Here is a 41,941-nt window from a genome sequence, read left to right as displayed (position 1 = left end):
CGGCCTGCTCCGCCTCGAAGTCCGCGATGAGCTCCCCGAGATCCCCGAGGTCCAGCGGCGACTCCGGCGGAAGCGCCAGGCGGCGCTCCTGCTGGCGACCGTCGATCCGGAGGCGGTGCTGCCGCTGGCCGAGGCGCGGCCTCCGGGCGCCATACTGACCGGATGGATCGAGCGGGGGCCGACGAGCGGCGCCGGCTGAGAGCGCGGCGGACCGAGCTGCGCGCACGGATCGACGCGGATCCGCTCGCCCTCGAGGCGCGGCAGCTCCTCGCGCAGACCTATCGCGACGAGGGCTACGACGATCAGGCCGGCCGCTGGGGCGTCCTCGTGCCCGGGTGGACGACTGCTCGCGAGCGCCGTCTCTTCGTCGCAGTGATGGAGCGGACCGGAGCGAGCACGGAGGAGCGCCTGCGGAGACTGCTGGCGCTTCCGCCGGAGTCGCCGCTGGACCTCGGGGATCTCGGGGAGCTCATCGCGGACTTCGAGGCGGAGCAGGCCGAGGTCGAGCGGCCGCATCCGGACCTCGACGGGTGGCGGTGGATCGCGAACACCGGGCGGATCCTCTGCGGGATCGCACTGGTGCACGCGGTCGCGGCGATCCAGATGCTGCTGTCGGACGCTCCGATGGAGGAGTTCCTCGTGGCCGCCCGACTCCTGCTCGTCGGAGTCGCGGCGCTGCTCGTCCTCTCCGCCGCCTTCTTCACGGCGGTCGTGGTCCTGCGGCGGCGTCGCCGCCGACGGGAGAAGTGAGCGGCGGCGCTGTCGGACGGGCCTCGAGCCGTCCATTCGCTCGCGCTCAGGCCTCGAAGGGCAGCCTCTGCACCTGGCTGATCAGCGGCTCGGCGAACCCGAGTACCCGCACGACGATGCGGAGGGCGGAGTAGGCCGCGGTGAGCGTGGCGGGGATCCGGGCCCGGAAGATCCCCGACGCGTCGGTGCTCGGTCGGAAAGCCGTGACCCAGGCGTCCGTGCCGCGGGGAACGCCCTGGAACTCGAACTGCTGCTGGAGCGGCGTCCCGTCGCCGGCGAGGAGCTCCAGGAAGACGTCGCCCGAATCGCCCACGCCCGTGAAGAAGACGTAGAGGGTGGGAGCCGCCGAGGTCGACGCCATCGCGGCGGGGGCGCCGACGACGGCGATCACGACCGGAGCGGCCCACGCGGCCTGCACCAGGGAGCGGCGCCGCGGATCGGCGACGGCGGGGCGGTCGGAGCTGAGCGGCATGCCGGGTCCTGTCGGATCGGGAGGGAGGCGCGGAGTCGCTGCGGAGAGCGGCCTCCCCAGTCTGAGGTCAGCCGCCCGCTCGCACACGGATCAGGGCACCCCCCGTTCAGCACCGCGGAGACGCCGATCAGCCGACATCCCGGCATCCCCTCACCGACGGCCTGCCCGCGCCTCGACGACGTGCCGGCACCCGACCCCGCCGCGCTCCAGCTCCTCGCGCTCGCGGCGGAGCCCGACGCGGACCCGCCGCGCCTCGGCCAGCGGCAGCACCGCCTCCGGATCGACGGTCGCCAGCAGGAGCGCCGCCCGCGACCTCGCCGCCACCCGCACGTCCAGGCACGGCGTCTCCTCGGCGAGCCCGAGCAGCGCGGCCACCAGCAGCTCCAGCTCGACCGCCGTCGCGTAGAGCACCAGCACCCGCGAGGCCGGGCTCGACGGGCGGCGGACGAGGAGCGTCGCTCCGGTCATCGTCGCCGCCCTCCCCTGCCCGGGACCGGTCCGGGACGTCCGCCCCGCCTCGGCCCTCGGCGACCGCCCGCGCGACGTCGGCGTGCACGCATGGGGTTCCTTCTCTCGTCCTGCTGCGGTGCGAACCGCGCCGCACCTCCATCCCACGACGTGGGCACCCGGGCCGGGGAGAGGGTTGCCACGCGCGCGTCGGCGGGTCAGGAGGCGCCGGGGATGAGAGGGTTGCGCGATGTCCACTGCGAGCGTGCCGTCGCCGCGCGCCGGAGTCCGGACCCGGCGCTTCCGGCGCCTCGCCCGCACGGGCTTCGCCGTCAACGGACTGATCCACCTCCTGATCGGCGGCCTCGCCCTGCGCGTCGCGGTCAGCGACGAGACCTCGCGGGAGGCGGACGCGTCCGGAGCGATCGGGCGCATGGCCGACTCCCCCGTCGGGCTCGTGGTGGTCTGGGCTGCGCTGGTCGGGCTGGTCGCGCTCGGGCTCTGGCAGCTCTCCCTCGGCGGGCGCTCCTCCGCGCCGGGGCTCCCCGCCCGCCTGGGCCGCCGGATCGTCGAGTCGGGCAAAGGCTTCGCCTCGCTCACGCTCGCGGGCACCACGCTCGTCTTCGCGCTCGGCGGCTCGACGAGCTCCTCGGCCACGATCCGCCGCATCAACACCGAGCTGCTGACGAGCACGGTCGGCGTCGTGATCCTCGTGATCGTCGGCGGGATCGTGCTGGGCAGCGGGATCGGCTTCGTCGCGATCGGGATCCGGCGCGGCTTCCGCAAGCTCGTCCGCATCCCCGAGGGCCCGACGGGGACGGCAGTGCTGATCCTCGGCGCGACCGGCTACATCACGAAGGGGCTCGCTCTGGGCCTGGCCGGCGGGATCTTCGTGGTCGCGGCGCTGACCGGCGACGCCCGCCAGGCGACCGGGCTCGACGGGGCCATCCGCTTCCTCGACGTCCCTCCGTACGGCACGATCGCCCTGACCCTCGTCAGCGCGGGACTGGTCATGTACGGGCTGTTCCTCGTCGCCCGGGCGAAGCTCGCGAAGCTCTGAGCCGACGCGGCAGTCGTTCACAGTCGCCACCCATATCGCTGAGTATCGTTCGGAGAAACAGGAGGTCATCATGAACGGATCGTCATCGACCGGCGCGTTCGGCACCGGCACGCCCATCGAGAGCATCTGGCGCGCGATGGAGCAGGCCCGCTCCCGCATGGAGAAGCGCGTCGGCTCCCGGGTCGGCCGCGGGGACGTGCGCACCGCGGTGCTCGCGCTCCTCGCCGAGCAGCCCATGCACGGCTACCAGATCATCCGCGAGATCGAGGAGCGCAGCGGAGGCGACTGGAAGCCGAGCCCCGGCTCGGTCTACCCGACCCTCCAGCTCCTCGCGGACGAGGGCCTCATCACGGCCGACGAGCAGAACGGCCGCAAGACCTACACGCTGACCGACGCCGGCCGCGCGACGGTCGCCGAGCACGGCACCTCGACCCCGTGGAACGACTCCGACCACGTCGACTTCGGCGCCCTGCCCAAGGCGGGCCTCGAGCTCGCCCAGGCCGCGGCCCAGGTCGGACGCTCGGGCACCCCCGAGCAGATCCGCAAGGCCGTCGCCGAACTCGAGGACGTGCGCCGCCGCCTGTACGCGATCCTCGCGCAGGACTGACCCGGGTGGCCTCGGTCAGCCCGGGTCCTGCCGCCCCGGGCCACCGAGAGCGGGAGGACCGGCGGCGCTACCGCCGGATCCTCCGCTTCGCCGCGTGGCATCTCGCGGTCACCTGGTTCTTCGACCTGCTCCTGCCGCGGGTGGGGCTCACGCGCGTCGCGCTCCGCACCCGGCCCGGCCGGATGCGCCGCTTCGCCCGCAGCTTCCACGTGCTCGCGGTCGATCTCGGCGGCCTGATGATCAAGGTCGGCCAGTTCATGTCGTCGCGCCTGGACGTGCTGCCGCCCGAGATCACGCGCGAGCTGGAGGGGCTGCAGGACGAGGTCCCGCCCGTCCCGTTCCCGCGGATCCGGGCGCTGGCCGAGTCCGAGCTCGGGCTGCCGCTCGAGCGCGCGTACGCCGGAGTCAACGAGTCGCCCGTCGCCGCCGCCTCGCTCGGCCAGGCCCACCGCGCCCGGCTCTCCCCCGCCGACGCCGAGGACACCGGCTACTCCGCCGCCATCATGAAGGTGCAGCGGCCGGGGATCGACCAGATCGTCGAGGTCGACCTCGCGGCTCTGCGCCGCGTCGGCGGCTGGCTCAGCCACGTGCGCCTCGTCTCGGACCGCGTCGACGCCCCGGCGCTCGTCGAGGAGTTCGCGGTCACCAGTCTCGAGGAGATCGACTACCTGCAGGAGGCGGCCAACTCCGTCCGCTTCGCCGCCGACTTCGCGGGCGACGCCCGGGTGGCCGTCCCGGACGTGGTCTGGGAGCGCTCGACCCGCAAGGTCCTCACGCTCGAGGACGTCACCGCGATCAAGATCACCGACCACGCCGCGCTGCTGGCCGCCGGGATCGACCCGCGGGAGGTCGCTCCGGTCTTCGCGGCCGTGATGTTCGACCAGCTCTTCACCAACGGCTACTTCCACGCGGATCCGCACCCCGGCAACGTCTTCGTCACGCCGACCCCTGGGGGCGAGCTGCCCTGGCGCCTCACCTTCATCGACTTCGGGATGATGGGCGAGGTGCCGCCGAGCACCCGCGTGGGCCTGCGCCGGATGCTGATCGCCGCCGCCTCCCGCGACGGCAAGGGGCTCGTCGACGCGGCCCGAGCGGTCGGCGTCCTCCTCCCCTCGGCCGACTCCCGCGAGCTGGAGCGGGCGCTCACGCAGCTCTTCGCCCGCTTCGGCGGCATGGGCTTCGCCGAGCTGCGGGAGGTGGATCCGCGCGAGTTCCGCGACTTCGCCGTGCAGTTCGGCGACGTCGTGCGCGCGCTGCCGTTCCAGCTCCCCGAGAACTTCCTGCTCGTCATCCGCGCGATGTCGCTGACCTCGGGCGTCTGCAGCGCGCTCGACCCGGCCTTCAACCTGTGGGACTCGGTCGAGCCCTACGCGCAGCAGCTGATCCGCGAGGAGCGCGGCTCCGTCGTGCAGGACGTCGGCAAGCAGGCCGTCGACACGCTCGGCCTGATCTGGCGCCTGCCGCGCCGGCTCGACGAGCTCGTCACGACCCTCGACGACGGCGAGCTCGCGGTCACCGTCCCCACGATCGAGCGCCGGCTGAACCGGCTCGAGGGCACCGTCCGCCGCGTGATCTCGGCCGTGCTGTTCGCGGGACTGCTGATCGCCGGCGCCGTCGTGCGCCCGGACGACAGCGGCTTCGGGACCGTGCTGATGATCGCGTCGGCGCTGCCGCTGCTGCACGCCCTGCTGGCCCGCGGTCCGCGCGGCTGACGGCCGCCGTCGGGCCGCGGCCGCCGCGTCGCATCCGTCACCTCCTCCGCCCACCTCACCGGCGGCGCGGTCGACATCGGCTACACGGACGCGGACAGCTGGCTCGCACAGCACGGCACCGACTACGGGCTCTGCCAGATCTACGCGAACGAGATCTGGCACTTCGAGCTCGCCACCGAGCCGGGCGGCGACTGCTCGGAGCAGCTGCCCGACGCGAGCGCGACCTGAGCGGCTCTCCCGCGCTCCCGGGGATCCGATGCGTCGCGAAAGGTCGTCATCGGAGGCGAAGGGGAGCCGTTCGCGACGCATCGATCGCGCAGGCGGCCGGGCTCAGCGGCTGGTGAGCAGCTCGACGAACTCGTCGGCCATCGCGAGCTGGGCGCTCAGCGCCTCGCGGCGCTCGCGGGCCTGCGCGACGAAGGCGTCGAGCTGCGCGCGGACCTCGGCCGGCGCGTCGTCGCCCTCGGCCTCGAGGGTGTCGATCACGCGGAGCAGCGCGGCCATCTCCTCCAGCGAGAAGCCGAGCGGCTTCATGCGGCGGATGAGGATCAGGCGGTCGTAGTCGGTGGACGTGTAGAGGCGGAAGCCGCCCTCGGTGCGGCCGGACGCCTTCACGAGGCCGATCTCGTCGTAGTGGCGCAGGGTCCGGAGCGAGAGGCCGGTCCGCTCGGCGAGCTCGCCGATGTGCATGGTGCCGATCCTGCTCACCCCTTCAGATCTACCCTTACGTGAGGGTAGGGTTGCCCGTGCTGCTGACACGCCTCTGCAAGCTTGGCATCCCCGCCCGCTTCCGCCGACCTGATGCCGCAGCCCTCCGCGCTCCTCGTCGAGCACCCCTCCCACTCCCTGGAGCCGCCGCGATGGCCCTCGCCTCGAAGACCCCTGCCCGCCCTCACGCCGAGCCCACCGTGATGACGGCGCTGCGCACCCCCCGCATCCTGACCCGCGAGGTCCTCGCCGGCCTCGTGGTCGCGCTCGCGCTCATCCCCGAGGCGATCTCGTTCTCGATCATCGCGGGCGTGGATCCGCGGGTCGGCCTCTTCTCGTCGTTCGTGATGGCCGTGTCGATCGCGTTCCTCGGCGGACGCCCCGCGATGATCACCGCCGCCACGGGCGCCGTCGCCCTCGTGATCGCCCCCGTCGCCCGCGACTACGGGATGGACTACTTCATCGCGACGGTGATCCTCGCGGGCGTGCTCCAGATCGTGCTCGGGCTACTCGGAGTGGCGAAGCTCATGCGCTTCATCCCCCGCAGCGTGATGGTCGGATTCGTGAACGCGCTGGCGATCCTGATCTTCTCGGCGCAGATCCCCAACCTGATCGGCGTGCCCTGGCTGGTCTACCCGCTGGTCGCCGTCGGGATCGTGATCATGGTCGTGATGCCGCGCCTGACGAAGGCCGTTCCGGCGCCTCTCGTCGCCATCGTCCTCATCACCGCGGCGGTCGTCGTGACGGCGGTCGCCGTCCCCACCGTGGGCGATCAGGGCGAGCTGCCCCGCAGCCTCCCCGAGCTGTTCCTGCCGAACGTACCGCTGACCTGGGAGACCTTCACGACCATCGCGCCGTACGCCGTCGCGATGGCGCTCGTCGGACTCCTCGAGTCGCTGATGACTGCGAAGCTCGTCGACGACATCACCGACACCCCCTCCCGCAAGACCCGCGAGTCGCTCGGGCAGGGCGCCGCGAACGTGCTCTCCGGCCTGTTCGGCGGCATGGGCGGCTGCGCGATGATCGGCCAGACGATGATCAACGTGAAGGCGTCCGGCGCCCGCACCCGCATCTCGACCTTCCTCGCTGGCGTGTTCCTCCTGATCCTCGTCGTCGCGCTCGGCGACCTCGTCGCGATCATCCCGATGGCCGCGCTGGTCGCGGTGATGGTGATGGTCTCGGTGGCGACGTTCGACTGGCACAGCATCCGCCCGTCGACCCTGAAGCGGATGCCCGTGGGCGAGACGGTCGTCATGATCGCCACGGTCGTCGTGGTCGTCCTCACCCACAACCTGGCGATCGGAGTCGTCATCGGCGTCCTGGCTGCCATGGTCGTCTTCGCCCGCCGGGTCGCCCACTTCGCCACCGTCGAGCGCACCCTCTCGTCCGACGGATCGACGGCCCACTACACGGTCACCGGCGAGCTGTTCTTCGCCTCCAGCAACGACCTCACCACGCAGTTCTCCTACGCGGAGGACCCTGCGCACGTCGTGATCGACCTCTCCGGCTCCCACATCTGGGACGCCTCGACCGTCGCCGCGCTGGACGCCGTCACGACCAAGTACGAGCGCCACGGCACCCGCGCCGTGATCGAGGGCATGAACGACGCCTCCACCCGGATGCACGGCCGCCTCGCCGGGAACCTCGGCGCGGGGCACTGAGGGTCGGGGCTGCGGGACCGCGGCGCCCGCCGGGGTCGATGCGTCACGAACGGTCGTCACGGGCGCGGGAGAGGGGCCGATCGTGACGCATCGATCTCGGGGAGGGCGGGAGGCGGGAGGGCCCGCGGGCGGCGCTAGACGCGCACGGGTGCGACGGAGGCGCGGCGGATCAGCCGCGTCTCCAGCTCCATGCGGGTGGCCAAGGCTCCCGAGGCGAGCGGGGTCGCCGACCGGTGCGCCTGGTGCAGCATCCGGAAGGCGATGGCGCCCATCTCGCCGATGGGCTGCTGGATCGTGGTCATCGGCGGGGTCGCCCAGGCCGACTCCTCGACGTCGTCGAAGCCGATGACGCTGAGGTCTCGCGGGATGCGGAGGCCGGCGTCGTCGGCGGCCTCGTAGACGCCGAGCGCCATCACGTCGGAGCAGGCGAAGAAGGCGGTCGGCGCGTCCGGCTCGGCGAGCATCAGCCCGGCGGCCTCGCGGGCCAGCTCGCGGTCCCAGTCGCAGTAGGCGACGCGCGGATCCTCGACCCCGGCGGCGCGGAGCGCGGTGGTGAAGCCGTCGATCCGGGCGCTGCTGTAGAGCTGGGTGCGGGTGCCGCCGAGGACGCCGAAGCGGGTGTGGCCGGCGTCGAGGAGGTGCTCGGCGGCCATGCGGCCCCCGTCCCAGTTGGTCGCGCCGACGCTCGCGACGTCGGCCGGCGGCCGCGTGCTGGGGTCGACGACGACGACGGGCAGCTCGGCGGTGGTCAGCAGGTGCAGCTGCGCGGCCGAGACGTTGACCAGCACCACGATGGCGCCGAGCGAGGGGCGGCGGAGGAGGCGGCTGATCCAGGCGCCGTCGTCGCGGGCGCGGGTAAGCACCAGGTCGACCCCGGCGGCGGAGGCCTCGGCCTCGATCCCCTCGAGGACCGGTCCGATCCAGGTGCCGCCGATGTGGCCGACGACGACGTCGACGATCTGGGCGGAGTGCGGATCCTCGACCGGCGGGCGCAGGCGCGGGCGGCGGCGGTAGCCGAGCGCGTGCGCCGCCTCCATCACGCGCAGGCGGGTCGCCTCCGAGACGTCGGTGCCGCCGTTGAGCACCTTCGAGACGGTGGGGACGCTCGTCCCGGCGCGCTCGGCGATCAGCGCCATGGTCGGGCGGGTGGTCGCTCCGGAGACGTCGTCGTGGTCGGGCATGTGCTCACCGTAGCGGATACCGACTTTCGCAACTAGCCCTGCGCCAGGACGGCTTGCTCCGCCGGGAACCGCGGTGCATGATGGTCGGACGCCGGGGCTCCCGCACAGAAGTTGCGCAAGTCCTGTTCGATGACGAACCGCGGAGCGATCCGCCCGCACGTGAGGACGACGATGACCGACCACTCCCCGACCACTCCCGGCAAGACGGCCCTCGTCGTCCGAGGGGGCTGGGACGGCCACCAACCGGTCGAGGCGACCGAGCTGTTCCTGCCGTTCCTCCGCGACAACGGCTACGACGTGCGCGTCGAGGAGTCGACCGCCGTGTACGCCGACGAGGCCTACATGCGGACGGTCGACCTGATCGTGCAGTCGAACACGATGACCTCCATCCAGTGGGAGGAGTTCCTGGGCCTCCGCGCGGCGGTCGAGCGCGGCACAGGCCTCGCCGGCTGGCACGGCGGGATCGCCGACTCCTACCGCGACAACTCCGACTACCTGCAGCTGATCGGCGGCCAGTTCGCCTCGCACCCCGGCAAGCACCCGGACGAGCGCACCGGCGAGCAGTCGGACAACTACATGCCGCACACGATCGAGATGACGGCCCTCGCCGCCGACCACCCGATCACGCAGGGCATCTCCGACTTCGAGCTGGTCACGGAGCAGTACTGGGTGCTGCACGACGACTACAACGACGTGCTCGCCACGACCACGCAGGCCGTCCGCCCGTGGGACCCGTGGAAGCGCCCCATCACCTCCCCCGCGATCTGGACCCGCCTCTGGGGCGAGGGCCGCATCTTCGTCTCGACGCCGGGCCACCGCGTCGAGATCCTCCAGGACGACAACGTCCGCACGATCATCGAGAGGGGAATGCTGTGGGCGTCCCGCTGAGAGTCGGCATCATCGGCGTCGGGAAGATCAGCGAGCAGTACCTCGCGAACCTCCCGACCTTCCCCGGCCTCCGCCTCGTCGCGGTCGCCGACCTGAACCAGGAGCGGGCGCAGCAGGTCGCCGACGAGCAGGGCGTCCGCGCCCTCACCGTCGACGCGCTGATCGACGACCCGGAGATCGACGCGGTGCTGAACCTCACGATCCCGGCGGCGCACGTCGAGATCGGCACCCGCGCCTTGAAGGCGGGCAAGCACGTCTTCGCCGAGAAGCCGCTCGGGCTGAACCCGGCCGAGGCCGCGCCGATGCTCGACCTCGCGGACGAGCTGGGCCTGCGCTTCGCGAGCGCCCCGGACACGGTGCTCGGGACCGGGGTGCAGACCGCGCGCCTCACCCTCGACTCCGGCGCGATCGGCACCCCGATCGCCGCGCAGGTGCACTGGGCCGCGCCCGGCCACGAGCGCTGGCACCCGGCGCCCGAGTTCTACTACCAGCCCGGCGGCGGCCCGCTGCTGGACATGGGCCCGTACTACCTGACGGCGCTCGTGCACTTCTTCGGGCCGGTCGTCCGCGTCACGGGCCTGGCCACCCGCTCCGACCGCCCGCGCACGATCGAGACCGGGCCGAAGGCGGGCACGCCGATCGAGGTGACGATCGACACGCACATCACCGCGCTGCTCGAGCACGCGAGCGGAGTCGCCACCACCGTCACCGTGAGCTTCGAGGTCTGGCGCAGCCGGGCCCCGAAGTTCGAGGTCTACGGCACCGAGGGCACCATCTCGGTCCCGGATCCGAACATGTTCTCGGACCCGGTCGAGGTCGCCGTCCGCGACGAGGACTGGCGGGTCGTCCCCGACTCCGCCGGCGTGATCGACACCGGTCGCGGAGTGGGACTGGCCGACCTCGCGGAGGCGATCGCGGAGGACCGCCCGCACCGCGCCTCCGGCCGCGTGGCCCTGCACGTGCTCGAGATCATGGACGCCGTGCTCCGCTCGAACGAGGAGAAGGCGGTCGTGACGATCGCGAGCACCGCCGAGAAGCCCGACGTGATGCCGCTGCGCACGGCGGGCTCGATCGGCGCCTGACAGCGCCGGGGGGCGACGACGGGAGGCGGGGGATCGCCGCCAGCGCGTCGCTCCCCGTTCGGGGGTGACGGCGGGGGGCGACGCCGTAGACTCGGCGGATCGACGGTCCTCAGCCGCCGCCGCACGCGGAGGGGGATCGGCCGTGGCAGTCGGCTTCCGGCGGAGCGGTGAGCTCCGTGCCCTCGCGCGCCCCCGGCTCCGGGCTGCCGGCGACCCGCTCTCCCCCGAGGACCACCGCTCCCGGCTGTCCGGTTGGCTCAGCATGCCCGGCGGGCCGGGTCTCGTGCGCCCCTCCGCCCTCGCTCCGGCGTGGGAGGCGCCTCTGCTCCGGCTCGTGCGCGCCGGGGCGCCGGCGGAGGACCTGCACGAGGCGACCACCGGCTCCCCCGAGTGCTCGCGCCTCGCGGCCGTCGTCGAGCTCGTCCGCGACGCCCTGCACTCCGCAGACGACGACCGCGCTCTGCGGCTCACCGGCTGGCTGGTGCGCATCCGCTACGACCCGTCGGCCGACTCCTTCCTCCGCCGCTACGGGATCGCGCTGACCGTCCGCCTGCCGCTGAGCGGCGGCCTCGACGTGGAGGTGCCGCTCGACGCCCCGGCGCTGCGCCTGCTCTACGCCGAGCTGGCAGCACCGATGGATCCGGCCGCGGCGGTCGTGGCGGTCGAGACCCTTGAGCCGTCGACCCTCGCGGCGTCGACGCTCGCCTCCCTCTACTCCGCCCGCCGCCGCTGGAGCGACGTGGCCGAGTTCTCGGCGCCCGTCGAGAACGTGGACGCCGCCTCCGCCGCGGTGCTCATCCGCCGCGGCGTCGCTCTCCGCGAGCTCGGCCTAGTCGAGGGCGCCCTCGAGGCGTTCGACCGCGTGGTGCGCCCGACCGTCACCAGTGCGCGGCCCGTGGAGCTGGGGGCGGAGGCGCTGCTCGAGCGCGCGAGCACGCTCCTCTCGGACGGGCGCACGGCTCCTGCTCGGCGCGATCTGGACCGCGTGCTCTCCCGCTACCCGGACAGCGCCGCAGCGCACGAGCTGCTGGCGGTCACCGGGCGCTGACGCGATGGAGGGGCGCACCCTCTGCAGGATGCGCCCCTCCGGGGAGTGCGTCGGCTCAGTGCGTCGGCTCAGCCCTCGGCCTTCGAGGGCTTGCCCTCGGCGGGCAGGACCTCGTGCGGGGTGTCGCGCTCGTCCTCGCCCTCGGCCTGCGACGGCTTGTCGGACTGGTCGTCCGGGTCCTCGACGGGGCTCGGGGTCTGGTCGCTCATCGGAGCCCCTCCGGCTCGTCGGACGTGGCGGACGGCTCGGGGTGCGCCTCGAACTCCATCCAAGCGCGGTCCAGATCGGCCCGCGCCGACTCGGGCTCGCTGGCGAAGTAGCCGTCGTAGATCGCGCGGCCGCCGTGCTCGGGCAGGTCGTCGCGACCGCCGAAGGCCTGCGCGAAGCGGCCGACCTCGTCGTCCCTCTTCTGCTGATCCCGCAACCAGGCGGGGAAGGTCTGCGTCATGGTGACACCTCTCTCTCCTGCCCTCCAGCCAATCGCCCGCCGCGGATCCGAGCAAGCCCTTCCGCCGCGGGCCCCGAGGGGCCAGGCTCCGCCCTGGAGGGCCCGGGCTTCGCCCTGGAGGAGCGGCGCTCCGCCCTCTAGAGGACATGTCCGCTACAGGGCGCCCCCGCCCCCGCCGCGGAGGAGAGCCGGCCCCTAGCGTGAGCCCGTGACCGACCCCGCTTCTCCGCGCCCCACCCGCACCGCCGCGGGTCTGCGCCGCACTCTGCTCGCTCTGACCGCGACCGTCGCGCTGCTCGCCGGCACCGCGGCTCCCCTCGCCTCCGCCGAGCCGGACCCGGTGCCGGTCGGGAACGACCACCTCGCCAACGGCGTCGCCGCCTGGGGGCGCTACCTCAACGGGGAGTGGGACGTGCCGGCGGGCATGTCCGACCTCACGGACGTCGCGAGCAGCTACAGCCACACCCTCGCGCTCCACACCGACGGCACCGTCGAGGCCTGGGGAGCGGATCTGGAGGGCGAGCGGGACGTGCCGGCCGGGCTCCGCGAGGTGACCGCGATCTCGACCGGGTACCTCCACAGCATCGCCCTCACGATGGAGGGGACGGTCGTCGCGTGGGGCGACGACCGTCAGGGCCAGACCGACGTCCCGGCCGGACTCGGCGGCGTGACCGCCGTCGCCGCGGGCAGCTACCACACCCTCGCTCTGCGGGGCGACGGGACCGTGGCGGCCTGGGGCTCGGATCAGTTCGGAGCGACCGACGTGCCGGTGGGTCTCTCCGGAGTGGTCGCGATCGCCGCGGGCGGCTGGAACAGCCTCGCGCTGCGCGCCGACGGGACGGTCGTGGCGTGGGGCGGCGACGACAGGGGCGCGTACACCGCCCCGGCGGGCCTCCGGGACGTCGTCGCCGTCTCGGTCAGCTACTCCCACAGCCTCGCCCTGAAGCGGGACGGCACCGTCGTCACCTGGGGCGACCCCGTCGACTCCGGCTTGCCGCGGGTCCCCGCCGATCTCGGCGGCATCACCGCGATCGCCGCCGGCATCGGCTTCAGCGTCCTGCTGACGTCCGACGGCACCGTCGTCTCCCTGCACCCCGACGGCGACACGGAGCTGGACGTCCCGGCCGGGATCACCGGCGCCACCGGCATCGCGGTCGGCTTCAACCACGCCTTCGCGATCGGCCCGCTGCCGACCCTCACCGCCGACACCGCCGAGACGCTCGTCACGACCGGGACCCGCTACTCCGCGACCTTCACGGCGTCCGGCCCGGCTGCGACCTTCGAGGTCTCGTCCGGCGCCCTTCCCGCGGGGGTGGCCCTCTCGCCGGAGGGCGTCGTCTCGGGCAGGCCGACCACCGCAGGCGACTCCACCTTCACGGTGAGCGCGCGGAACGCGTACGGCACCACGGCCGGCGTGCCGCACACGGTCACCGTGGTCCCCGCGAACACCCCGCCCGTCGTGACGGTCGCCTCCGCCACCGACGGCGCCTCCTACGAGAAGGGCTCGGAGCCGAGGGCCGCCTGCGCGATCACGGATGCGGAGAGCGGAACGTTCAGCGAGGAGGCCGTCGTCACCGGCACGCTCGTGAACGGCCTCGGCACCCGCACGGCGACCTGCACCTGGACCGACCCCGGAGGACTGACCACGACCGCCACCGCGACCTACCGGATCGTCGACACCGGCGTCCCCACCATCGCCGCGACGACCGCGCCGACGGCTCCGAACGCCGCGGGCTGGTTCCGCTCCCCCGTCTCCGTCGGCTTCTCCTGCGCCGACGGCAGCGGCTCCGGGATCCGCAGCTGCACCCCCGCGCGGATCCTGCGCGAGGGCCCCGGCCAGAGCGTCACCGGCACCGCCGTCGACAACGCGGGCAACCGCGCCACGACGACCCGCAGCGGCATCGCCATCGACACCACGAAGCCGCAGCTCTCGTTCACGTCGAGGCCCGAGGGGTCCTACCCCTTCGGCACCGTGCTCCCGGAGGCGCGCTGCCTCGCGGACGACGCGCTCGCGGGCCTCACCGGCGACTGCGTGATCGCGGGCGGCGGCCGCTCCGTCGGACCGCACGTGTACCGGGCGACCGCGACCGACCGGGCGGGCAACGTCTCGACCCTCACCGCGTCCTACACCGTGACCCCGTGGACGATCGGCGGGCTCAGCACCTCGGTGAAGAGCGTGGCCGCCGGAGCCGCGACCGGCATGACGTTCCAGGTGACCTCGACGTCCTCCGCGGGAACGTTCCGCCACTCCGCCCTCGCCGACGCGCGCAGCGTCACGCAGAAGCAGACCTCCTGCACCGCCGGCGCCGTCCTCACCGGAGCGCCGACGACCACCCTGACCGGACGCCTCCGCTACGACACCGCGACGAACCGCTACGTGAAGGCGTGGACGGTGCCCGCGAAGCGGGGCACCTGCTGGACGCTGACGGTCACGACGGCGGACGGCAGCACGGGGAGCGCCCGGTACTCGGTGAAGTAGCGGCGCCGGACGGCCGCCGCGGTCCGGTCAGGCTCCCGCCGCGGCGTACCGCTCCGCGAGCACGCGGAACGCGGCGGCCAGCTCGGGCGGCTCGGCCCCGGCCATCGCAGCGGCGAACCGGCCGAACGACGCGGCGAGCGCCTCCCACGACCAGGCGCCGAGGGCGAGTCGGCAGCCCGCGTCGCCGAGGTCCTCCACCTCCCCGTCGCCCGCGTAGGGCAGGACCTCGGCGGCGGGCGCCTCGAGCACCACCGAGCCGCGGCACGGCCACCCCTCCCCGGGCGCTCCGCCGCGGAACCGCGCCTCCAGGAACTCGGCGGGACTCCCGCCCGGCAGCACCCGGCGGCGGAAGCGAGCCCCGCGGGGCGAGCGCGGCTCGAGCCGGTCGACGCGGAACACCCGCCAGTCGTCGCGGTCGAGGTCGAAACCGATGAGGTACCAGCGGCCCTGACGCGCGACCAGGTGGTGGGGCTCGACGCGGCGCACCGCCTCCGCGTACGCGAAGCGGAGCACCTCCGAGGCCCGGACGGCCGCCGCGACCGCGACCAGCCGCTCCGGAGGGACTGCGGGGGCCGGCGCCGCCGCGACCGTGAAGCGCAGCGCATCCGCTCGGGGCCGGAGCCGGGCGGGCAGGACCTGCCGCACCGTCGCCAGCGCACGGGCCGACGCCTCCTCGAGCCCCGTGATCGGCGCGCGCAGGGCGGCGGTGAGGGCGAGCACCTGCTCGTCGTCGAAGAGCAGCGGCGGGAGCTCGGCGCCGGCCTCGAGCCGGTACCCGCCGTCGGGGCCCTTCGCCGCGTCGATCCGGTAGCCCATCGTGCGGAGTCGGTCGACGTCGCGACGCACCGTGCGCGGCGCGATCCCCAGGCGCTCGGCGAGCACTCCGCCCGGCCAGTCGCGGCGGGTCTGCAGGAGGGAGAGGAGCAGGAGGAGCCGCTCGGTCGTCGTGGGCACGTCCCGAGGGTATTCCGAGAAGAGGACCGTCACCGTCCTCTTCTCCTGGGAGCGTCGGGGCACCGGGTGATCGACCCGGCACGACTGCGAGGAGCGCACCATGAGCATCACTACGACGACCCACCTCAACTTCCGCGGACAGGCCCGCGAGGCACTGGAGTTCTACGCCTCGGTCACGGGAGGCCGGGTCGACGCGATGTCCTACGCGGACGCGAACGCTGTCACCGCGCCCGACGAGGCCGACCAGCTGATGTGGGGCCAGGTCGTCTCCGAGGCCGGCTTCCGCGTCATGGCGTACGACGTCCCCGCGCACACGGCTTACGACTCGGGTACGATCCCGGTGTTCGTGTCGCTGCGCGGCTCCGACGCCGACGAGCTGCACCGCCTCTGGGACGGCCTCTCGGAGGGGGCGGCGGTCGTCGTGCCCCTGGCCCCGGCGGCCTGGTCGCCCCTCTACGGGATGCTGCGCGATCGCTTCGGAGTGACGTTCGTCGTCGACCTCGAGGTCGCCTGGGGCTGAGGCCCGCGGGCTCGGCGGCGGGGCGCGTCCCACTGCGGACGCGCCGGCCGCCGACTCGGTACGCTCAGCACCGGATCCGGTCGGAGGGACGCTGCATGCTGGACACGATCTCCGAGGCCCTCTCGCTTGTCACCCTCCCCCTCGGCGTGCTGTTCCTGCTCGCCGCGTTCGTCGCGGCGCTGATCGACGGACGCTGGCTGACGACGACCGCCTACCTCGAGGAGGGTCCGCCCCTCGCGCTGCACTGGGTGACCCGGGCCGGCGAGGTGCGATCGCGTCCGCTGTCCGCCGGGGACCCGCTGACGCCGACGCGGTCGGACCAGCGGGAGGTGCACTACCGCGAGGAGGATCCGCACCGCATCCGCCTGCACCGGTGGAGCGACGCGGTGCGGGCGCTGCGCCTGACCGGCCTGATCCTGCTCGCGGCGGGCGTCGTCCTCGGGATCCTGTCGACGGCGCTGGCGGTCCTCGCCTAGGCGGCGCTCCGTGCGCGAGGATCGGACCCGTGGATGCGGAACGGGTTCTCGGAGACGGTCGGGCCGACGGGGTGTGGTGCCGGCTTGGGGAGCCGCTGACGGTCGCGCAGATCGCTCGCGGCGGGCCCGCGTGGCTGTGCCTGGACGCGCAGCACGGCGCGTTCGACGACGCCGCGGTCCTCGCCTCCCTTCGCGCGCTCGGCGTCGTGAGCGGGAGGCCGCCCGTCGGCGTCCGGGTCGCCGGGCTCTCCGACGCGCTGATCGGCAGGGCGCTCGACGCCGGAGCGGACGTCGTCGTCGTCCCGATGATCGAGACGGTCGAGGAGGCGCTCGCGGCCGTCCGCGCCGCGCACTACCCGCCGCTCGGTCGCCGCAGCTGGGGGCCGATGTCCGATCTCTGGGGCGCCGCTCCCCCGTCGGCCGCCGAGGCGCGCACCGCGCTCTGGGTCATGATCGAGACGCAGGCCGGCCTCGACGCCGTCGATCGGATTCTCGCGGTGCCGGGCGTGAGCGGAGTCTTCGTCGGCCCGTTCGACCTCGCGATCGGCCTCGGACGGGACCTGTCCGACCTGCTCGCCGCGGACGGACCGGACGACCCGCTGCCGAGGATCGCCGCGGCGGCCCGGCGCGCGGGCAAGGGCGCCGGGGCCTACGCGGGCGACCGCGAGCGCGCCGGGCTGCTGCGAGCGCTCGGCTTCCCGAGGGTCGCGATCGCGACGGATCAGTCGCTGATCGCGCTCGGCACCGCGGCGGCGCTCGACGCGGACGCCGCCGACTCCGGCTGCTGAGCCCGAGGCCGGGCACGGGGCCGGCCGCCGGTCACCGGCGAGGGCTCCCGCCGGGGGGATGCACGGGCTCCGGCGGCTCGGGGACGAAGCGGAGGCCGCCGGCGGAGTTCGCGAGATCGGTGAGCGCCGAGATCCAGGCGGGGTTGATGCGGGGCATGCGGCCGCCGGCGTAGGTGTAGCGGAGCGTGTGCGAGGGGTGCAGCCAGATCGCGCTGCGGCCGTCGCTCATCCCGTTCTCGTCGCGCCAGGTGAGCAGGCACGACTCCCCCCGGCGCAGCTTCGCGGTGAGGACGATCTGCAGGTGGGCGAGCACCCGGTCCTCGACGTCGATCTCGACCGATCCGTCGTAGTGCAGCTTCCCCATCGGCGTCTCCCGGCCTCGTCCTCGGAGGACGGGCGCGCCTCCGGCCCACCATCCTCGGGTGTCGTCCAGTGACCAGTTCGGGGCGGCGACAACCGGCGGATCAGCTGGTATCGGCGGATCCGCTGGTCTCGACGGGGCGGGGCTCAGGCCGGCGGGTTCGCCGCCATGAAGTCGCGCATCGGCAGCAGATTCTGGAGGGGCGCGAAGTACCCGAAGCGGGGCAGGTCGAAGACCACTCCCGCGACTCCGGAGGATCCCATCGCCGCGATCCACTCGAGCGCGGCCGGCATCGGCACCTTCAGCACGCGCGACGCGTCCTCGTCGGAGAGGCCGGCGTGCAGCGCCCCGGCGCGGGCGCGCTCCCCCGTGGTGAAGGCGAAGACCATCGGCCCCGACTCCAGGCCGCCGACGAAGGGGGTGGGCGCGTCGTCCGGCCCCCGCGCGATGAAGCACCACATCGGCAGGGCGTAGACGCTGCGCCAGAGCGCGTCCATCGCGGCGAAGCTCTCGGGGTCGGCGCGCAGGGCCTCCGCCCGGGCGTCGATCTCGACGGTCTGATCCATGGGGCTCCCCTCGGCGCCGGCGATCGGCGCGGACCTCCACGCTAACGATGCTCCCGCTGGGCCGCACCCGCGATCGATCCGTCAGCAGCGGCCCGTCCCCGCGGCGGGCACGGGCCGCGGGCGACGGATGGACGCGGCGGCGGAGGCGCGACCCGTCCGCTGATCCCCTCGGCCACTGGCCCCGTCCAGGCGGTTAGGTTAGGTTAACCTTCGCAACCCACACCACCCCCTTCGAAGGATCGCCGTGCCCGCCACTCGCACCCCCCTCCGCCTGACCGCCGTCGCCTCGCTCGGCCTCGCCGCGCTGCTGCTCACCGCCTGCTCGGGAGGAGCCGACGCCGGCTCCGAGGGCACGTCCGAGAGCAGCGCCGCCGAGAGCAGCGAGGGCTTCCCCGTCACCGTCGACCACGCCTTCGGCAGCACCACCGTCGAGTCGGCCGACCGCGTCGTCGCGACGAGCTGGACCAACCAGGACGTGGCGCTCGCGCTGGGTGTGACCCCGGTCGGCTTCACCCGCGCCTCCTACGGCGACGAGGACGGCGACGGCCTGCTGGTGTGGACGAAGGAAGCGCTCGACGCCTCCGGCGCCGAGACCCCGACCCTGTTCGACGAGACCGACGGCGTGCCCTTCGAGGCGATCTCGGACCTCAGCCCGACCGTGATCCTCTCGGCCTACTCCGGCATCACCCGGCAGGACTACGACACCCTCAGCCAGATCGCCCCCACCGTCGCCTACCCGGGCCTGCCCTGGGGCACGACCTGGCAGGACTCCGCGAAGCTCGACGGCGCCGCGCTGGGCCTCGAGGACGAGGCCGTCGCGAAGGTCGGCGAGATCGAGAGCGACATCACGCAGACCACCGCGTCCTACCCGCAGCTCGCGGGCACCACGTTCATGTACGGCTGGTACGACCCGACCGACGCGAGCACCTTCACCTACTACACGCCGAACGACGCGCGCGTGAAGTTCGTCGAGGACCTCGGACTCGACGTCGCCCCGAGCGTCGCCGAGCTCTCCGGCGACTCGGAGGCGTTCAGCGGCACGATCAGCTCCGAGAACGCCGACCAGCTCGACGCCGACGTGCTCGTCGTCTACGGCGACGACACGACCCTCGCCGCACTGCAGGCCGACCCGCTGCTCTCCAAGATCCCGGCCGTCGAGCGGGGCTCCGTCTACGTGCTCGAGGACGGCTCCTCCGCCGCCATGGCCACCTCGTCGCCGAACCTGCTCAGCATCCCGTGGGTGCTCGACGAGTACACCGCCGGCCTCGCCGCGGCCGCCGACAAGGTGTCGTGACCCGCACCGCACCCACCCGGAAGACGAGGGCGACCGCGCTGGCGGTCGCCCTCGTCGCGCTGGCCGTCGCCTCGGTCCTCTCGCTCGTGTACGGCTCCCGCGAGATCCCGCTCGGCGAGGTCTGGCCGGCGCTGACCTCGCCCGATCCGGCGTCCATCGTCGACGCGGCGGTGCAGGGGCGGGTGCCGCGGACGGTCCTCGCGATCCTGGTCGGCGCCGCGCTCGGGCTCGCCGGAGCCGTGATGCAGGGCCTGACCCGCAACCCGCTCGCCGATCCGGGCATCCTCGGCCTCAACTCGGGCGCCTCGCTCGCGGTCGTGCTCGGGATCGCCGGGGTCGGCGCGACGAGCCTGCCGCAGTTCATCTGGCTCGCGTTCCTCGGAGCCGCCGCCGCCGGGGCGTTCGTCTACGCGGTCGCGTCGCTCGGCCGCGAGGGCGCCACTCCGCTGAAGCTCGCCCTCGCCGGAGCCGCCACCGCCGCCGCGCTCACCTCCCTCATCAGCGCGGTCCTGCTCACCCAGGAGACCACGCTGAACCGCTTCCGCTTCTGGCAGGTCGGCGGAGTCGGCGGCGCCGAGACCGCGAGCATCCTGCAGGTCCTCCCGTTCCTCGCGGTCGGCGCGGTGCTGGCCCTCTCCAGCGCGCGAGGGCTCGACGCCCTGGCGCTCGGCGACGACCTGGCGACCGGCCTCGGCCGGCGCGTGGGGCGCATCCGCCTGGTCGCGGGGCTCGCGGCCGTGCTGCTCTGCGGCGCCGCGACCGCGATCGCCGGACCGATCGGATTCATCGGCCTGGTCGTCCCGCACCTCGCCCGCCGCGTCACCGGCCCCGCGCACGCCTGGCTGCTGCCCTCCTCCGCTCTGCTCGGCGCCCTGCTGCTGCTCGTCGCCGACGTGGTCGGCCGCGTGGTCGCCCGGCCGAGCGACGTCGAGGTGGGCATCGTGACCGCGCTGATCGGCGCCCCGGTGCTCATCGCGATCGTGCGCCGCTCGAAGGTGCGGGCGCTGTGAGGACCGCGGAGGCGCCCGCCGCGGTCGGCATCGCGGCCGGCCGCACGCTGCGCCGTCGGCGCACGGTCATCGGCTGCGCGGTCCTCGCGGTGCTCGTGCTGGCGCTCGTCGTCGTCTCGCTCACGGTCGGCAGCACGGTCTACTCGGTGCCGGAGGTCGTCCGCGTGGTCCTCGGCAAGACCGTGCCGGGCGCCTCCTTCACCGTGGGCACGCTGCGGCTGCCGCGCACCATCACGGCCGTCCTGGTGGGCGTGGGCTTCGGGATGGGCGGCGTGATCTTCCAGACGATGCTGCGCAACGCCCTCGCCAGCCCCGACATCATCGGCATCACGTCGGGGGCGAGCGCGGCGGCCGTCGTCGCGATCGCGTTCTTCGGGCTCTCGGGCGGCGCGGTCTCGGTGATCGCGGTCGCGGCTGGGCTCGCGACGGCCCTGATCATCGCCGGGCTGGCCGAGGGCGGCGGAGTGATCGGGGCGCGGCTGATCCTCATCGGCATCGGCGTCGCGGCGATGTTCCAGAGCGTGATCGCCTACGTGCAGACCCGCGCCGACTTCGAGGACGTCCAGGAGTCGCTGCGCTGGCTGACCGGCAGCCTCAACTCGGCCGCCTGGCCCTCCGTCCCGCCGCTCGCGCTGACGATGCTCGTGCTGGTGCCGCTGGCGCTGCTGCTCTCGGGCCGGCTCGGCGTGCTGCAGCTCGGCGACGAGTCGGCGACCGCGCTCGGGCTCGACGTGCGGCGCAGCCGGCTGGCCCTGCTCGCGGTCGGAGTCGGCCTCGTGGCCGTCGCGACCGCCGCCACCGGCCCGATCGCGTTCGTCGCCTTCGTCTCGGGGCCGATCGCGCGGCGGATCCTGCCGAGCGCGCGCACGCTGCTGATCCCCTCCGCCTTGGTCGGCGCGGTCGTGGTGCTCGCCGCCGACCTGCTCGCCCAGTACGTCGTCGGCGCGCTGTTCTCGGGCGCGCGCTTCCCGGTCGGCGTCGTCACCGGCGCCCTCGGCGCGCCCTTCCTGCTCTGGCTCCTCGCCCGCCGCAACCGCTCCGGAGGCTCCCTGTGACCGACGCCCCGCCCACTCTCGCCGCCGACGCGGTCACCCTCGCCTACGACGAGCGCGTGGTGGTCGACGGGCTCTCGCTCGCCGTGCCGCCCGGCCGGATCACGGTGATCGTCGGCGCGAACGCCTGCGGCAAGTCGACGCTCCTGCGCGCGATGGCGCGGCTGATCACCCCGCGCTCGGGGAGCGTCCTGCTCGACGGGCGCGCGATCCACCGGCTCCCGACGCGCCAGGTCGCGCAGCAGGTGGGGCTGCTGCCGCAGACCCCGATCGCCCCGGAGGGGATCGCCGTCTCGGACCTGGTCGCCCGGGGCCGCTACCCGCACCGGGGCCTCTTCGGCCGCGGCTCCGGATCGGACGACGACGCGATCGTCGAGGAGGCGCTGCGCGACACCGGCACGCTCGAGCTCGCCGACCGCCCCGTGGACGAGCTCTCGGGCGGGCAGCGCCAGCGGGTGTGGATCGCGATGGCCCTCGCCCAGCGGACCGACGTGCTCCTCCTGGACGAGCCGACGACCTACCTCGACGTGTCGCACCAGGTCGAGGTGCTCGACCTGCTCACCGACCTCAACCGCTCGCGCGGGACGACCATCGTGATCGTGCTGCACGACCTCAACCTCGCCGCCCGCTACGCCGACCACCTCGTCGCCGTGCGCGACGGAGCCCTGTACGCCTCGGGCACGCCCGCCGAGGTGGTGACGCCGGAGACGGTGCGCGCGGTGTTCGGGATGGAGTCGCGCGTGATCGAGGACCCGGTCTCGCGGACGCCGCTGGTGCTGCCGATCGGGCGCCACCACTCGGGCTGAGCCCGGCCGGTCAGACTGAGCGGTCAGGCCGGGGCCGCGGCCAGGGAGGCGCCGTCGACGAGCGTGCAGCGGAGGAGCTGCTGCTCCCGTCGCGCGGGGTCGCCCTCGATCAGGATCTGCACGGCGCGGCGGCCCATGTCGCGCCGGGGCAGCTCGAAGCCGGCCTGCCAGCCGGTGCGGTCGGCCGATCCGGAGAGCGACACCAGCGACAGGTCGCCCGGCACGGCCACCCCCTCGGCCTCGGCGGCCTCCTGCAGGAGGACGAACTGCTCCTCCTGCTCGGCGAGGACGACCGTGACGCCCTCGGCGGCGATCCGGCGGATCCACTCCCGCGGCGACGCCTCCGGCCCCGGCACGAGGTGGAGGAAGCCGTCGCCGAGCTCGGCCCGCGCGCCGGCCATGCGGTCGGTGTACGACTCGACGCCCTCGCCGTGGCCGGCGTAGGCGAAGCGGGTGTGGCCGAGGGCGCGCGCGCAGGAGATCAGCTCGCGGACGATCGACGCGTAGTCGGCGGCCACGTAGGGCACGGGCCCGCCGGCGTCGTCGCGGCGGCCGACGCTGACGAAGGAGAAGCCGCTCGCGTTGAGGAACTCGAGCTCCTCACGGGGCATGCGCTGCCCGAGGAGGATGCAGGAGTCGGCCAGGCGCAGCCGGGTGGTGCCGCCGCTGAGGCCGCCGCGGCGGCCGCCGACACGGCCGCTGGTCAGCAGGAGGAGGTCGATGTCGCGGTTCTGCGCCTCCTCCTCGATGCCGGCGAGGAACGGATGGAAGAAGTCCTCGCGGTCGAGCGGGAACAGGCTCTCGTAGGTGTAGACGCCGATCATGCCGGTGCCGACCTGCTTGAGGCGGCGCGCGATGGGGTCGGCGACGTACCCCGTCTCCTGGATCGCCTTGAGGATCCGCGCCCGCGTCGCCTCCGGGACCCGGGCGAGCTGCTCGCCCTTGTCGTTGAGCACGAACGACACCGTCGTCTGGCTGACTCCCGCGAGACGCGCGATGTCCTTCTGCGTGATCCGCGGCACCCGGACACCCCCGCTTCATCCTGGTAATAGGTATTACGTCTTGACCTCAGGCTACCGATGACGAAGGATCGCCGTACGCCCATCCGGGGCGAGAGAGGGCGGAACGTCGACGATGATGAATCCCGCAGACCCAGACAACCAGACCACGGCCTCCCCGAGGCCCGATCGGCAGCACAAGCCCGATCAGCAGCCCGAGCACGATCCGCAGCGCAGGCCCGACAACTCGCGCCGCCTCTTCCTCGCCGGGGGCGCCGCCGCCCTCGCCGGCGCGGCAGGGGCCGTCGGCGCCGCCACTCCGGCCGCCGCCGCGCCCCCGGCCGACGCTCCCGGGCAGAAGAAGCGCCTGAGCGTCACCGAGGGGCCGATCTCACCGCTCGACAAGGAGTTCCGCTGGGACGACCGCGCCGGCGCCGACAACACCCGCGCGGTGCAGGCGGCCATCGACAAGGCGATGACCGCTCCGGGCGGCGAGGTGTCGCTGCCCGCCGGCGAGATCCGGGTGACGGGCCTCGCGGTCGACTACCGCGGCTACCCGGTGCAGCCCGAGAACGGGCCGCCCTACGGCTACGCCGGGCCGAAGATCGTCGGCGCCGGCATGCGCCAGACGAGGATCGTCCAGATCGAGGGCTCGACCCGCGACATCTTCACCGTCTCCGGCCAGACCGGCGACGCGGCCGGTCCCGCCAACAACAACAAGGCCACCGGCGTCGTCCTCGCCGACTTCGAGATGACGGGCACGCCCTCCGGCGGCCACGGGATGTCGCTGCGCTCGCTGGTCAACTGCGAGTTCCGCAACCTGTGGATCCAGAAGACCGGCAAGTCGGGCATCTTCCGCGAGCGCGCCACCTTCGTGTCGGGCGTCGACGACGAGTACTCGTACGCCAACTCCTGGAACAAGATCAAGATCGTCGCCCCCGCGGGCTGGGGCGTGGAGGACTCGGGCAAGGCCTCCATCGGCGGCTCGATGACCAACGTCGAGGCGATCAGCCCCGGCCTCGGCGGCTTCCTCCTCGCGCCGACGAACATGACGCTGCTCGACTGCCAGGCCATCGGCGGCACGGTCGGCCTCCGGTCGATCCGCAACGAGAACCGGCGCTCGGTCAACTCCGGCCTGACCCTGATCAACTTCCGCTCGGAGGGCTCCCGCGACGGCTGGGAGGTGCTGATCGAGGCCGGCACGAGCCACATGATCGTGAACCCGAACTTCTTCCCGACCTCGGGCGCGAACTGCCTCGGCGTCGGCCTGACGAACGGCGGAGCGGACTTCGAGGTGCGCAACCTCACCGTCCTCGGCGGCTTCTACGGGCTCAGCCTCGGCCGCTTCCCGCAGCAGAAGGCGATCGTGCTGGGCAGCGACTCCTCGCAGACGCGCCTCGTGAACCCGTTCATCGAGCGCGGCGCCGCGGGAGTGGACGAGGGCTCGCTGATCGTCGACGACGGACGCCTGACCTCGTTCGAGCTCGGCCGCGGCCGGGTGGAGCGCGCGGCCGGCTACACCACGGTCGCCCGCGCCCCCGAGACCATCCCGACCCCTCCGGCCGGGCAGGTCAACGAGGGCTGGGAGCGCTCCGGCGACACCTGGCGGAAGGTGGCCGTCTTCCCCGACGGGCACCGCGTCGTCATCGCCTCCTGACCCCGGGCGGCGGCGCCCTCCGCGCCGCCGCCCTCCCCCACTGCACACGGAACGAGCACCAGAACGCATGCATGACGACAGCACCCGCATCGAAGCCCGCATCGCCCGCTTCCGCGCCGAGAGCCTCCGGCCGGCGATCCACCGGGCGGTCGAGCCGCTCGGGATCGAGTCGTGGACCGCTCCGGGCGAGCCGGTCCCCTTCGACCAGGCGCGGGCCGCGTCCTACGCGCCCGCCCGCATCGGGGAGCCGTGGGGCGCCCCCTGGGGCACCGTGTGGTTCCACGTGCGCGGCGAGATCCCCGCCTCCTGGGTCGGCGTCGACGGCTGCGAGCCCGAGCTCGTCGTCGACCTCGGCTACACCGGCGCCCAGTCCGGCTTCGAGGCGGAGGGGCTCGTCTTCACCGCGATCGGCACGGTCGTGAAGGCCGTCGAGCCGTTCAACCAGTCGGTCCCGCTCGACCGGCTGCCCGGCCGCGAGGCGGGCGACCGCACGGTCGAGCTCTACATCGAGGCCGCCGCCAACCCGAACATCACCGGCGACTGGTCCTTCACCCCCACGGCGCTCGGCGGCCGCCCCGCCGACGGCGCCCTGCCGTCCGACCCGCTCTACCGCCTCCGCCGTCTCGAGCTCGGACTGCTCGACCGGGAGGTCTGGGAGCTGGAGCAGGACATGGCCGTGCTCGTCGGGCTGATCGGGCAGCTGCCCGAGTCCTCCCAGCGCCGCGCCGAGATCGTGCGCGCCCTCGACCGCGCCGTCGACGTCCTCGATCCGGACGACGTGTCCGGCACCGCCGCCGCCGGCCGGGAGGCGCTGCGGACCGTCCTCGAGCGGCCCGCCTCGGCCAGCGCGCACCACCTGCACGCCGTCGGCCACGCCCACATCGACTCCGCCTGGCTCTGGCCCGCCCGCGAGACCGCCCGCAAGGTGGCCCGCACCTTCTCGAACGTCTGCGACCTGATCGAGCGCGAGGAGGGCTTCGTCTTCGCCGCCTCCTCCGCGCAGCAGTACGCGTGGCTGAAGCGCGACCACCCGGAGCTGTTCGAGCGCGTCCGCGGCCACGTGCTCGCGGGCCGCTTCGTGCCGGTCGGCGGGATGTGGGTCGAGTCGGACACGAACATGCCCGGCGGCGAGGCGCTCGTGCGCCAGCTGCTCGAGGGCAAGCGCTTCTTCCTCGACGAGTTCGGGATCGACACCGAGGAGGTCTGGCTCCCGGACTCCTTCGGCTACTCCGCCGCGCTGCCGCAGATCATCGCCGGAGCGGGCGGGCGCTGGTTCCTCACGCAGAAGATCTCGTGGAACGAGACCAACACGATGCCCCACCACACCTTCTGGTGGGAGGGCATCGACGGCACCCGCGTGTTCACGCACTTCCCGCCCGTCGACCTCTACAACTCCGACCTCTCCGGCGAGGACCTCGCCCGCGCCGAGCGCCAGTACGCCGAGAAGGGCAGCGGCACCATGTCGCTCGTGCCCTTCGGCTACGGCGACGGCGGAGGAGGCCCCAACCGCGAGATGATCGCGGCCGCCCGCCGCACGCGCAGCCTCGAGGGCTCGCCGACCGTCGAGCTGTCCACGCCCCGCCGCTTCTTCGAGGAGGCGCAGGCCGAGTACCCGGACGCGCCCACCTGGTCGGGCGAGCTCTACCTCGAGTTCCACCGCGGCACCTACACGTCGCAGGCGCGCACCAAGCAGGGCAACCGCCGCAGCGAGCACCTGCTCCGCGAGATCGAGCTGTGGGCGACCACGGCCCTCGTCCGCGCCGGGGTCCCGTACCCGGCCGACGAGCTGCGCGAGATGTGGCGGACGGTCCTCCTGCAGCAGTTCCACGACATCCTGCCCGGCACCTCCATCGCCTGGGTGCACCGCGAGGCGGAGGAGAACTACGCCCGCATCGCGCAGCGGATCGAGGAGATGATCGCCGAGGCAGTCCGGGCCCTCGCCGGCGAGGGCTCCGCGGAGCTGCTGGTGAACTCCTCCCCCTTCCCCGTCGGGGGCGTGCCGGCGCTCGGCGCGGCCGCGGCCGACCCCGCCGCGGAGCACTCGGCCCCGACGCTCCGCTCCGACGGCGACGCCCACGTCCTCGACAACGGGCTCGTCCGGGTGCGGATCGGCGCCTCCGGGCTCCTCGAGTCGGTCGTGGACCTCGCGAGCGGCCGGGAGGTCGTGCCCGCCGGCGCCGCCGCGGGGCTCCTCCAGCTCCACCGCGACACCCCGAACAAGTGGGACGCCTGGGACCTCGACGACAACTACCGCCGCACGGTGGAGGACCTCGTCGGCGTCGACTCGGTCCGCGCCGGCACCGTGAGCGACCCGCTCGGCCGCGAGGTGCCGGCGGTCGTGATCACCCGCTCGTTCGGCGGCTCCACGGTCGTGCAGACCGTCTCGCTGCAGATCGGCCGGGCGGCCGTCGACCTCGACCTCGACATCGACTGGCACGAGCGCCGCAAGCTGCTCAAGCTCGCCTTCCCGCTCGACCTGCTCTCGGACCGGGCGACGTCCGAGATCCAGTTCGGCCACGTGCACCGCCCGACCCACGTGAACACGACGTGGGACGCCGCCCGCTTCGAGACCGTCGCGCACCGCTGGGTGCACGTCGGCGAGCCGGGCTTCGGCGTCGCGGTCGTCAACGACTCCACCTACGGGCACGACATCACCCGCGACCGCGCCGCGGCCGGCACCCCGACGACCACGGTCCGGCTCTCGCTCCTGCGCGCGCCGCTGTTCCCCGACCCGGACGCCGACCAGGGCCGCCACCGCCTCGCCGTCTCGCTCGTGGTCGGCGCCGAGCTGCCCGACGCCGTCGAGGCCGGCTACGCGCTGAACACCCCGGTCCGCAGGCTCACCGGCGCCGCGCCCGTGGCTCCCCTGGTGTCGATCGACGACCCCTCGGTGATCGTCGAGGCCGTGAAGGCGGCGGACGACGGGAGCGGCGACGTGATCGTGCGGCTCTACGAGTCGCTCGGCCGCCGCGCCGCAGCGACCCTCCGCGCCGCTTTCGCCGTCCGGGCGGTCACCCGCACCGACCTGATGGAGCGCCCGACCGAGCAGGTCCGCATCGAGAGCTCCGTCGAGGCGGAGTCGGCCGACGTGCGCCTCGAGCTGCGTCCGTTCGAGATCGCGACGGTGCGCCTGGCGCGCTGAGCGCGAGGGGACGAGGGGCGGGAGCAGGCCGGGCCGGCTTGCTCCTGCCCCTGCGTCATGTGGTCTGCTCGATGCACAAGGTCCCGATCGGAGAGGTCCCCCATGCAGTCGTTCCCCGCCCCGCCCCGCCAGGTGCAGATCGGCGACGCCGCCGCGTTCGCCGGCGTCACTCCGCGGGCGATCCGCCACTACCACCGGCTCGGCCTGCTCCCCGAGCGCGAGCGGGGCGGCGACGGCCGCAGGCGCTACGGCTACGACGACATCATCCGGCTGCTCTGGATCCGCCGCCTGGCCGACGCCGGGGTCGCACTCGAGGACATCCGGGACGCCTTCGCCGTCGCAGCCCCGGCCGGCGCCGAGGACAGCGCCGACCGCGAGGACGAGGTCGCGGGCGTCCTCGCGCGGCTGGAGGACGCGCTCGCCGCGCAGGTGGAGGAGCTGCAGCGGAAGCGGGCCTCGGTCCGGCGCATGCGGACCCTCGGCGGCCGGCTGGGGCTGCTCGACGACATCGTCTCGCGCCGCCTCGAGGGCGCACCCGAGGGCTCGCTGCGCCAGGCCGACCTCGACACCCTGCTGGTCACCGAGCGGATGTTCGGCCCGCTGGGCGCCGTCTCCCAGGCCGGCCGCTTCGTCGTCCTCGCCGCCGATCCGGCGCTGCGGGCGGAGGCCGACCGCGTCGACGCCGCCGAGGAGGCCCTCGACGACACGGTCGCCGAGGACGACCCCCGGGTGGAGCAGGTGGCGCAGGAGCGGCACGCCTTCGAGGCCCGGCTGATGCGCGTCGTCGAGGAGTCCGGTCAGCTCGAGGAGGACGAGGCGATCTTCGACGCGTGGGACGAGGCGCACCCGCCCGAGGACCCCGCGCCGGCCCCCGATCCCGCGCAGGGCTCCCGCGCCCGGAGCGCCGGCGAGATCGTCCGGAGCCTGCCCTACGACGTCTCGCCGGCCCGCCTGCGCGCCATGGACCTGGCGATGCGGCTCGGGATGGAGGAGGCGCCGGCGTCCTGAGACGCGGGGTCACGCCCGCGCGGTCACCCGAGGACCTCCCGCAGCACCTCCAGCGCCCGCTCGCGGTCGCCGACCCCGCCGCCCTCGTGCCCGCTGTACGGCCACACGTCGATCGACGTCTCGCCGCCGGAGACGTTGTGGGAGGCGAAGACCGTCGAGGGCGGGCAGATCGGGTCCATCAGGCCGACCGAGCGGTGCACCCGGCAGCGCAGGCGCCGCGAGAAGTGGACGCCGTCGACGTAGGAGAGGGTCCGCTCGACGGCGTCGAGGTCCTCGGGGCGGGTCGCCAGGTAGCGGGCGATCTCCACGTAGGGCGCCTCGTTCGTGACGGTCGTGGCGCGGAGGACGTCGGAGAGGAAGGGCACCAGGGCGATCGCCGCGCGCACCCGGGGGCGCAGCGCCGCCGCGGCGGTCGCGAGCGCTCCGCCCTGGCTGCCGCCGAAGACCGACACGCGGTCCGGGTCCAGCCCGGGGAGCGCCTCCACGGCGTCGACGGCGAGCGCCGCGTCCGCGATGAGGCGCCGGTAGTAATACGTCTCGGGCGACTCGATGCCGCGGGTCGTGACCCCGGGGTACGCGGGTCCGCTGCCGTGGGGGTCGGGGGTGGCTCCGGAGCGGGCGAGGCGGCCGGCTCCCTGGCCTCGCGCGTCGACGACCAGGTGCGCGTACCCGGCGGCGGCGATCCAGAGGTGCTCGATCGGACGGCCCCGTCCGCTGCCGTACCCGGGGTACTCGATCACCACGGGGAGCGGGGCGCCCGGGTCGACCGCGGGGGTCACCAGCCAGGCGGCGATCGGCTCGCCCGCGAAGCCGGGGAACCGCACGTCCCGCACCCGCACCAGCGGGAGGCCCGCGTCGACCGGCGCGGCGCTGACGCCGGGGCCGCCCTCCCGCCCGAGCGCGAGGGTGGCCCGCCAGAAGGCGTCGAAGTCGTCGGGCTCCGCGACCTCCGCACGGAACTCGCGGAGTGCGGCGAGGGGGCGATCCGTGAACACCGGGTCAGCCTTTCAGACCGGAGTGCGCGAGCCCTTCCACGAACTGCCGCTGAGCGAGGAGGAACACGGCCAGCACGGGCACGACCGTCATCGTCGCCGCGGCGAGCTGCACGTCCCACATCTCCCCGCCGTAGGCGTCGGTGAAGCGGGTGAGCGCCTGGGGCAGGGTGAAGAGCTCGGGTGAGGTCAGGTAGACCGTCGGCTCGAGGTACATGTTCCAGGACCCGAGGAAGGTCAGGATCGCGACGGCCGACAGCGCGGGCTTGGACAGCGGCAGGAAGATGCGCCGCCAGATCCCGAAGCGGCCGAGGCCGTCCAGGCGCGCGGCCTCCTCGAGCTCGCCGGGCATCGCGATGAAGTACTGCCGCATGATGAACGTGCCCAGCACCGCCGGCGCTCCGACCATCGGCACCAGCAGCAGCGGCACGTGGGTGTCGATGAAGCCGAGCTGCCGGAAGATCTGGAACAGCGGGATGATCGTCACCTCCGTCGGCACCAGCAGGCCGGTCAGGACGACGAGGAACACCGCGTTGCGTCCCGGGAACGGGATCCGGGCGAAGGCGTAGCCGGCCAGGCTCGAGACCAGCAGCGTCACCACGGTGACCGTGACCGCGATGTAGAGGCTGTTCCAGTACTGGAGCGCGAACGGCTGGAACCGGAACGCCTCGGCGTAGCCCGCCAGGCTCGGCGAGTCCGGCAGCAGGGTCGGCGGGTTCGAGAAGATCTCGTTCACCGGCTTGAACGACGAGGCGATCATCCAGAACGTCGGCACCGCGAACGGCAGCACGAGCAGGATCAGCGTCACGACGAGCAGGGCGGTCATGAGCGGGCTGCGGCCGCGGCGGCGCTTGACGGGCGGCTCCGGGACGGCTTCGAGGCGTGGCGTGAGCGGGGTTCCCTGCTCGACGACGGCGTCAGTTCTCATAGAAGACCCATTTCCTGCGCAGCTGCCACTGCACGACCGTGAGGATCAGGACGAAGAGGAGCAGCATCAGCGAGAGCGTCGCGCCGTAGCCGATGTCGCTGAACTCGAAGGCCTGTTGGAACACGTAGTAGACGAGCACTGTCGTCGACAGCTCCGGCCCGCCCTCGGTCAGGACGGCGACCTGCGCGAACGCCTGCAGCGAGCCGACGATCGTGAGGATGGCGGTGAGGAGCAGGGTGGGCGAGATGAGAGGGAGCGTGATCCGGAAGAAGATCGCGCGGGGGCTCGCGCCGTCCAGCCGGGCTGCCTCGTAGAGGTCGCCCGGCACTCCCTGCAGCGCGGCGAGGAAGAGCACCATGTTGACGCCGACGCTGCGGATGACCTGCGTGACGATGACGCTCGCCATCGCGGTGGGTCCCTCCTGGAGCCAGTTCGGCCCGTCGAGGCCGACCAGCGAGAGCAGGCCGTTGATCGCGCCGTTGTCCTGGAGGAGGAAGCCCCAGACGAGGGTCCAGGCGACCACCGAGATGACGACGGGCGAGAAGAAGAGCGTGCGGAACAGGGCGCCGCCCGGGATCCTCCGGTTGAGCAGCACGGCCAGGCCCAGCCCGAGGGCGAGGTTCAGGACGACCACTCCCCCGGAGAAGACCGCGGTCGTGCCGAGCACCGCGCCGATGCTCGGGTCGTTGATCGCCCGCTCGTAGTTCTCGCCGCCCACGAAGGTCATGGAGCCGGTGAAGACGTTCCACTCGTTGAGGCTGAACCAGACCGCGAGCCCGACGGGCAGCAGCACGAACACGATCACACCGAGCAGCTGGGGCGCGATGAAGAGCCAGCCGGCGAGCGCGTCGCGGCGCCGGAGGTTCCAGTAGGCGCCGGCGGGAGCGGATCGGCGGCTGTCCGTCGAGGTCGCGGTCACGGGATCACTTCCCCTGGAGGACGGGCGCGATGGCGTCGCAGACGCCTCCGAGCACCTCGGCGACGTCGGCATCGGCCGACCACATGCGGTCCAGCGCCGTCTTGCCGACCGAGGTGATCTCGGCGGGGCTCGTCACCGGAGGGGTGGCGGACACGTCGGCGAGCTCGTCGACCACGACGCGGTCGAGCTGCTCGGCGCTGAGGCGCGTGTTGACCTTCGCCAGCTCCTCACCGGACAGCAGCGACTCGCGGGGCGGCGGGAAGAACTGCGCGAGCTTGGCGGAGTTCTCCGGGTTGGTCATGAACGAGAGGAAGCCGGTCGCCTCCTCCACGTGGTCGCCGCCTGCGAGCGCGGCCATGCCGGCCTGGCCGATGTTGCCGTACTCGCCGGCGGGGCCGACGGGCAGCGGGTAGATCTCGAACGGGAACGAGCCGTCGAGCAGGCTCGCGCGCGAGACCTGCGCGGTCGTGAACGCGGCGTCGCCGGCGAAGAAGTCCGCCGTCACGCCGGGTCCGGGGGTCGCGCCGCTGACGTAGACCGAGTCGTGGAAGAACTGGAACGCCTCCACCATCTCGGGCGAGTCCATCGTGCACTGGGTCCCGTCGTCGCTCCACGGCTGGGCTCCCCAGCCCGCCCAGAGGTTCGCGAGGCTCAGCCAGCCCGAGAAGTCGAAGTCGCGGATGATGTAGCCGGCCTTGCCGGTCGACTCGTTGACGGCCGCGCCGATGCGGTCGACGTCCTCCCAGCTGAGCGTCGCGGGGTCGACGGTCTGCCCGGCCTGCGCGATGAGGTCCTGGTTCACGTACAGCGCGAACGGCGAGTTGGAGAACGGGTACGCGTAGAGCTCGCCGTCCTGGCTGAACGACTGCGCCACGCTGGGCAGGATGTCGTCGTACTCGTAGCCCTCGGTCCCCTCGAAGGTCTCGGTCAGCGGAGCGAGCGCTCCGGCGTCGATCAGGTCCTTCGCGATGTCGCCGACCCAGGCGAGGTCGGGGGCGTTGCCGCCCGCGGCCTGCGTGGTCAGGGTCGAGTTGTAGTCCGCGAACGGGAGGGACTCGAAGGTCACGGACTCGATCTCGGGGTGGTCGGCGATGTACTCGTCGGCCATCGAGTCGAACAGGGCGAGCTGCTTCTCGTCGGAGGTCCAGACGGACATCCTCAGAGCGACGGGTGCTGAGTCGTCCCCGCCGCCGGCGGCGCCGCAGCCCGAGAGGGCGGCGATCACTCCGACTGCGGCGAGCGAGGCCATCAGCTTCTTCGCTGGTCTCATCGTCTCTCTTTCTCCAATGGTCTTCTCGGTGTTCCCGGTCAGTACCCGACGACGTCGGGCCAGTGGGTCTCTACGCCGCGCGACTCGAGCCTCGCCTGCAGGCGGGCGACGAGGGCGGGGTCGGCGGCGATCTCGTGGGGCGACAGGTCCTCGGCGAGGGCGAGGGCCGCCAGCTCGCCGACGGCCTCGCCGATGTTCCACTCCACGGGGTGGAGGCGGTACGCGCCGTTGGTGATGTGCGTCGTCCCGATGTTCTTGCCCCCGGGCAGCAGGTTCGTCGGGGTGCGCGGCACGAGGGCGCCGAGCGGGATCTCGAACGGCGAGCACTCCACGTCGAGGTAGTTGTCGCCTCCGGTGGTCGGGTGCAGGTCGATCCGGTACATGCCCACGCCGACGGAGTCGTCGAAGCGCGCAGGGCTCCCCGTCCCGCGGGCGGCGACGGAGACGTCCTGCTCGCGCACGGTGGTGAGCGCGCGGATCCGGCGGGACTCGCGGATGTAGGGGGCCTGCGCGAGGCCGTCGGCGGTGCCCATCACGTCGCCGCGGAGCCGGAGCCCGGGCCAGCCGCGGCCGCCGTCGGGCCGGGGCGCCTCGGTCTGGAGCCAGTAGAAGTACGACAGCGAGAGCGCGCGGGCGCCGGCGAGGTGCTTCTCCGGCTCCGGAACGTCGAGGATCGAGCTGTCGAGGTAGTCGAGCATCGGCCAGTTCGCGAGCACGATGTCGCTGTCGAGCGCGCCCGGCCGGAGGGTCTCGGTCGCGAGGATCCGGCGGAACATCCAGAGGTCGGTGTCCCCGCCCTGCGCGCGCTGGTCGGCGGTGCGGGTGTCGCCCACGGCGTTGACGTGCATCGTGCGGGTCTCGGGGCGCAGCGTCCTCGGGTTCGGCGCGGTGAAGGAGAGGAGCTTCCCGCCCCAGAACGGCACCTCGTACTCGTGCCAGTAGTCGTAGTCGGCCGGGCGCTCGATGGTGTGGTCGCCGTCCGCGCTGTCGAAGCCGAAGCACCAGGTGACGGCCTGCACGTTCATCGGGTCGGCGACGGCGGGAGCGCTGGGCTCGCCGTGCTCGTCGCGCGACTCGGACCCCGTGACGTAGTCGACCTCCGCGAGGGGGAGCAGCTCCCCCGTCTCGGTCGCGTCGACCACGTACCGTCCGGAGACGGCGAGCTCCTCGCCCGAGACCGCGTCGCGCAGCAGGACGCGCTCGATCCGGCCCGGGCCGCCGTCGACGGCGAAGGGGACGACGCCGGTGACGACGCGGATCGCTCCGCTCGAGCGGTAGGGGGCGAGCATCTCGTCGAGCACGGCGACGGCGACGCGGGGCTCGGCGCAGAGCCGGCTCACGAGTCCGCGGCCGGGGTTCAGGCGGTCGTCGCGCATCGCCTCGGCGGTGAGGGGGTAGTTGCGGCGGTAGTAGCCGCGGATGCCGTCCCGGAGGCGCCGGTAGTCGGCGGTGACGCCGAACTGCTCGACCCAGGTGTGCTCGTCCGGCGGGACGCCCTGCGAGGTGAGCTGGCCGCCCAGCCACGGGTACTGCTCGGTCAGCACGACCGAGAGGCCGTTGCGGGCGAGGGCGATCGCCGCCGCCACTCCTCCGAGGCCGCCGCCGATCACGGCGACATCTGCTTGCATCGGGGTCACGCGTCCGCCTCGTCCTCGTCGACAGTCTGGGTCATCGGCCTACTACCCGCGGGTAATACGTATTGCCGATTGATTAGACCGTAACGCACGAGTGTCCGGTTGGCAACGGTCTCCGCCGTTCCGAGCGATGCCGCGGCGACCCGCGGGCGTCCTCAGCCGGAAGCGGGCCGGATGTCAGGGCTCGGTGGCATGCTCGACCCCGAGCGCGGCCGGCGGGCGGCGGCGCGGAGCGGAGCGGAGCAGCATGATCGGGTTGGATCTCACCGGGCGCACGGCCCTCGTCACGGGGTCGGGGCAGGGCATCGGGCTGGCCATCGCGACGACGCTCGCGGAGGCGGGCGCCGAGGTGATCGTGAACGCCCGCTCCGAGCGGTCGATCCGCCGGGCGATCGAGGCCGTCGGCGCGGCGGTGCCGGAGGCGCGGGTGCGCGGAGTCGCGGCCGACGTGTCGACGGAGAAGGGCACGGCCTCCCTCCTGCGCGCGGCCTCGGAGGTGGACGTGCTCGTCAACAACCTCGGGATCTTCGGCTCCGCCGATGCGCTCTCCATCGACGACGCCGAGTGGCGCCGCTACTTCGAGGTCAACGTGCTCACCGGCGTGCGCCTCACCCGCGCCTACCTCCCCGGGATGATGGAGCGCGAGTGGGGCCGCGTCCTCTACATCGGCAGCGACTCCGCCGTCGTCACGCCCGCCGAGATGATCCACTACGGAGTGTCGAAGACCGCGCTGCTGGGCGTCTCGCGAGGCTTCGCCAAGGCCGCCGCCGGCACCGGGGTGACGGTGAACAGCGTGCTCGCCGGGCCGACCCATACGGGCGGCGTCGAGGACTTCGTCTACGAGCTGGTCGACCGCGAGCTGCCGTGGGAGGAGGCGCAGCGCGAGTTCATGCGCCTGCACCGGCCGCAGTCGCTGCTGAAGCGCCTCATCGAGCCGGAGGAGATCGCCCACATGGTGGCGTACCTCGCCTCCCCGCTCGCCTCGGCCACCACGGGCGCCGCCGTGCGCGTCGACGGCGGCTACATCGACTCGATCGTGCCGTAGCGCGCGCTCCCGGGGCTTCCCGGGGCGCCGGCCGTCAGCGCGGAGGGGCGACAGAGCCGCCGGGGCGCCACGGGCCGCCGATGCGCTCCTGGAGGAGCGGCGCCGCCGGGTCGGCGAGGCGGGCGAGCAGCGCCTCCACTCCGCGGCGGCCGAGCTCGCGGCCGGGCGCGACGAGCAGGTCGAGCGCCGGGTCGGCCAGGTCGGCGACGTCGGGGTCGGAGGCGAGCAGGACGATCGAGAGGTCCTCGGGCACGCGCAGCCCGCGGTGCCGCACCTCGTGCGCGAACCCGACGGCGGCGCCCCCGTTGACGATCACCACGGCGGTCGCGGAGGCGGGGTCGAACGAGCGGGCGAGGGTGCGGCCACCGGCGGGCGACTCCTCGCAGCGCAGCAGCACGCCCTCGACGCCGCGGGCCGCGCAGGCGAGCGCGAACGCCTCCTGGGTGCGCGCGTAGGGGCCGAAGTCGGCCGCGGCGTCGCGGTCCGGGCCGAGCACGAGCGCCACCCGCGCGTGCCCCAGGCCGGCGAGCCGGCCGAGCGCCTCCTCGACCATCCCCTCGAAGTCGATGTCGACCCAGTCGAGGGCGGACGGGTCGCGGGTGCGCCCGATGAGGGCGAAGGGCGTGCCGGAGTCCCGCAGGACCGGCACGCGCTCGTCCTCGCTGGTGACCTGCATCAGCACGACGCCGTCGATCAGGCCGTCGGCGCGCAGGTCGGCGAGGCGGTCGGAGCCGCCGACCGTCGGCCACAGGACGATCGAGTGGTCCTGCTCCGCCGCGGCCTCGGCGGCTCCGAGCAGGAACGAGGTGGCGGTGTTGAGCGGCCGGCTCGACACGAGCGGATAGACGACCGCGACGATCCCCGAGCGGCGCCGCGCGAGGGCGCGGGCCAGGGCGTGCGGCCGGAAGCCGAGCTCGTGCATCGCCGCCCGCACCCGCTCGCGGGTCTCGGGCGAGACGGGCTTGGTGTCGTTGACCACGAACGAGACCGTCGCGATCGAGACCCCCGCGAGGCGCGCGACATCCCTCATCGTGGCCACCGCGCCTCCTCCGCTCGCGCCGCCCGGCCGTGGTTGACGCGGGGCGGACGTCTCCCGCATCCTAGGAGACGCGGCCGGTAAAGCGGTTAACCCCGTGTCGGGCCGCCCACCGCCGCACCGTCTCCACCGTCGAAGAAGGAACACCGTGACCACACCCTCCTCCCCCGTCCGCGTCCTCGTCTGGGGCGAGAACCGCCATGAGCAGATCGAGGAGAAGGTCCGCGCGATCTACCCCGACGGCATGCACAGCACGATCGCCGACGGCATCCGCGAGAACCTCGGCGAGCGCGCCACCGTCTCCACCACCACGCTCGACGAGCCCGAGCACGGCCTCACCGAGGACGTCCTCGACGCCACCGACGTGCTCGTCTGGTGGGGCCACATGGCCCACGGCGACGTCTCCGACGAGATCGTCGAGCGCGTCCAGCGCCACGTCCTCTCGGGCATGGGCCTCGTCGTCCTGCACTCCGGCCACTGGTCGAAGATCTTCGGCAAGCTCATGGGCACCACCTGCACGCTGCGCTGGCGCTCGGAGCAGGACCGCGAGCTGGTCTGGACCGTCGACCCCACGCACCCCATCGCCCAGGGGATCCCGCACCCCTTCCTGATCCCGCAGCAGGAGATGTACGGCGAGTTCTTCGACGTGCCGGCGCCCGACGAGCTCGTGTTCCTCTCGACCTTCTCGGGCGGCGAGGTCTTCCGCTCCGGCATGACCTGGAAGCGCGGCCACGGGCGCATCTTCTTCTTCTCCCCCGGCGACCAGGACTACCCCGTCTACCACCAGGCCGAGGTGCGCCGCGTGATCGCGAACGGCGTCGAGTGGGTGCGCTCCTCGCGCCCCGAGCGCCGCCTCCCGGTGCTGCAGCGCTACGAGACCGAGGACTTCCACAACGGCCAGGACTACGAGGGAGCGCTCGTCCGATGACGGTCCGCCTCGTCCAGGTCGGCGCCGGCGCGATGGGCCGCGCCTGGATCCGCACCATCCGCGACTCCCCGGACGCCGAGCTCGTCGGCCTGGTCGACCTCGACGTCGACCTCGCCACGGCTGCCGCGGAGGAGGAGGGGGTCGGCCCGGTCGCGGTCGGCACCTCCGTCGCCGAGGTCGCCGCGCGCTCCGGCGCCGACGCCGTGGTCAACGTGACCGTGCCGCGGGCGCACCTGCCCGTCAGCTCGGAGGCACTGTTCGCCGGGCTGCCCGTGCTCTCCGAGAAGCCGATCGCGCCGACCATCGCCGAGGCGCTGGTGCTCGCGGCGACGGCCGAGGCCTCGGGCCGGCTCCTGATGACCAGCCAGTCGCGCCGCTACTACGCGGCGATCACCGCCTTCCGCGAGCAGATCGCCGGGCTCGGGCAGCTGGGCACCGCCTCCGTGCACTTCGCGAAGGCGCCCCGCTTCGGCGGCTTCCGCGACGAGATGGACCACGTGCTCCTGGTCGACATGGCGATCCACGCCTTCGACGCGGCGCGGTACCTGCTCGACAGCGACCCGGTCGCGGTCTACTGCGAGGAGTACAACCCGGGCTGGAGCTGGTACGCCGACGGAGCCGCGGCGAGCGCCGTGTTCGAGTTCGCCGGCGGAGTGCGCTTCAGCTACACCGGCAGCTGGTGCGCCGACGGCCTCGAGACCTCGTGGAACGGCGACTGGCGCGTGAACGGGGCCGGCGGCACCGCGCACTGGGACGGCGACGGCGCTCCGGAGTGGCAGTCGCGCGAGTCGGAGGCGGTGCGGACCGCCACGCTCGAGCCCGTGCCCGAGGAGATCGCGGGCTCGCTCGCGGAGTTCGTGCGGGTGCTGGGCTCGGGGGCGGTGCCCTCGGGCGAGGTGCACTCGAACGTGCGGAGCCTCGCGATGGTGGAGGCGGCGGTCCGCTCCTCCGAGACGGGTGCGCGGGTGCGGCTCGACGACGTGCTGGAGGAGGGGTACGCGGAGGCGCTGACGCTCGCGCGCGACGAGCGCGTGCGCGCGGCCCTCGGCTCCTGGGGCTCGGCCGCGGAGGGCCTCGCGCGCTGACCACGCCGCCCGGCGGATCTCGAGGCGTCCGTGCCGGCGTCTCGAGACCCCCGCCCGGTCGCGGCTCCGCCACCGCGCGTTCGCCGGGCGGACACCTGCGGGCGGCGGGGCGTTCACCGGGGGCGGCCAGCGTGGGCGGGTTCCTTCGAAGCCGCTCAGGAGACCCGTGTCCTCTCGTCACACCCGCACCCGCACCGCCGCCCTCGCCCTCACCGTCACCCTCGCCGGCTGCACCCTCGGAGCCGCGGTCCTGCCCGCCTCCGCCGCGGGCGACTCCTTCTTCACCCGCATCGCGACGGTGCCGGCCTACCTCAACGCGGCCGACCCGTCCGCCGACTCCGCCGTCGCCGAGATCTCGAGCGCGTCGCCCGACGGCCGCCTGGTCTACTCGACGGACTCCGCCGGGCAGCGCATCGACGTCCTCGACATCTCGGACCCCGACTCCCCCGAGCCGCTCGGCGGCGTCGGCGTGGGCGGCGAGCCGACCTCGGTCTACGCGACCGGCGAGTACGTCCTCGCGGTGGTCGACACGAGCGACGGCGACTTCGCGAACCCCTCCGGCCACGTCAGCGTGCTGCACGCCGACGACCTCGCGCCCGTCGCGAGCATCGAGCTCGGCGGCCAGCCCGACTCCATCGACGTCACCACCGACGGCTCGACCGCGGTCATCGCGATCGAGAACCAGCGCGACGAGGACCTCGCCCCCGAGGGCGGCGAGGAGGGCGACCTCCCGCAGGCGCCCGCCGGGGAGCTCGTGGTGATGGACCTCGCGGGCGACCCCTCCGCCTGGGTGCCGGAGCACGTCGACCTCACCGGTCTCGCCGGCCTCGACACCCCGTCGGACCCGGAGCCCGAGTACGTCTCGATCAACCCGGCCGACACTGCCGTCGCCGTGACGCTGCAGGAGAACAACGCCGTCGCGATCGTCGACCTGGCCACCCGCTCCGTCACTTCCTCGTACACCGCGGGCACCGCCTCCGTCAGCGGCATCGACACGCTCGACGACGACTCGATCTCGCTGACCGGCTCGATCACCGACGTCCCGCGCGAGCCCGACGCGATCGGCTGGGTCGGCGACGACCACGTCGCGATCGCGAACGAGGGCGACTGGAAGGGCGGCACGCGCGGCTGGTCGATCCTCGACGCCGCGACCGGGGCCGTGCAGTGGGACGCCGGGAACTCGTTCGACCACCTCGCGGTGCGCCTCGGGCTCTACCCGGACAAGCGCTCCGACGCGAAGGGCTCCGAGCCCGAGGGCCTGCTCTCGGCAACCTTCGACGGCGTCCCCTACGTGTTCGTCGGCGCCGAGCGGGCCAACTTCGTGGCCGTCTACGACGTGTCGGAGCCGACCGCGCCGCGCTTCGTGCAGGCGCTGCCGTCGACCCCGGGTCCGGAGGGGCTGCTCGCCCTGCCCGAGCGCGACCTGCTGGTCGTCTCGAGCGAGACCGACGACGCCGAGGCCGCCGTCCGCGCGAGCGTGCAGCTCTACGCGCTCGGCGCCTCCGCCCCCGCGTTCCCGACCGTGCTGTCGGCCGACGTCGACGGATCGCCGCTGCCCTGGGGCGCGCTCTCGGGCCTCTCGACCGATCCGGCGGCGCCCGACCGCCTGTACGCGGTGAGCGACAGCGCCTACGCGCCGAGCACCCTCCACTCGATCGACACCTCCGTCTCGCCGGCGCTGCTCGACACGACGCTCACGGTGACCGAGGGCGGCGAGCCCGCCGCTCTGGATCTGGAGGGGATCGCCGCCCGCGTCGACGGCGGCTTCTGGGCCGTGACGGAGGGCGGGACAGGCGACGGCAACGCACTCCTGCGGCTCGACGCCGACGCCGCGGTGACCGAGCGGATCGCCCTGCCCGCGGAGCTCGCCTCCGCGCTGGGCAAGCAGGGCTTCGAGGGAGTGACCGTCGAGGACGGCGCCGCCGGTGAGATCGTCTGGACGGCGCTGCAGCGCGAGGCCTCGATCGACGCCGACGGAGTGGTCCGGATCGGGCGCTACGACGTCGCCGCCGACAGCTGGAGCTTCTTCGGCTACCCGCTGGAGGCCGTCTCCGGGGCGGACGGCGACTGGAACGGGCTCTCGGAGATCACGCTGACCCCCGCGGGCACGCTCGCGGTGATCGAGCGCGACAAGCTCAACGGGCCGGACGCCGCGCTGAAGGCCGTGTACACGGTGCCGCTGCCGACGGAGGCCGGCGCGGCGGTCGGCGAGACGCTGCCGATGCTCGAGAAGACCCTCGCGGTCGACGTGCTGCCCGCGCTGCAGGCCGGGAACGGCTGGACCCAGGAGAAGCTCGAGGGCCTCGGGATCACCGGCTCCGGCGAGGTGTTCGCGGTGACCGACAACGACGGCGTGGACGACGCGAACGGCGAGACGGTGCTCGCATCGCTCGGCTCCGCGGCGTCCGTGTTCGGGACGGGGACGGTACCGACGCCGGGACCGACTGTTGGGCCGACCGTCGAGCCGACGGTGGCGCCGACGGGTGAGCCGACCACGGCGCCGACCGCGCACCCCTCGGCCGAGCCGACCCGCGCGCCGGCTCCCGCTCCGGCCGGCGCCGTTCCTCCGCGGACCGGCTCGGGACTCGCGAGCACCGGCGTCGAGACGGGCTGGACCGCCGCGGCGGCTCTCGCCCTGCTCGCCGGTGGAGCGCTCGCGCTCGGAGTCACGCGCCGCCGCCGCGACGCGCGCTGACGGACGCCGACGGCCCGGGGGACAGTGTCCTCCGGGCCGTCGGCGTTCCCGCCGCGAGCGGGGCGGGTGGGGCGAGTGGTCGGGTGTCAGCTTCCGGTGGGGGCGTCCTCGGTGTCGGGAGAGGTGCTCTCGGAGGGCGCCTGCGGGGCGACGGCGGCTCTCCGAGCTGGTCGGCGGCTCCAGGGCCCAGGCGCAGCTGCTCCGGGCTCGGCCCGGCCACGACGTCCTCGCCCT

Annotated in this window: 40 protein-coding genes; 24 read left to right on the top strand and 16 right to left on the bottom strand. The window is 73.6% G+C overall.

The window, feature by feature from the left end:
- Together C5C36_RS17745 and C5C36_RS14830 are read left to right on the top strand one after the other, a co-directional pair.
- Positions 1 to 199: hypothetical protein (locus C5C36_RS17745; protein ID WP_181133834.1), on the top strand; the 199-nt coding region annotated here is incomplete at its 5' end.
- The gene (locus C5C36_RS14830; RefSeq protein WP_104309980.1) at positions 163 to 750 is read left to right on the top strand and encodes a hypothetical protein; all 588 of its coding nucleotides are present in this window, start codon (positions 163 to 165) and stop codon (positions 748 to 750) included. The genes C5C36_RS17745 and C5C36_RS14830, both read left to right, overlap by 37 nt.
- A 46-nt stretch (positions 751 to 796) precedes the next feature.
- On the opposite strand, the gene C5C36_RS14825 is transcribed toward C5C36_RS14830, so the two are convergent.
- Positions 797 to 1,222 (bottom strand): hypothetical protein, encoded by a 426-nt coding sequence (locus C5C36_RS14825; RefSeq protein ID WP_104309979.1) that lies wholly within the window; start codon positions 1,220 to 1,222, stop codon positions 797 to 799.
- 150 nt (positions 1,223 to 1,372) lie between these two features.
- Positions 1,373 to 1,690, bottom strand: a complete 318-nt coding sequence (locus C5C36_RS14820) for a hypothetical protein (RefSeq protein WP_104309978.1) — start codon at positions 1,688 to 1,690, stop codon at positions 1,373 to 1,375.
- Between the two features lie 229 nt (positions 1,691 to 1,919).
- Between C5C36_RS14820 and C5C36_RS14815 the strand changes: the two genes are divergently transcribed.
- The 3 genes from C5C36_RS14815 to C5C36_RS14805 all read left to right on the top strand — a co-directional run bounded on the left by C5C36_RS14815 (position 1,920) and on the right by C5C36_RS14805 (position 5,048).
- Complete coding sequence (locus C5C36_RS14815; protein WP_104227140.1) at positions 1,920 to 2,729, top strand: DUF1206 domain-containing protein; 810 nt, start codon at positions 1,920 to 1,922, stop codon at positions 2,727 to 2,729.
- A gap of 70 nt (positions 2,730 to 2,799) precedes the next feature.
- Complete coding sequence (locus C5C36_RS14810) at positions 2,800 to 3,336, top strand: PadR family transcriptional regulator (RefSeq protein ID WP_104224292.1); 537 nt, start codon at positions 2,800 to 2,802, stop codon at positions 3,334 to 3,336.
- Between the two features lie 5 nt (positions 3,337 to 3,341).
- A complete protein-coding gene (locus C5C36_RS14805; protein ID WP_104263285.1) occupies positions 3,342 to 5,048 on the top strand; it encodes an AarF/ABC1/UbiB kinase family protein in 1,707 nt (568 codons plus the stop codon).
- A 330-nt stretch (positions 5,049 to 5,378) separates the two neighbouring features.
- Here C5C36_RS14805 and C5C36_RS14795 read toward each other — a convergent pair whose 3' ends face one another.
- A complete protein-coding gene (locus C5C36_RS14795; RefSeq protein ID WP_104227142.1) occupies positions 5,379 to 5,738 on the bottom strand; it encodes a MerR family DNA-binding transcriptional regulator in 360 nt (119 codons plus the stop codon).
- Positions 5,739 to 5,908: 170 nt separating this feature from the next.
- On the opposite strand from C5C36_RS14795, the gene C5C36_RS14790 reads away from it, so the two are divergent.
- Positions 5,909 to 7,417 (top strand): SulP family inorganic anion transporter, encoded by a 1,509-nt coding sequence (locus C5C36_RS14790; protein ID WP_104263286.1) that lies wholly within the window; start codon positions 5,909 to 5,911, stop codon positions 7,415 to 7,417.
- A 134-nt stretch (positions 7,418 to 7,551) separates the two neighbouring features.
- On the opposite strand, the gene C5C36_RS14785 is transcribed toward C5C36_RS14790, so the two are convergent.
- Entirely contained in the window at positions 7,552 to 8,598 is a 1,047-nt protein-coding gene (locus tag C5C36_RS14785) for a LacI family DNA-binding transcriptional regulator (RefSeq protein WP_104263287.1), read from the bottom strand.
- Between the two features lie 171 nt (positions 8,599 to 8,769).
- Here C5C36_RS14785 and C5C36_RS14780 point away from each other — a divergent pair, with 171 nt between their 5' ends.
- The 3 genes from C5C36_RS14780 (at position 8,770) to C5C36_RS14770 (ending at position 11,616) form a co-directional block, all read left to right on the top strand.
- Positions 8,770 to 9,486 (top strand): ThuA domain-containing protein, encoded by a 717-nt coding sequence (locus C5C36_RS14780; protein ID WP_104224320.1) that lies wholly within the window; start codon positions 8,770 to 8,772, stop codon positions 9,484 to 9,486.
- Complete coding sequence (locus C5C36_RS14775; protein WP_104255953.1) at positions 9,471 to 10,568, top strand: Gfo/Idh/MocA family protein; 1,098 nt, start codon at positions 9,471 to 9,473, stop codon at positions 10,566 to 10,568. Before C5C36_RS14780 ends, C5C36_RS14775 begins: the two co-directional genes overlap by 16 nt.
- A gap of 142 nt (positions 10,569 to 10,710) precedes the next feature.
- Positions 10,711 to 11,616, top strand: coding sequence for a tol-pal system YbgF family protein (locus C5C36_RS14770; RefSeq protein WP_104263288.1), 906 nt, complete (start codon positions 10,711 to 10,713; stop codon positions 11,614 to 11,616).
- Positions 11,617 to 11,684: 68 nt separating this feature from the next.
- Here the strand turns inward: C5C36_RS14770 and C5C36_RS17740 are convergent, their stop codons facing one another.
- Positions 11,685 to 11,825, bottom strand: coding sequence for a hypothetical protein (locus tag C5C36_RS17740; RefSeq protein ID WP_159940045.1), 141 nt, complete (start codon positions 11,823 to 11,825; stop codon positions 11,685 to 11,687).
- Positions 11,822 to 12,064, bottom strand: coding sequence for a hypothetical protein (locus tag C5C36_RS14765; RefSeq protein ID WP_104263289.1), 243 nt, complete (start codon positions 12,062 to 12,064; stop codon positions 11,822 to 11,824). Before C5C36_RS14765 ends, C5C36_RS17740 begins: the two co-directional genes overlap by 4 nt.
- 208 nt (positions 12,065 to 12,272) lie before the next feature.
- Here C5C36_RS14765 and C5C36_RS14760 point away from each other — a divergent pair, with 208 nt between their 5' ends.
- Complete coding sequence (locus tag C5C36_RS14760; RefSeq protein ID WP_104263290.1) at positions 12,273 to 14,543, top strand: PxKF domain-containing protein; 2,271 nt, start codon at positions 12,273 to 12,275, stop codon at positions 14,541 to 14,543.
- Between the two features lie 27 nt (positions 14,544 to 14,570).
- On the opposite strand, the gene C5C36_RS14755 is transcribed toward C5C36_RS14760, so the two are convergent.
- Positions 14,571 to 15,497 (bottom strand): YafY family protein, encoded by a 927-nt coding sequence (locus tag C5C36_RS14755; RefSeq protein ID WP_258069068.1) that lies wholly within the window; start codon positions 15,495 to 15,497, stop codon positions 14,571 to 14,573.
- 100 nt (positions 15,498 to 15,597) lie between these two features.
- Here C5C36_RS14755 and C5C36_RS14750 point away from each other — a divergent pair, with 100 nt between their 5' ends.
- The 3 genes from C5C36_RS14750 to C5C36_RS17730 all read left to right on the top strand — a co-directional run bounded on the left by C5C36_RS14750 (position 15,598) and on the right by C5C36_RS17730 (position 17,281).
- Entirely contained in the window at positions 15,598 to 16,017 is a 420-nt protein-coding gene (locus C5C36_RS14750) for a VOC family protein (RefSeq protein ID WP_104227150.1), read from the top strand.
- A 95-nt stretch (positions 16,018 to 16,112) separates the two neighbouring features.
- The gene (locus C5C36_RS17735; RefSeq protein WP_181074600.1) at positions 16,113 to 16,493 is read left to right on the top strand and encodes a hypothetical protein; all 381 of its coding nucleotides are present in this window, start codon (positions 16,113 to 16,115) and stop codon (positions 16,491 to 16,493) included.
- Positions 16,494 to 16,522: 29 nt separating this feature from the next.
- Positions 16,523 to 17,281 (top strand): HpcH/HpaI aldolase/citrate lyase family protein, encoded by a 759-nt coding sequence (locus C5C36_RS17730; protein ID WP_181133833.1) that lies wholly within the window; start codon positions 16,523 to 16,525, stop codon positions 17,279 to 17,281.
- A 31-nt stretch (positions 17,282 to 17,312) separates the two neighbouring features.
- Here the strand turns inward: C5C36_RS17730 and C5C36_RS14740 are convergent, their stop codons facing one another.
- Positions 17,313 to 17,645, bottom strand: a complete 333-nt coding sequence (locus C5C36_RS14740) for an ATP-dependent DNA ligase (protein ID WP_104263292.1) — start codon at positions 17,643 to 17,645, stop codon at positions 17,313 to 17,315.
- 143 nt (positions 17,646 to 17,788) lie between these two features.
- On the bottom strand, positions 17,789 to 18,208 hold the full coding sequence (locus C5C36_RS14735; RefSeq protein ID WP_104224305.1) for a hypothetical protein: 420 nt from the start codon (positions 18,206 to 18,208) through the stop codon (positions 17,789 to 17,791).
- Between the two features lie 244 nt (positions 18,209 to 18,452).
- Here C5C36_RS14735 and C5C36_RS14730 point away from each other — a divergent pair, with 244 nt between their 5' ends.
- Genes C5C36_RS14730 through C5C36_RS14715 form a run of 4 tightly spaced genes read left to right on the top strand, consistent with a single transcriptional unit; the run spans position 18,453 to position 22,370 of the window.
- The gene (locus C5C36_RS14730) at positions 18,453 to 19,502 is read left to right on the top strand and encodes an iron-siderophore ABC transporter substrate-binding protein (RefSeq protein WP_181027213.1); all 1,050 of its coding nucleotides are present in this window, start codon (positions 18,453 to 18,455) and stop codon (positions 19,500 to 19,502) included.
- Positions 19,499 to 20,512 carry an iron ABC transporter permease gene (locus tag C5C36_RS14725; protein ID WP_104224306.1) on the top strand — a complete coding sequence of 338 codons (1,014 nt, stop codon included), beginning with the start codon at positions 19,499 to 19,501 and terminating at the stop codon, positions 20,510 to 20,512. Before C5C36_RS14730 ends, C5C36_RS14725 begins: the two co-directional genes overlap by 4 nt.
- Entirely contained in the window at positions 20,509 to 21,567 is a 1,059-nt protein-coding gene (locus tag C5C36_RS14720) for an iron chelate uptake ABC transporter family permease subunit (RefSeq protein ID WP_104263294.1), read from the top strand. The genes C5C36_RS14725 and C5C36_RS14720 overlap by 4 nt, the downstream gene beginning before the upstream one ends.
- Positions 21,564 to 22,370, top strand: coding sequence for an ABC transporter ATP-binding protein (locus C5C36_RS14715; protein ID WP_104224308.1), 807 nt, complete (start codon positions 21,564 to 21,566; stop codon positions 22,368 to 22,370). Before C5C36_RS14720 ends, C5C36_RS14715 begins: the two co-directional genes overlap by 4 nt.
- A 23-nt stretch (positions 22,371 to 22,393) precedes the next feature.
- Here the strand turns inward: C5C36_RS14715 and C5C36_RS14710 are convergent, their stop codons facing one another.
- Positions 22,394 to 23,392, bottom strand: coding sequence for a LacI family DNA-binding transcriptional regulator (locus C5C36_RS14710; protein WP_104309977.1), 999 nt, complete (start codon positions 23,390 to 23,392; stop codon positions 22,394 to 22,396).
- 112 nt (positions 23,393 to 23,504) lie between these two features.
- Here C5C36_RS14710 and C5C36_RS14705 point away from each other — a divergent pair, with 112 nt between their 5' ends.
- From C5C36_RS14705 to C5C36_RS14695, 3 genes are all read left to right on the top strand, one after another.
- Positions 23,505 to 25,025, top strand: coding sequence for a hypothetical protein (locus tag C5C36_RS14705; RefSeq protein WP_104234018.1), 1,521 nt, complete (start codon positions 23,505 to 23,507; stop codon positions 25,023 to 25,025).
- Positions 25,026 to 25,092: 67 nt separating this feature from the next.
- A complete protein-coding gene (locus C5C36_RS14700; protein WP_104309976.1) occupies positions 25,093 to 28,167 on the top strand; it encodes a glycoside hydrolase family 38 C-terminal domain-containing protein in 3,075 nt (1,024 codons plus the stop codon).
- A gap of 102 nt (positions 28,168 to 28,269) precedes the next feature.
- Complete coding sequence (locus C5C36_RS14695; protein WP_219814904.1) at positions 28,270 to 29,175, top strand: MerR family transcriptional regulator; 906 nt, start codon at positions 28,270 to 28,272, stop codon at positions 29,173 to 29,175.
- Between the two features lie 23 nt (positions 29,176 to 29,198).
- Here the strand turns inward: C5C36_RS14695 and C5C36_RS14690 are convergent, their stop codons facing one another.
- Genes C5C36_RS14690 through C5C36_RS14670 form a run of 5 tightly spaced genes read right to left on the bottom strand, consistent with a single transcriptional unit; the run spans position 29,199 to position 34,912 of the window.
- Complete coding sequence (locus tag C5C36_RS14690; RefSeq protein ID WP_104309974.1) at positions 29,199 to 30,170, bottom strand: acetylxylan esterase; 972 nt, start codon at positions 30,168 to 30,170, stop codon at positions 29,199 to 29,201.
- Between the two features lie 4 nt (positions 30,171 to 30,174).
- Complete coding sequence (locus tag C5C36_RS14685; RefSeq protein WP_244229554.1) at positions 30,175 to 31,095, bottom strand: carbohydrate ABC transporter permease; 921 nt, start codon at positions 31,093 to 31,095, stop codon at positions 30,175 to 30,177.
- A complete protein-coding gene (locus C5C36_RS14680) occupies positions 31,085 to 32,014 on the bottom strand; it encodes a carbohydrate ABC transporter permease (protein ID WP_104234014.1) in 930 nt (309 codons plus the stop codon). Before C5C36_RS14680 ends, C5C36_RS14685 begins: the two co-directional genes overlap by 11 nt.
- Before the next feature lie 4 nt (positions 32,015 to 32,018).
- A complete protein-coding gene (locus C5C36_RS14675; protein ID WP_104224315.1) occupies positions 32,019 to 33,284 on the bottom strand; it encodes a sugar ABC transporter substrate-binding protein in 1,266 nt (421 codons plus the stop codon).
- A gap of 38 nt (positions 33,285 to 33,322) precedes the next feature.
- Positions 33,323 to 34,912 carry an FAD-dependent oxidoreductase gene (locus tag C5C36_RS14670; RefSeq protein WP_104234052.1) on the bottom strand — a complete coding sequence of 530 codons (1,590 nt, stop codon included), beginning with the start codon at positions 34,910 to 34,912 and terminating at the stop codon, positions 33,323 to 33,325.
- A 256-nt stretch (positions 34,913 to 35,168) separates the two neighbouring features.
- Between C5C36_RS14670 and C5C36_RS14665 the strand changes: the two genes are divergently transcribed.
- Positions 35,169 to 35,963, top strand: a complete 795-nt coding sequence (locus tag C5C36_RS14665; protein ID WP_104309981.1) for an SDR family NAD(P)-dependent oxidoreductase — start codon at positions 35,169 to 35,171, stop codon at positions 35,961 to 35,963.
- Between the two features lie 34 nt (positions 35,964 to 35,997).
- Here C5C36_RS14665 and C5C36_RS14660 read toward each other — a convergent pair whose 3' ends face one another.
- Positions 35,998 to 36,993: a LacI family DNA-binding transcriptional regulator gene (locus C5C36_RS14660; RefSeq protein ID WP_258063691.1), complete on the bottom strand. Its 996-nt coding sequence runs from the start codon at positions 36,991 to 36,993 to the stop codon at positions 35,998 to 36,000.
- Positions 36,994 to 37,147: 154 nt separating this feature from the next.
- On the opposite strand from C5C36_RS14660, the gene C5C36_RS14655 reads away from it, so the two are divergent.
- The 3 genes from C5C36_RS14655 to C5C36_RS14645 all read left to right on the top strand — a co-directional run bounded on the left by C5C36_RS14655 (position 37,148) and on the right by C5C36_RS14645 (position 41,707).
- A complete protein-coding gene (locus C5C36_RS14655; RefSeq protein ID WP_104261591.1) occupies positions 37,148 to 37,927 on the top strand; it encodes a ThuA domain-containing protein in 780 nt (259 codons plus the stop codon).
- Entirely contained in the window at positions 37,924 to 39,012 is a 1,089-nt protein-coding gene (locus C5C36_RS14650; RefSeq protein WP_104267971.1) for a Gfo/Idh/MocA family protein, read from the top strand. The genes C5C36_RS14655 and C5C36_RS14650 overlap by 4 nt, the downstream gene beginning before the upstream one ends.
- A 166-nt stretch (positions 39,013 to 39,178) precedes the next feature.
- Complete coding sequence (locus C5C36_RS14645) at positions 39,179 to 41,707, top strand: esterase-like activity of phytase family protein (RefSeq protein ID WP_104309972.1); 2,529 nt, start codon at positions 39,179 to 39,181, stop codon at positions 41,705 to 41,707.
- The last annotated feature ends 234 nt before the right edge of the window (positions 41,708 to 41,941 follow it).

This window comes from Rathayibacter sp. AY1G1 (assembly GCF_002932095.1).
GTDB lineage: Bacteria > Actinomycetota > Actinomycetes > Actinomycetales > Microbacteriaceae > Rathayibacter.
The sequence above is the reverse complement of the archived record's forward strand: the minus strand, read 5'-3'. Positions and strand labels throughout refer to the sequence as shown.

What these genes read in the sequence shown, in the direction of transcription:
- C5C36_RS17735 (WP_181074600.1), top strand. Translation starts at nt 16,113, where the DNA reads ATGCTGGACACGATCTCCGAGGCCCTCTCGCTTGTCACCCTCCCCCTC.
- C5C36_RS14685 (WP_244229554.1), bottom strand. Translation starts at nt 31,095, where the DNA reads ATGAGAACTGACGCCGTCGTCGAGCAGGGAACCCCGCTCACGCCACGC.
- C5C36_RS14810 (WP_104224292.1), top strand. Translation starts at nt 2,800, where the DNA reads ATGAACGGATCGTCATCGACCGGCGCGTTCGGCACCGGCACGCCCATC.
- C5C36_RS14740 (WP_104263292.1), bottom strand. Translation starts at nt 17,645, where the DNA reads ATGGGGAAGCTGCACTACGACGGATCGGTCGAGATCGACGTCGAGGAC.
- C5C36_RS14650 (WP_104267971.1), top strand. Translation starts at nt 37,924, where the DNA reads ATGACGGTCCGCCTCGTCCAGGTCGGCGCCGGCGCGATGGGCCGCGCC.
- C5C36_RS14735 (WP_104224305.1), bottom strand. Translation starts at nt 18,208, where the DNA reads ATGGATCAGACCGTCGAGATCGACGCCCGGGCGGAGGCCCTGCGCGCC.
- C5C36_RS14700 (WP_104309976.1), top strand. Translation starts at nt 25,093, where the DNA reads ATGCATGACGACAGCACCCGCATCGAAGCCCGCATCGCCCGCTTCCGC.
- C5C36_RS14675 (WP_104224315.1), bottom strand. Translation starts at nt 33,284, where the DNA reads ATGAGACCAGCGAAGAAGCTGATGGCCTCGCTCGCCGCAGTCGGAGTG.
- C5C36_RS14765 (WP_104263289.1), bottom strand. Translation starts at nt 12,064, where the DNA reads ATGACGCAGACCTTCCCCGCCTGGTTGCGGGATCAGCAGAAGAGGGAC.
- C5C36_RS14780 (WP_104224320.1), top strand. Translation starts at nt 8,770, where the DNA reads ATGACCGACCACTCCCCGACCACTCCCGGCAAGACGGCCCTCGTCGTC.
- C5C36_RS14695 (WP_219814904.1), top strand. Translation starts at nt 28,270, where the DNA reads ATGCAGTCGTTCCCCGCCCCGCCCCGCCAGGTGCAGATCGGCGACGCC.
- C5C36_RS14705 (WP_104234018.1), top strand. Translation starts at nt 23,505, where the DNA reads ATGATGAATCCCGCAGACCCAGACAACCAGACCACGGCCTCCCCGAGG.
- C5C36_RS14750 (WP_104227150.1), top strand. Translation starts at nt 15,598, where the DNA reads ATGAGCATCACTACGACGACCCACCTCAACTTCCGCGGACAGGCCCGC.
- C5C36_RS14660 (WP_258063691.1), bottom strand. Translation starts at nt 36,993, where the DNA reads ATGAGGGATGTCGCGCGCCTCGCGGGGGTCTCGATCGCGACGGTCTCG.
- C5C36_RS14830 (WP_104309980.1), top strand. Translation starts at nt 163, where the DNA reads ATGGATCGAGCGGGGGCCGACGAGCGGCGCCGGCTGAGAGCGCGGCGG.
- C5C36_RS14795 (WP_104227142.1), bottom strand. Translation starts at nt 5,738, where the DNA reads ATGCACATCGGCGAGCTCGCCGAGCGGACCGGCCTCTCGCTCCGGACC.
- C5C36_RS14825 (WP_104309979.1), bottom strand. Translation starts at nt 1,222, where the DNA reads ATGCCGCTCAGCTCCGACCGCCCCGCCGTCGCCGATCCGCGGCGCCGC.
- C5C36_RS14820 (WP_104309978.1), bottom strand. Translation starts at nt 1,690, where the DNA reads ATGACCGGAGCGACGCTCCTCGTCCGCCGCCCGTCGAGCCCGGCCTCG.
- C5C36_RS14670 (WP_104234052.1), bottom strand. Translation starts at nt 34,912, where the DNA reads ATGCAAGCAGATGTCGCCGTGATCGGCGGCGGCCTCGGAGGAGTGGCG.
- C5C36_RS17740 (WP_159940045.1), bottom strand. Translation starts at nt 11,825, where the DNA reads ATGAGCGACCAGACCCCGAGCCCCGTCGAGGACCCGGACGACCAGTCC.
- C5C36_RS14785 (WP_104263287.1), bottom strand. Translation starts at nt 8,598, where the DNA reads ATGCCCGACCACGACGACGTCTCCGGAGCGACCACCCGCCCGACCATG.
- C5C36_RS14790 (WP_104263286.1), top strand. Translation starts at nt 5,909, where the DNA reads ATGGCCCTCGCCTCGAAGACCCCTGCCCGCCCTCACGCCGAGCCCACC.
- C5C36_RS14815 (WP_104227140.1), top strand. Translation starts at nt 1,920, where the DNA reads ATGTCCACTGCGAGCGTGCCGTCGCCGCGCGCCGGAGTCCGGACCCGG.